A 57,671-nucleotide genomic window follows, 5' to 3' on the forward strand; every position below is an offset into this window, starting at 1 on the left:
TCTTTATGTTGTAAATAGCGACGTAACATATCAAACATAACGGTTGCAATAATCCAACGTCGATTATAATTATTATATTGACGCTTAAACATTAACTGCTGACACCAACTACCATCAGGTGTTGTCAGCCCTAACATAAACCCATCGCCAGTTAATGAAGGCCCTGTCGTTAGCGTATAAGTTGCGGGAGCATGTAGATGTAATCGCTGTGCACGTAATGCAATTAAAGTTGATAATTCATTAGCACAAGCATGCTCATCAATATCATCGGCCATCACTTCACTCACCGCTAATCGAGCACTCAATGAAGGTACATCTTGAAGCCAATTAATGGCAAAGCCACCAGAGCTTTGTTCTGACAATGCTAGCGTTGCATCATCCGTTAATAAGTCCGCAATGGCGTTCAGTAAACCCTCTCCCTCACCCACAATATTATCACCAAGTAGCTCCGTCATTTGCGCCAATAAAGCAGGTACCTGATCCTCACTTTGGGGTGCAAATAACTTTATTTCGATAAAGGGTAACGATGAGCGATATCCCAAACTACATGTTTCAGGCACAATTAATGGTTGAAAAAGATCACTAATAGCCGATTCAGATAAGCCATAAGTATAAAGACGATGACAAACTTTATTATCCGTGACATTAAACATGGTCTTCAAGCGTGGCAAAATTTGATCATTCACCATGACTTTAAATTCACTGGGTACTCCTGGAGTGAAAAATAACCACGCACGATTTAATTGCATCATAAACCCACAAGCAGTACCAACAGGGTTATCAATTAACTCAGCGCCTTCGGGTAACATCGCTTGTTTAAGATTAGCCGCAGGCATCTCTCGTCCCACTTGCTTATATTTAGCTGTCATTTCATCGACCCAAGCATCTGATTGCTCAAGCCCAACATTAGCCGCCATTGCAGCAGACGCTGCGGTAAGATCATCAGATGTTGGTCCTAAGCCACCATTCACAATCACAATATCAGCACTTAAACTGCACATTTCTATTTCTTTTGCGAGTGCTTCATAATTATCACCAACAGTGACTCGACGCGTCATTGCAAAGCCTTGTTCAAAAAACTGCGCCGATAACCATGCTGCATTAGTATCGGTAATATCGCCATACAGCACTTCTTCGCCCGTACTGATCATCACTACATTGAGCATGGTTGTATTTCCTATAATAATTATAAATTTAAGACAGTTTATGCCGAACCTTGCATCATGGATAGAATATTATGCATCATCATTATTATTGATTTATTTTTTATTACCCACTTATGACTGTAAAGATTAATTTACACAATAAAGATAAGTTGACAGCTACAACCTCTATCGATAATGTAGCCGTTAACAACTAATTACCGTTAATTAGTGATTATTTCTAGCTTAGAGAGAATGAACGTGCCAATTATTTATCCTAATACTGCCTATCGATAGCCACAGTGGCTAAATCTAGGTGTAAACATTTTAAAACACTTCATCTCGATTATGCCATTGTGGCCTGCTTTATATATAGGGAGCGACCACAGGTATATGCATACCCCTCCCCTAGTTAAGTTTTTATCCTTCAGGGAGCGACATAATCATGTCTTTAAATAAAACATTCGGCAGTATGCTGATCATTGCGGGCACAACTATAGGTGCTGGAATGCTAGCCCTTCCTCTCGCATCAGCAGGGTTAGGATTTACAACCGCAACAACTATCATGATCGGTATTTGGGCATTAATGACTTACACTGCATTATTAATGCTAGAAGTTCACCAACATGCAGATCCTTCTGCGACATTAAATACGTTAGCGCACCAATTATTAGGCCGTAAGGGTCAAACCATCGCAACATTGGCTATGTTCTTTTTATTCTACGCATTATGCGCGGCCTACATTGCAGGTGGTGGTAGCCAGTTAAGTGAAAAATTATCAAGCTGGACAGGTACATCAATTGCCCCTCAGATTGGCGCCATCATTTTCACGGTCGCGATTGCAAGTGTCGTATCTATTGGCACACACAGTGTCGATATGGTTAACCGTATCCTTTTCACTGCAAAAGTCATCGCACTGGCGATAATGCTCGGATTATTACTGCCACATGTTCAAGGACAGCATCTGGTTGAAATGCCAATAGAAAAAGGCTTAATTTTATCCGCCTTACCCGTTGTTTTTACATCTTTTGGCTTTCATGGCAGCATTCCTTCAATTGTCCGTTACATTGGCATTGATATCAAAGCGCTGAAAAAAATCATGATTTTTGGCTCGGCATTGCCATTAATGGTGTACATTTTATGGCAATTGGCTAGCCAAGGCATTATGGGTCAACCTCAATTAATGGCTAACAGTACGCTTGGGGCATTCATTGGTAGTTTAAGCCAATTACTCCATAATCCGATGGTAGGCCAATCAGTCTCTATCTTTGCCGATCTTGCATTAGCAACATCATTCCTTGGCGTGAGCTTAGGGCTATTTGATTTTCTGGCTGATACCCTTAATCGTGGTAATCACTTTGCGGGTCGCGGACAAACGGCGCTAATTACATTTTTGCCACCACTTGCATTTGCTGTGTTCTACCCACAAGGGTTTATCATGGCATTAGGTTACGCTGCCATTTCATTGGTTATTTTGGCCATATTCTTACCCGTTGCGATGGTTAGCGCACAACGTAAAGCACAACAAGCTAAAAATCACCCATCAGGCTATGTTGTAAAAGGTGGCTCACTCTCTTTAGCTATTGTAACGATCATCGGTATTATTATTATTACCGCTCAGTTATTACAAATGATTGGAATAATACCTGCGGTAGGTTAATTATATTGTTTGATTACCACTATTTAACAGTAATCATTAAATAGTCTCCTATACTTTAATATATTGAAGTATAGGAGCAACATCATATTTAATAATATAATCTAATTTCAAGAATGCCTCTCTACACGCGAATTTATACTGGGCAAAAAAACGATATAAAGAACGTTTATTTAATCTACGTTAAAAAAGGATAAAACGCGCTATCAATATGATAGCTACATTTCATGGGTAGATACAATGACTGTTAAAAACTCGATTAAAGAGCAACATATTCAATTCGCTGATTAAATGCGGTGCACAATTACCATCGATACCAAAGAAGTTATTAACATTGACTGAGTCACAATGATAATCAAGTAAAACTAAACATTATTTATATTTAACAACGCGACCATTATCAGTGAGTCCATTCGTTATAAATACTTTACCTTGATTTGAGATCAATACAGCTTCAATATCAACCTGATGATTAAGGTAAAAGAGAGCATCATCTATAGAGGGTAAAAAGCCTGCGGTACTCCATATTTCACCATCAACAGACAGCTTTGAAATAATCGTCACGCTCGCGATATTGCTTGAGATAGGCCTCCCTTTTTGCCCATCAAGAAGGTGATGGTATCGCTGACCATTGTATTCAAAATATCGTTCATTAATGCCAGACGTTACCATTGAATAATCTCGTAAAGGTACAACTCGACAGATATCGCCACACGAAGTAGCCAGCGGGTTTTGAATACCAACATTCCATGTTTGAGAGATATTCTCAGGCGAATAACCAATAGTCAGTACATTACCACCAAGATTAATAAAGCCGTGCTCGACCCCGTTAGCAGTAAGAAAATCTTTTATCCGATCAGCAAAATACCCCTTGGCGATAGCACCTAAATCTATCTGCATGCCAACTTGAGAAAGGTATACCGACTGATAGTCATCATCTAGGATAATTTTTGACGGATCAACAAGTTGTAATTTTTCCGCAAGCTCCGCATCAGTGGGAAACTTGGCATCTTTAAAACCGATATGCCATGCTTTTACCAGTGGCCCAATCGCCACATTAAACGGATTTAGAGGATCGACACTGATCGATTTTGATTTCTTAATCAGCGCATAAAGATCCGGCTTTACACGGACAGGTCGAATGCCTGCGTGGTTGTTGACACGCATAAGTTCAGATTGCGCCTGATTAACCGTAAAACGTTGAGTAAACTCTTGAAGTTGCAGATAACATTCTTTGATCAAATCTTCACCACGGTCATGATAAACCACAAGATCAATAAAAGTTCCCATCATAGGAAAACGCGTTTTAAAACAGTGCATTAAATCTATACTCATCGAACAGTAAAAAGGGAAGCACATGCTTCCCTTTTGTCTCATTAAACGCGGTTAGATACGCTATCACCGGCTATACGGCCATACGTGAAGATATCTATCAACGCATTACCACCTAAACGGTTACCAGCATGAATACCACCTGTTACTTCACCCGCGGCATATAGCCCAGAAATTGGTGCCCCAGTTTTATCCAATACACACGCTTTAGTATTGATCTTCAAGCCACCCATCGTGTGGTGAACCGATGGCTTACGTGGTGTTGCATAGAACGGTGCTTTTTCCACTTTTAAGCCAAGTGCGCCTTTGTGGAATTCAGGATCACGCCCTTCATCAACGTAGCTGTTATAACGGCGAATCGTTTCTGTTAACGCTTCTGTTGGTACATTAATTTTCTGAGCTAATTCTTCAATTGAATCCGCTTTAATAATAATACCTTCTTCGATCTCACGCTCAATAGTTTCATCTGTGGTGTTAGCCGCCGTTTTACGGATAGCTTCATCAGCAATCATGTAAACCACACCACCATTGTCAAAGAATGAGCGAGAAAGCACATCTCGACTTTCACATTCATCGACAAAACGCTTGCCTTGATTGTTAACAAAGACAAAGTTTTCAGGTGGAACAATAAGACCCGTTAATAACGCACCAGATTTAGGATCACCAATCGGCATTAACTGAACATATTCCATGCCCACTAAATCGGCACCTACTTTTTCACCGATTTCAATACCATCACCAATAAGTGCAGGTGAGTTGGTTGTTTTAATATCATCGGCAATCTCGTTCCAGTAGTTGTTGTATTTTTGCAGCATTTTCGTGTTTGCACCAAAACCACCAGAAGCCAGTACAACACCACAATTAGTGGTCAAAATATATTTTGTACCGTTTGCATGAGTTGCTTTAATACCAACAACTTTTCCATCATCAACAATCAATTCTTCAGCTCGCACATCCGTAATGATATGTCCACCTTGGGCAATCACTTGCTTTTGCAGTTTTTCGACAAACTCAACACCTTTAGGACGATTCGGTTTGTGCGCACGGCGCCATAAAGCACCAACAGCGATATCCACCATGCCACGGTTAAAGTCGATGCCTTTTTCAGTTAACCAATCAATCGATTCCATCGCACGACTTGTTAACGTCTGTACCAAATCGTATTGACCGTGAATTAGCTCACCATTAAGGTTAGTGCGTTTACCACCTAGGTATGTCTGAATTAGGTGCAGTTCAACTGAATCAAACAGGTAATTTTTCCCACTTTCAGTATCAAGGAAATAGTTTGCCAATTGATCTTTCAGTGTACGGAAATCGGCAAGATATTCTTCTGCAATGTCTGACTCAGGTGTAGCGGCAATCGCTTTAAGGTAATCCACTTCACCAGCAATCGCAGGGAAATCTTTTACCCACTTAGGCTCTGCTGCATTCACCCAACCGCCTGTACGTACAGTGTTACCACCAACAGCAGGGTATTTTTCAAGCAAAATAACAGATTTGCCATTATCCAAAGCGGTAAGCGCTGCACTTAAACCTGCGCCACCGCCACCAACAACAACAACATCGACAGTTTTTTCGATAACTTCTGTTGACCATTCAACCGCTTCACGTGCTTTACAACGAAGCGCTTCAGAGTTACCACCCGCTAAATCAACAGCCTCTGATACACCATCAATCACAGCTTGGCTACTGACTGTCGCCCCAGAAATCACATCAATATTTAGAGTTTGACCATCCATAATTTGTTGAGGAATACGCTCAAACGCAGGATTTGCAATTCCGTCTGACTCTTTTGAAGAATCAACGATAATATCGAGGATCTTGTCGTCTGAGAACGTCACTGTTACCGGTAGTTTGCCATTGTGCCCGTAGCCATAAGCGATGTACTCACCAGGCTCAAAGCTGATCTCAACATTTTGTAATTCTTTAATACGCTGGTGCTTTAATGCCTCAGCCTTACTATCAACAATCATGTAATCCATGATCTCCCAAAGCGGTGTTGGGATCTTTAGTTGATGTTGTTGCTCGATATCAGCGAATTCGGCACATTCTTCACCATTAATTGCTTTTGTCGCCCATGTTGGCTCAACAAGGAAACCTTTACCCACACTCACCATGTCGTAGCCTTGCGCTAACGCTTGATTAGCATCAGAACGCTGAGCGATACCACCAACACCTATTACAGGTATTTTGGCAACATTTTCAGACTCAAGCGCATGGTATTTACGAATAAGTAGTTCTTTATCTTCAGGGGTTACAATCGAATTGCGAGCATAATTCCCCATAGAAAAATGAAAATAATCAAGACCACTCATCGCCAACTTATCAAGCAAGTACATGGTATCTTCGAAACGAATACCAGGCTCTTCGATTTCTTCAGGAGAAAAACGGTAACCAATAATAAAGTCGGTTAACTGATGTTGTGCCACGGCTTTCTTCGCTTCATTTAATACAGCAAGAGGAAATGCAGTCCGCTTTTCAATATCACCGCCCCATTTATCATTTCGACGGTTTGAGTGCGGAGAGAAGAACTGTTGAATAATGTATGTATTAGCGCCATGGATCTCAACCCCATCAAAACCCGCAACGATTGCACGATTAACAGCATTACCAAAAGCATCAATCATGAAACCAATTTGTTCTTTTGTCATCTCAAGAGGTGTTTCTGCATTGTCACGAAGTGCAGCAACAGGGCTAGCTGAAATAGGCTGATGGCCGCCATTGTATTCACCATTTGCCATGCGTCCTGCATGGTATATTTGAAGAATAGCCTTTGAACCTTTCTCTTTAATTGCCGACGCTAACTTCTTAAGCCCTGAAATCTTACTATCGGTATTAATGCCCAATGCACCGGGGAAAGCCCTTCCATAATTTTCAACAAACGCACTTTCAACAATGACTGCGCCAGCATCACCTGAACGAGCAGCATAATAGTTGATCATTTCTTGCGTAACACCACCATCAAAAAAAGCAGATTGAATAGTCATGGGTGCCATTACAATGCGATTTTTAAGTTTAGCTTGTGATAAGCCTAATTGAATTTCATCTGTTAAATTATTCACTGATTCATATTCCAATATAAATTAATACTTATATAAAAAATCACTAAATATACAAATGGCTTTAAGTGATTTTTGAAATAAGAATTGAAGCAATTAAGTAACAATGAATAAAATTACTACAAGGGCGGCTTATAGTAAAATGATACATCTGCATTTAATTTATGCACAATACTCATAAACCCATTAATATTTATTATTTTAATTCAACATTAACAATTAAATAAAAACAAGGCAACACAAGCCCGCTTATTGGCATTATTTAACAACCATATTTAAATAATCTCTTATACGTTAATATATTAAAGTGTATGAGTAACATAATACCTAAAACGTCATTTAATCCGCATTGAAATAATAGTAAAATGCGCTATTAATATGAAGCCGCTTTTCATGGATATATACCATGATTGGTAATGTTAAAAATTCGATAAAAGGGACATATTACGCAATTAAAGAAAAATATATTCCTCGTTATCTTGATGAATTCTGTTTTAGGTTTAATTATCAGTACCTAGTTGAAGACACATTCACACACTGATTAAATATCGGCCATATTAACAAATACAGTATCTATATATAAAAATATGGACCAATATCACGTAGTTATCATAATGTCATGTTTAACTTTTTCCATTTCAGCTACTATTTTAAAACTAACACCTTAATAAAAAGAAAGAAGTTGGAGATGGATTCATTCTCACCTCTTTATTATCTCCAAAATCCAATCTGGGTATTTGATGCTGATAATAAAAAAATCCTATGGGCAAATGATAAATCATTAGATTTATGGGAAATGACATCTATTGAAGAATTATTAGATCGTGATTTTAGTCAAGAGATATCAGCCGCCGCAGTGGCAACATTATTAGAATATCAACAAACATTTAAATCACACCAACCAATTAAAACTTGGTGGCGTTTTACCCCAAAACAAATAACTAAAAATATGCTGTGCTTATTTTCAGGTATTCCATTAACAGATGGGCGTACGGCGATGCTAATTGAAGTGATTGCTGATGAATCATCTCTACGTCGAGATCTCACCTTTTCTGATTGTTCAAATTTAGCACTGCTTTTTTCTGGCGATGGCCTTTTTATTAGTGCTAATGATGCCTTTTCAAGTAATTATGGTAATCATTTAATAGATCTTTCTGAGTTCATTGGTGATATAACACTTTCGCAGCAATGGTTAGAGGATGCAAAAAAAAACAATCACTTCAAATGCAACCGTCTATGTTGGACTGGTCAACGCCATCATTGGTTTGATATTGAAGCTAAATGGCTCAGTGATCATTCACAATTATTATTACAACTAGTCAATATCACTAAAGATAAAGAAAAATTGAATAAAGAAAAATATAATGCCGAGCATGATTTTCTGACTGGATTAATGAACCGCCGTGGTATTTCTACTGCGTTAAAAGCCAGCCATCATCATCTATCCCATTATAGTTTACTGTTTCTTAATCTTGATGGTTTTAAACTTATTAATGATTCTTATGGCCATGCTGCGGGAGATAAATTATTACGTGCCGTAGCTATTCGCTTATTAAACCTTGTTAAAGATAAAGGCCTAGTTGCTCGTTTTCGAGGGGATGAATTTATTATTCAAATCGAAAAACGTAATTACATCACTATTACTCACTTCACTGACCAAATAATAAAAACCTTAAGCCGTCCTTTTCATATTAAAGATATTGGTGAGCTTTCTATTAGTTGTAGTATTGGTACAGCAAATTACCCTGAAGATGCTAATAACGTTGATACCCTCGTAACCCAAGCCGATATAGCAATGCATCGCGCTAAACAGCGTGGAAGAAATTGTTACTATCCTTTTTTACAAGAAATGGCCGACGATCTGTACCGTAAAGTGACGTTACGTCATCATTTATCTCAAGCACTCGAAAATCACGATTTTGAACTCTATTATCAACCGATTATTGATTTAACTAATCAACAATTAAAAGGTTTTGAAGCATTGATCCGTTGGAATGATGAATCATTGGGACAAGTTTCTCCCGCTGAATTTATTCCTCTAGCAGAAGAAACTGGCCAAATTGTACCATTAGGGTTATGGGTTTTACACAAAGCCTGTCATCAACTTGCCATTTGGACTCAACGTTATTCGCAACCGTTTATTATCAGTATTAATGTATCACGAGCACAATTACAGCCAAATCTTGCACACACGATTAAACAAATAATTCGTCAATATAATGTTAATCCATCTCAACTTGCATTAGAGATCACTGAATCAACAATGTTACAAGATTATTGTGAAACCAAACCTTGTTTAGATGCATTAGCCGCAATGGGAATCGAACTCTATTTAGATGATTTTGGTACAGGATATTCTTCATTATCACAGCTACATGAGCTACCAATTAGCACGGTTAAGCTTAATCAAAGTTTTGTTCAGGGCGAACACACAAGTAGCAAAGTCATTATTGAAGCCACAAAAGCCATTTGTGACAAACTCAATCTAAAAATAGTCGCAGAAGGTGTAGAAACGCAGACACAGCTTGATTATATTAACCAATGTGGTTTTGATTATTGTCAGGGATATTTCTTTAGTCGACCAATGCCCGTTAATGAACTTGAAAAGAAATATTTCCAAGCTCCTGTAATGCGTAAACTTGTCCAATTATTATAATGGTATCCCTATCATTCATTATGATAGGGATTATTTGATTTTTAATCCGTAATATTAAGACGTTGTGCGTGAATTAATAAATTACGTGGCGTTATTGGTTTATCACAAAAAGTACCAAGCACAACCTCATAACCTTGCTCTTCAAGAAAACAAACGCGATCAAGTGCTAGCCAAATTTCAAGCGGACGTCGAAATAATTGTCGCACTAATTCCATACGTTCAATAATGGCAAATCGCTTTTCGCCTTGACGCTGCCACTCATCAAAATCAATGTTCTCAGGTAACTGCACACCTCTTCTTGCGGCAGCCCACACACAAAACGCTTCAAACCCCTGATTAAGCAATGCTTTTTGTACATTTGGCACAGAAAGATATGCCTCAGTTTGGCTTAACTCACGTTGTAATAAATCAAACCCTAATCGAAAACTGACTTCCACAAAACGTAGCTGTTTTACTCGATTACCCGCAGTAACGGTTTCTTGCAGAGGGAGGCGTAAATCGTGCTTAGATAGCATTAATGTACTGGTTTTCGTTGCCATAGACATTGGCTGATAGTGTGATTGACGAATAAGGTGATAACAACACGGTGAAATACTGACTGCGGCCCCTTTTTTAGCAACCACCCGTTCTAACAATGACACGTGTAAATCACCACAAGCATGTAACGCAACCGCATGTTGATTGGTGGTAATAGCCTCATCACTATCTGCGCTAAATGCATCGGCATGAACAAAATTAATATTCAATTGTAATTGCTTAGCTGCTTGCTCACCATCAATACATAATTGCTGTTGCCACTCAAGGCTCGTAACAGGCTGTTGATGTGATATCGCCAATACACGCCCAAGATACCCTTTACCGGCACACCACTCTAACCATGGCAAACCTAACGGTGGTAGTACTTCATTAAAAGCAATAATTTGTTGCCACTTTCGCCCTGGAATACCACTATCAAAACCTTGAGGTATGGATGTTTTAGTACGCGCTAATGGTTGTATTTCAGTTACAAGTTGCGTTAGCGCCTCAGCGTCTTCAATCCATGGCGTCAATGCTGCCGTTAATGCATGAATATCATCACCGAACAACTGTAACTGATTGTCATCTAACGCCATTAACCATTGACAAAATGGCAAATTTTGATGCCAAACAAACCCACGTTCAGCAAATGGCATAAACTGCCAAAAGTGACGATTCTTTACCAATAATGCATCAAGACGATGAAAAAGCTCAACGTAGTTAGACATAAACAACCATTAACCCACCAAAATTGGAGGCTAGTGTATACCAAGCTAACAACTTACACATTAATCAAATAAAAAAACCGCCATCACTAGCGGTTATGAATCAAGCCAATAACAGATGATATTATCTAATCGGTAAGTCCATTGAGGAAAACATCTCATTTATTTCTGCTGCATTTTTTAATGCTATAGCTTGATCAACAATATTACGCGTAAGATGAGGCGCAAAACGCTCTATAAAATCATACATATAAGTACGTAAAAAAGTGCCTTTCTTAAAGCCTATCATGGTCGTACTTGACTCAAAAATATGGCTTGCATCTAGAGCGACTAAATCATCATCAGCATCAGGATCCATCGCCATACTAGCAATAACACCCACCCCAAGCCCTAAACGTACATAGGTCTTAATAACATCGGCATCCGTTGCAGTAAATACAATTCTTGGTGTCAATCCTGAACGATTAAAAGCACTATCAAGTTCAGATCGCCCAGTAAAGCCAAACACATAAGTCACTAATGAATAAGCAGCTAAATCGTGAATAGTAATAGTAGGTTTAGTCGCAAGAGGATGATCTTTACGTACCACAATTGAGCGATTCCAGTAATAACAAGGCAGCATAATCATATCTTGATATAAATGTAGTGCTTCCGTTGCTATGGCAAAATCAGAATTACCTTTACCGACCGCATCTGCAATTTGACTTGGTGTGCCTTGGTGCATATGTAACGAAACTTTAGGAAATCTCGTTGTAAATCCTTGAATCACCTGCGGCAGTGCATAACGAGCTTGTGTATGCGTTGTTGCAATATTCAACGTACCCATCTCAGGATGAGTATGCTCGCCGGCAACCGCTTTAATGCTTTCAACGCGAGATAAAATATCACGTGAAATACGTACGATTTCTTCACCAGCAGACGTAACTTTAGTTAAATGCTTACCGCTACGTTCAAAAATTTGAATACCTAATTCATCTTCTAATAAACGTACTTGCTTACTAATACCCGGTTGAGACGTATATAAACTCTCAGCGGTTGATGAAACATTGAGGTTATGATTTACGACCTCAACGATATAACGCAATTGTTGTAATTTCATGGTCTCGCCCAATCAATAATCCGTTACCTTTCACACTTAGTCCTAAAATCTTTAACTGATTTTTATCTCAAAGTATGATCGTGCAACCATGTAATAAATATTTTATATATTGAATTAACCTTGTTTCATAGTATTTATTTAGTTTTAATCATAAAAATACTATTCCATCATCCAATAAGCATGAAGCAATGCTAAGACATTACATTACAAATCTTTTTATTACGGAAAAATAGCACTCTTTGTTACGTTGTAATGCTGCATGTTGAAGTAATTTCAGCATAAAAACAAAGCATTTAATTTAAAAAACCATTTATTTCTCTATCACGTTATTTAGTTAGCATTTTTTACTAACAAACTACCACCAAACAAAGAGATAGTGTATCTTTCTTAGTAATACATCAACCATGGATGATAGACACACTTTATGAGTATCCCTCTCGTTATTGGCTTAATCAGTCTTCTGCTCGTTTTAATTATTGGCTATAGCATTATCATTCAATACCGCCAACGGTTAGAAAGTGCCAAACAACAAGAATTAGCGAAGCAAGTCGCAATCATTGACGCCACAGAAGAGCTCATTAGTAATGCTAGTCACTTACCTTATAGTAAAGAACTCTTAGTTTGTCTTAATAAACGTATTCTTTATGCACTTGAAACTATTGCTGAAGTTGACACTAAAGATCGCTCTTTGAAACAACGTATACATCATGTAAATGAGCAGATATCACACTTAGAAACACACTTTGATCAAACCAATGTTGTCCCTTTCCAAGTGCCTAATTCTGATCGTCAAGCTATTGGTATGTTACAGCTAGTAAAACGTTTAAAAAGTGTGATAAAGGGAGAACATGGCAAAGGCCGTATTGCAACTCAAGCCTACGTACTTGAAAATACACGCTTAGATAATATGCAATTAAGAATTAATATTGAAAACGTCGTTAAACGTGCTAATGATGCTCGCTTAAAACGTCAATTTGGCACAGCCAAACAATTGCTTAAAAAAGGGATTGATGTTCTATCATCTCGTAATGATGATTATGCAACTAAAGCCAAGCAGAAACTTCAGTACATGCTAGGTGAAATTGATAATAATATGAGTGTCAGTAGCGAGCAAGAACGCCAACAATTACTCGAAAAAGATAATGATGAATTAGATGTCTTATTTCAACCAAAGCGAAAATGGTGATTTAATTCTCTTTGTCTTACACTAGCTCAACGATAAAGGTCGCCATCGCGGCCTTTTTTACGCCTTCGATAACAATAAATAAAGACATGCCTTATGGATAACGATAACACTCAACACATGGTTAATGAATTACTCAAGCCTATCAATCAATTTCTTCAATGTGAAACCCCTGATGGCTGGATCCAGGAAGCCAGAAAACCAGAAAACCTGATCCCATTACTGGTTGATCATTGTAATTGTGAGCTTAAAGCAAGTCAGACAGCCATGTTTATGGTCCGTAAATATGCCGTCGATAAGCAGAGTGGTGAGGCACTAATGGCATGGGCGAAACCTTATGAAGATTTCGTTTATGGTGGAAATAACCGCTCAACAGCCCATTTTCACAGTAAGAAAAATGGCCTACTCGCCCCACTAACGCCTCGCAGTGATTTTTCTCATGGCCAAGAATTGATCGATAAAATGGTGCGGCTAATAAAAGAAGAATTTCATCACTTTGAACAAGTGTTAGAAATTATGGATAAGCGTAGTATCCCTTATAGCAACCTTCATGCAGGACGTTATGCCAAAGGGTTAATGAAAGCCGTACGTACGCATGAACCTGCGACGTTAATCGATAAGCTTATTGTCGGTGCATACATAGAAGCACGATCTTGTGAACGATTCGCTAAACTTGCGCCTTATTTAGATCCAGAACTTAAAAAGTTCTATATTTCATTATTACGTTCAGAAGCGCGTCATTATCAAGATTACCTGACTCTGGCTGAAAAAATCGCTGGAACAAACATTGCCGATCGTATTCGAGCAATTGGTAGCAAAGAAGCTGAATTAATTATAACGCCTGATGATACATTCCGATTTCACAGTGGTCTTCCTGTCACCACCATCGCTTGTGTTTAAAATCATAAGATCACGTGTAGCACCTACAAAAAAACCGCCAAATTTGGCGGTTTTTTTTAATCACAGAATAATGAATTACTCTTCTTCTGCTGATTTTTCTTTTTTAGGCTTTTTACGCTTATCGGTAATTTCCCATTTACCATCCACAAATAGACCCGTCCAGCCACTTGGCTTACCGTCTATTTCTGAGCGCACATAGTTTTCTTTCGTTTTACGAGAGAAACGAATCACTGTTGGTAAACCATCAGGATCAGCCACAGGCGCATCAGTTAAGTATAAGAACTTAGGTGATAAACGTTCTTTAAAGCGTACAAGCTCTTCCACTAAAGGTGCACGGGTTTCACGTGATTTAGGGAAGGTACTCGCTGCCATGAACAAACCAGACGCACCATCACGTAAAACAAAGTACGCATTAGTGTCTTGTGTACATGGAATTTCAGGTAAATGTACAGGATCTTCTTTTGGTGGCGCAACTTCGCCATTCTTTAGAATCTTACGGGTGTTCTTACACTCTTCGTTAGTACACCCCATGTACTTACCAAAACGACCGTTCTTCAGTTCCATATCAGAACCACACTTGTCGCATTCAATCAGCGGACCTTCATAGCCTTTAAGCTTGAACTCACCTTTTTCAACAATGTAACCATCACAGCTTGGGTTATTACCACAAACGTGAAGTTTACGATCTTGATCAATCAGGTAAGCATCCATTGCTGTGCTACAAATAGGACAACGTTTCTTGGCACGTAATGCTGCCGTTTCAACATCTTCCTCTAGAACATTAACAATGCCTTCTTCGCTGCCTAAATTGATCGTTGTTTTACAACGCTCTTTAGGTGGCAATGCGTAGCCAGAACAACCAAGGAATACCCCAGTTGATGCAGTACGAATACCCATTGGACGCGAACATGTTGGACATTGAATATCAGTTAGCACGATATTGTTAGGCTGCATACCGCCTTCTGATTCATCTAACTCCGCTTTTTGAAGCTCAGTTGTAAAATCAGAGAAGAACTCATCGAGTACTTTCTTCCAGTTTTTCTCACCTTCAGCGATTTTATCAAGATTACCTTCCATACGGGCAGTAAAATCAAAATCCATCAAATCAGGAAAACTGTTATCAAGGCGGTTAGAAACAATCTCACCCATCTTTTCTGCATAGAATCGACGTTGATCAACACGTACATAGCCACGATCTTGAATGGTTGAAATAATCGACGCATACGTTGATGGACGACCAATACCACGCTTTTCAAGTTCTTTAACCAATGCTGCTTCTGTAAAGCGAGCTGGTGGCTTAGTAAAATGCTGCTTAGGCTCAACATGTTCTAACTTCAATACATCGCCAACGTTTACTTCTGGCAATGTTGTGTCTTCATTTTTACCAGATGGACGCTGTACTAATGTCCAACCTGCAAAACGCAATGTACGGCCTTTCGCTTTTAGCAAGAAATTACCTGCTTTAACGTTGATCGTACTTGAATCGTATTTTGCTGGCATCATCTGACAAGACACAAATTGACGCCAAATTAAGTCATACAACTTAACTGCGTCTTGATCCATGCCTTCTAAATGTTCGGCTTTTACTTCAACGCTTGAAGGACGAATGGCTTCGTGCGCTTCTTGAGCATTTTTCTTACTACCATAAATATTGGCATTTTCAGGTAAATACTCATTACCGTACTCACTACCAATAAACTCACGCGCAGCTTCAACCGCCTCTTTTGAAAGGTTGGTTGAGTCAGTACGCATGTAAGTAATATAACCCGCTTCATACAGACGCTGTGCAAGGCCCATGGTGCGCTTAACACCATAACCTAGACGTGTACTTGCCGCTTGTTGAAGTGTCGAGGTGATATAAGGCGCAGATGGCTTACTGCTGGTTGGGCGATCTTCACGCTCAATCACTTCATACGCTGCTTTTTCAAGTAGCGCATGGGCAGCCATCGTATCGACTTTATTTTCAGGACGGAATGCTTTACCCGCCTGTTGCGCGACCATTAATCGTAATGCATCTTTGCCTACGGTTAAGGTATCAGCATGAATATCCCAAAACTCTTCAGGATCAAATGCGTTAATTTCATGCTCACGTTCCACAATCAGCTTTACCGCCACTGATTGTACACGACCAGCAGAAAGGCCACGTGCAACCTTTTTCCACAATAGTGGTGATACCATGAAGCCAACAACACGGTCGAGGAATCGACGGGCTTGTTGCGCATTCACGCCATCAATATTCAATTCACCAGGTTGTTCAAATGCTTGTTGAATCGCATTTTTAGTGATTTCGTTAAATACAACTCGTTTATAGCGTGATTCATCGCCACCGATGATCTCACGAAGGTGCCACGCAATGGCTTCTCCTTCGCGGTCTAAATCCGTTGCGAGATAGATACAGTCAGCATCTTCTGCTAATTTTTGAAGTTCACTAACGACTTTTTCTTTACCAGGAAGTATTTCATAATGCGCATTCCAATCATCATAGGGATCAACACCCATCTTGCTGATTAACGCTTTACGATCTTTCTTGTGTTTAATCGCCGCTTTTTCTTCAACACTCAACCCTTTAGTCGATGTTGCCACAGCTTTTTTACCGCCACTGCGGGCGCCCGTTGGTAAATCACGTACGTGACCAACGCTTGATTTTACAATGAAATCCTTACCCAAGTACTTATTGATTGTTTTCGCCTTGGCAGGGGACTCCACGATAACGAGAGATTTACCCATAATGACCCTATTACGTCCTCGTGCTCGCTAATTCTAAAAATATAAATAACTGCTTAGCTAATCATTAGCGCCACAACATTCGACCAATCTCATTAAGTCACTAATCGAAGAATCTAACCAGAGTAGTGAATTAATATGATGAGTTACAATTTGAGAATGATACATATTTGCAATTAATTATTGCACTTCATTTTCGTAAAATACTCTTTACATATTGGGCTAGAAAATAAGAAGGTCAACTGCTTTTTAATTAATTTCGTCTATTTGGTTGTACCTTCCGCACTTGTTGTTAATTTGTAAATATTTTTCACAGTACGTTTTAGCCCCTTACAACGTACTGATAATCAAGGCGATAAAATTCAAATTTACCTTATAGGACAATCACTTTGATAGTTTCTAGCCTCTGTAATAACATAAAACCGCATCATCATTATCATCTATATAGAATTATTTGATCAGCTTTACTAATTTTTTTTGCATTTAATCACAGTATTTGTTCTTTTTAATATAATTTGCACTCTTATTTGAATAAATATTAACCAATTGACAATCTTGTTATTTGTTTTCTAGGTGCAACTTACTTAAACTGTATTTATTTCACTATCAATGAGTATTAATCATGGCTAATAAAGCTGAAATTTCGATCAATGAGTTATTAATGATCGCAAATCAAATCATTCAAGATAACAAAGATTATGCCGAAGGCATGCGCGCAACATCGGTTACAGAGAAAGATGGCGTGTTGATATTCAAAGGTGAATACTTCCTTGATGATGATGGTCTGCCAACAGCTAAAACGACTGCTGTATTTAATATGTTTAAATTCCTAGCTCATAAATTATCGCCAGAATTCACGCTAAATACGCTACTTGTTTAAACAAAAAAAACCCGCAATCACTGCGGGGTTTTTTTATACGACAACGTAAATTGTATTACATAAATGGACGCTGACCACGCGCTACCCACTTCATTAATAATGTATCCGCAGCTTCACTTGACGCGCCAGATAACTTCTCAATTAACTTCTTACGACGTACATATTTCACTTGTAATACTTCACGCGCTTTACACGCTTCAGTGATCAAATCATCACTGGTGCTAATCTGATCAACTAAGCCTAATTCAAGTGCTTGTTGACCAAACCAATGCTCACCTGTTGCCACTTTATTAAGATCAAGTTCAGGGCGATGAACAGCAATAAATTGTTTAAATAAACCGTGTGTTTCTTCAATTTCTTCTTTGAATTTCTCACGCGCTTTATCTGAGTTTTCACCAAACATAGTTAAAGTACGTTTAAACTCACCTGCGGTAATTTGTTCAAACTCAATATCGTTTTTCTTCAATACCTTACTAAAGTTTGGTAGCTGTGCAATAACGCCAATAGAGCCCACAATAGCAAACGGTGCTGATACAATTTTATCCGCAACACATGCCATCATATAACCACCACTTGCGGCTACTTTATCAACAGCAATCGTTAGTGTAATACCCGCCGCTTTTAAACGATCAAGTTGTGATGATGCTAAACCATACGCATGTACCATACCGCCACCCGTTTCTAAACGTAGCAATACTTCATCACCTTCAATTGCAATCGCTAAAATAGCACTGATTTCTTGGCGTAATGACGACACTTCACGTGCATCAATACTGCCATGAAAATCAATCACAAATAAACGCGGATCACGGGTCGTGGTTAAATTACCATTTTTCACCGCTTGTTTTATTTCATTTTGGCGCGCTTTATCTTGTTCTTTATCTGATTTTTTATCCGCTTTATCACGTGCTTTTAATAACGCTTTATCAAATAAATGTAATTCTAGCTGCTCAACAGTCTCTTTATACTGTTCGGTTAAATCGATAACTTCTAGCTCACCTTTTTGCGAACCATGACGACCATTTAACGCTTTTGCTAACACCAATATACCAACAATCGCAATAACAACTGTCGCTATTTTGGCGAAAAACAAACCATATTCAAACAAAAATTCCAAGATTAAATCCTCTATTTGGCAAGAAAAAGCGCCATAATTTATTGTAAAAGAGTAATAACTATCGCCACTATTACGTCGATTTATCCCTATAATAAACCAATATCATCGACACGATATTCACATAAAACCACATTCTCTCAGAATGTAAATTCTGATATGTTTTAGTAGTAATCGATATTACAGTCAAGCTCAAGACTTGATACGTTCTTAGATGAAAAAACACTCAAATAACGACAAAAAGACACTATTTAAAAGGAAGCTACGGTGGATTATCAAATTGCTGCGAATAATTTAAAAGATCGCGTGATATTAGTAACAGGCGCTGGTGATGGTATCGGCCGTGAAGCGGCAATCCAATATGCAGCTCATGGTGCGACCGTGCTGCTACTAGGAAGAACCGTTGCCAAACTTGAAGCGGTTTACGATCAAATAGAAAAAAATGGCAATAAACAAGCTGTGATTATTCCTTTAGATTTAATGGGTGCAACCAAACAACACTACCTTGAGATGGCAAGCACCATTCAGCAGCAATTTGGACGCTTAGATGGCGTACTACACAATGCGGGATTATTAGGTCAACTAAGTCCACTTGAGCATATTGAAGAAGCAACGTTTGATGATGTTATGCAAGTTAACGTAAAAGCACAGCTCTTACTTACCCAAGCAATTTTACCATTAATCAAACAATCACCAGATGGGCGAATTATCTTTACCTCATCAACCGTTGGTCACAACGGACGCGCATTTTGGGGAACTTATGCTATTTCTAAATTTGCCACAGAAGGCATGATGCAAGTATTAGCCGATGAACTTAGTGATACATCAGTTAATGTTAATGCCATTAATCCAGGTGGCACTCGCACAGGGATGCGAGCACAAGCCTTTCCGGCGGAAGATGCCCGTTTATTGAAAACACCACAAGATATTATGCCGCTTTACTTATACCTCATGGGACCTGAAAGCCGTCATGTTTCAGGGCAATGTATTGACGCTCAACCTAAGCGTAAACCAAGTGTCAGTGGCGAAGAATAATAATGATTCAATGCTGTAATCAGTAAATTATAGCGATAAAAAAAGCCGACATCGCTGTCGGCTTTTTTACATCAATAGCGTACTTTACGCGTTAGTAGTATGTAGACACTTACTTACGAGTACGAGGTTTAGCTGGCTTATTTGCTAATGGGTTACGACGATTTGCCGCATTACCAGAAGGCTTACGCTTACCAGAACCATTTTGTGGCTTATCTGATGCGTTATAAGGCTTCTTCTCATCATCTCGAGGCTTACCCGCAATGTGCACAGGTTTGCTTTGAGCGCGATCTGAACGTGGTTTAGGTTTAGTGTTATCACGAACAGGTGCGGGTTTAGTACGACCACGGCCACCACGTTGCTCTTGTTGTTGTGAATCAACTTCAGCATTACGGCTTGCACTTGATGGTGCACGACGATCATTATTACGACCGCGACGACCACCAGTACCAGTTGTCTCTACACGCTCTTCATGACGACGAACAGCACGACGAATTTGACGAATACCTTTTTTGCGCTTCTGGCCTTCAACGGTTAATAACGTTTCAGTTTCAGGTGGCAATTCTACGGCAGTACGCAGTTCATTTACTTCTTTTAGTTCAAGCTCGCTCCAACCACCACGAGGCATATCTTTCGTTAAGTAAACATCACCATAACGAACACGTTTCAGACGACTAACCGTTACACCTTGTGAATCCCATAAACGACGAACTTCTCGGTTACGGCCTTCAGTGATCATAACGTAGAAAGTATGATTCATACCTTCACCGCCAGAATAAACAACATCTTCAAAACGTGCTACGCCGTCTTCTAGCTCAACGCCTTTAACGACATTTTTTATCATCTGTTCGTTTACTTCACCAAATACACGTACCATGTATTCACGTTCTACAGTACGGCTTGGGTGCATTAAACGGTTAGCCAATTCACCATCGGTGGTGAAAAGTAGCAGGCCTGATGTGTTCGCATCTAGACGACCAACAGAAACCCAACGGCCTGTTGTTAGACGTGGTAGACGATCGAAAACAGTACGACGACCTTCAGGATCATGACGAGTACATAGCTCACCTTCTGGCTTGTTATAAGCCAAAATGCGACAGATTTCTTCATCTGATGAAATTAATGTGATGTTATTACCATCAATACGAACATTAACACTAAGATCTTCAAGACGATCACCCAGTGTAGCAACAACACCATCAACACTAACACGGCCGTTTTGAATCATTAATTCGATTTCACGACGAGAACCTTGACCAGCACGTGCTAGTACTTTTTGTAATTTTTCGCTCATTGTAAATAAACCTTTGTCGCCTTCACAGGCGTCGAAATTCTCATCAAAAAACCACCGATTGATACGTTCTAGTAGCAAGCATTGCTTTAAAAAGAAAGTGACATGGGATGATTGATGCGAATAGCAATAATTTGGATTCTAACGCGATAATCTATCATGCTAGATATGTAGCCGATCATTATCGCAAATATAACGATTATTTACCATAAAAATAGCGATAAAAAAAACGTATCATAAACAACATGATACGTTTATAAAAATGCATATAACAACAATATAATTATGGCCGAAATTAAACGGTTTTATTCAAACGGCGTAATATCACCAGCGCCAATACGTACAATATCAATATTGCCGTCACTAAAATCGATAACGGTTGTTGGCTGCTCACTGAGATAACCACCGTGCATAATAAGATCGACAGCGTGCTCTAATTGGTCACGAATCTCATCAGGATCTGCTTCTGTGGTCTCTTTACCCGGAAGAATCAAACTGGTCGACATCATCGGTTCACCCAAGGCTTCAAGTAATGCTAAAGCAATATTGTTATCGGGAACACGAATACCAATCGTTTTACGCTTAGCGTTCATCAATCGACGTGGGACTTCTTTGGTACCTTTAAAAATAAAGGTATAAGCACCTGGGGTATTATTTCGTAATAAACGAAACGCAATATTATCAACCCGAGTATAAAGCGACAGCTCAGATAAATCACGGCATAACAAGGTAAAGTTATGCTTATCGTTTAAACGTCGTATTTGGCAAATACGCTCTAGCGCTTGTTTGTTTTCCATTTGACAACCCAAGGCATAACCTGAGTCGGTAGGATAAACAACAACACCACCATTTTTAATAATATCAACCGCTTGATTAATTAAACGCGTTTGAGGTGTTTCCGGATGCACATAAAAAAATTGACTCATTTATCCTCCTTTGAGGCAGATAACTCCGTGGTTATTTCTACCTCAACCCGCTTTTTCTCTACCGTCCAATCTTGCCATAACGGCACCACATCTTTCGGTAACCACAAATTACGGCCTAATTCGGTCCATGGGGATGGATAATGAAAATCAGACCCTTGTGAAGCGAGTAAATTATATTCAATGGCGTAATCCCCAAAAGTACGTCGTTCTTGCGGTGCTTGCTGAGGTTGAGCAACTTCAATGCCGTCGCCTTCTGCTTCAATAAAGTGCTGAATTAAGCGCTTTATCCATTTTGCCGTCATTTGGTAACGACCGGGATGAGCAATAACAGCTTGGCCACCAGCAGCATGGATCACCGTCACGGCATCAGCAATTGAGCACCAACTTGGTGGCACATAACCAGGATTGCCTCGGGTTAAGAATTTCTTAAACACCGCTTGCATAGTTTTGGCATAACCTTGTTCAACCAACCAACGAGCAAAATGCGCACGCGTAATCGACGCGTCGCCCGCTAATGCCATTGCACCGTCAAAAGCGCCTGGCATCTTATTTTTTTCTAACCGTGCGCCAATCTCTTTTGCACGTTCAAGTCGGTGTTCGGCTTGGGCGCTAATAAATGAAATTAACTCAGGATGATTGGGATCTATATTAAGCCCAACGATATGAATATCAAAGTTTTGCCACACCGTTGATATCTCAATACCATTAATTAACGTAATCGGTAATTGTTCTTGTTCAATAACGGCATGCGCTTGTGCAAGCCCATTAATCGTATCGTGATCGGTAATTGCCAACACATCAACCCGCATATCCACGGCACGTCGAACAAGATCTTGCGGCGATAAGCGGCCGTCTGACGCTGTAGTATGACAATGTAAATCAAACAACATAACTTTTACTTCTTGACTTTGTTTTTATGAACTAGTTTACTAGTACGCAATTACTAGGAATGATATTTGCTTTTATCATCATCGCCTTTAGCTAGTTTAAACCAATTCACTGCTATATACCTGATACCTTGGTAAGCCTTGGATATAGCAGCAGACAAATAGGATAACGTCATGTTACAGCAAATTAGTATCCAACGACCGCCTTTCTTGATTATTTACGAATGGCAAGCCATGTTATAGAAACAGTAAAAGACAGTAACATTTGGTACTTTTACTCAAGCCCATCATTATATAATGATTTTTTTTAGTCATAACAACATGAATGATAACCACCCAATACATTGATTATTATCAACTTGACTAAAATAAAACATCACAAGGCATTTTGTTAAAAATTATCGGTAAAAGTAAAAAACTAATCTTGCTCAAATGATCAGTTTACGCCACTATCGAATAATAAAAGCAGGATCGCATTAGTACAAACGGCAGGGAGAACGCTGTGACAACTCACTCTATTGGATCGCATATCGATAACACAACACCAGAAAATCAACATCAAATTAAGGTACTTAACCTCGATGTACCTTATATGGCTGACCCTACTGATGCTTATTTTACACTGTGTGGTGATAGCCCTTGCCATCTATTATTAGAATCAGCCGAAGTCGATTCGAAACAAGATCTTAAAAGCTTATTATTGATTGATGCCGCCGTGCGGATAGTTTGTCGTGGCAAAGAGGTTATATTAGAAGCTCTGTCTGACAATGGTCAACGCATCCTGCATGTTCTCAACAGCCATCTCAAGTCTGATATTAAAGCGATCTATAATGCTGATACGCTGCGCTTACATTTTCCAACCCATGTTCAGACGTTAGATGAAGACTCTCGCCTACGCCAAACCTCATCTTTTGATGCGTTACGGCTAATTCAACATGCCTTTGATACCGAAAACCATCCTCGCGATGCATTATTCATTGGTGGCTTATTTGCTTATGATTTAGTGGCTGACTTTGAACCACTTATCGCCGTTGATGCGGATAATAGCTGTCCTGATTATATTTTCTATATCGCTGAAACATTGTTGATTATTGATCATCAACACCAACAAGCACACTTACAAGCAACCTTGTTTGAGCATAATACCCCGTCAATTGCGGATGATATTCAACACCGTTTAGACACACTTAAAACCCGTTGTCTTAATCCTCAGTCATTGCCCGTTGCACCCGCTATCACCGCTTGTGTCCCCGTTCCAACGATAACGGATCATGACTTCAGCCAAACCGTTGCCGCCCTAAAACAATTTGTTATTCGAGGTGATGTGTTTCAAGTTGTGCCATCTCGACAATTTAAGCTGCCGTGTCCCTCGCCGCTTAACGCGTATAAAGCATTAAAAATTGGTAACCCAAGTCCGTATATGTTTTATCTGCATGATACTGACTTTACCTTATTTGGTGCCTCGCCAGAGAGTGCATTGAAATATTGTACCCAATCTAACCAAGTTGAAATCTACCCTATTGCAGGTACACGTCAGCGCGGCAAAAACAAAGATGGTTCAATTAATCTCGATCTCGATACGCGTATCGAACTAGAACTTCGTTGTGACACCAAAGAAAATGCTGAACATATGATGCTGGTTGATTTAGCCCGCAATGATGTCGCCCGTATTAGCCAAGCAGGAAGCCGCCACGTAGCTGATTTATTACATGTTGATCGTTATAGCCATGTGATGCATTTAGTGTCGCGAGTCGTGGGCCAATTGCGCCATGATCTTGATGCCCTGCACGCTTATCAAGCTTGTATGAACATGGGTACCTTAACGGGCGCACCTAAAATTAGAGCCATGCAACTTATCCGTGAAGTTGAACAACGTCGCCGTGGAAGCTATGGCGGTGCGGTTGGTTATATTACAGGACATGGGGATATGGATACCTGCATTGTGATCCGTTCTGCTTATGTCGAAAACGGTATCGCCAGTGTTCAAGCAGGTGCAGGGGTGGTTTATGACTCCATACCACAAGCCGAAACAGATGAAACCAAATCGAAAGCACAAGCGGTAATCAATGCCATTCGTCACGCCCATCAAGGTTAAGGAGCACAAGATGACCATCACGAAAAATCACCATAATGCCCATATTGTATTGTTAGATAACTTTGATTCCTTTACTTATAACCTTGTTGATCAATTTCGAAGTCTGGGTTTTCCCGTCACGATTTATCGTAATCATTTATCAGCGCAACAAATCGAACACGCATTACTTGAACATAAAAATCCGGTATTAGTGTTATCACCAGGCCCTGGCGCACCAGCTGATGCGGGATGCATGCCTGAACTTATTCAACGCGTCAAAGGCAAAATCCCAATGTTAGGTATTTGCCTCGGTCATCAAGCGATTATTGAAGCTTATGGTGGCACCGTCGCCGGCGCTGGCGATATCGTGCATGGTAAAGCCGCAATGATAACCCACAACCAGCACCCTGTTTTTGGTCAACTTGCCAGCCCACTCACCGTCGCCCGTTATCATTCTTTAGTCGCAACCCATGTTCCTGCTAGCCTTGAAACGATTGCTGATGTAAATGGATTAGTGATGGCGGTCGTTAATGAACACGACAAAGTCTGTGGCTTTCAATTTCACCCAGAATCTATCCTTACTACTCAAGGCGCAGAACTACTTACTCATACACTGGCTTGGGTTATCAAAGCACCCACCACATGCCTAAATACCCATTAAGGAAGATGATGAACGCTACTATTTCTAAACTCGCTGACAAACTCTACGCCCAACATCCCTTGAGCGAAGAAGAAAGCCATGTTCTCTTTGATGCGATCATCAATGGAGAAGTTGAGCCGATTGTATTATCAGCCGTATTAACAGCCTTAAAAATTAAAGGTGAAACCCCCGCAGAAATTGCAGGCGCAGCTAAAGCACTGGTTAAAAATGCCAGCCCTTTTCCCCGACCAGATTATGATTTCGCAGATATTGTTGGTACGGGTGGCGATGGCGCTAATACCATCAACATTTCTACTACCGCCGCCTTTGTCGCTGCTGCCTGTGGTGTAAAAGTGGCTAAACATGGCAACCGTGGCGTATCAAGCAAATCAGGATCATCCGATTTATTAGATAAATTTGGGATTAATTTAACCATGCCAGCCCAAACAGCACGCCAAGCATTAGATGAGCTTGGGATCTGTTTTCTATTTGCGCCTGAATATCACGGTGGCGTACGTCATGCGATGCCGGTACGACAAACATTACAAACGCGCACTATTTTTAATGTCTTAGGCCCATTAATTAACCCTGCCAAACCTAATATTCAATTAATGGGGGTTTATGATATCGCTTTGGTTCGCCCTATTGCTGAAACCTTAGCAACAATGGGATTAAAACGTGCTGCGGTGGTACATGGTAGCGGACTTGATGAAGTTGCCATTCATGGTGAAACCCATGTGGCTGAAATTATTGATGGGGTGATCACCGAATACACTCTTACTCCGGCTGACTTTGGGCTCAAAAGCTATCCTTTAGAAGCCATTCGTGGCGGTGAGCCGGATGAGAACCGTACCCTCATTGAACATATTCTAACGGGTAAAGGAACACCCGCGCAAGAAGGTGCCGTCGCTGTTAATGTTGCACTCTTATTGCGCCTTTTTGGCCATCAGGATCTTAAAGAAAATACTCAACTCGCAATCACCATCATGCGTTCAGGTAACGCGTATCAACTTGTAGAACAACTGGCAGCACGAGGTTAATCATGGAAACAGTCCTTGCTAAAATTATCGCGGATAAAAAAATCTGGGTCGATGCCCGCAAAGAAGCGCAACCACTCGCCAGTTTTCGCCACCAGCTTACGCCTAGCGATCGTGATTTCTACCACGCGCTTGCCAATACAGATCAACATGGGTGCCATCGCCCTGCTTTTATTCTTGAATGTAAAAAGGCATCACCGTCAAAAGGCTTAATTAGAGAAGATTTCAATTTAGATGATATTGCGATGGTTTATAACCAATACGCCAGTGCTATTTCAGTATTAACTGACGAGAAATATTTTCAAGGCAATGTTGAGTTTTTACCGAAGGTACGCAGTCAAGTTACCCAACCAGTATTATGTAAAGACTTTATGATTGATAGCTACCAAGTTTATTTGGCGCGTCATTATCAAGCAGATGCGATTTTATTGATGTTATCTGTACTGGATGATGAACAATACCAAACGCTTGCCGCTGTGGCTGAATCACTCCAACTCGGTATTTTAACCGAAGTAAGTAATGAAGCTGAACTCACGCGCGCCATCACACTCAAGGCAAAAGTCGTCGGTATTAACAACCGTAATTTACGCGATTTAAGTATTGATCTAAATCGAACTAAACAGCTCGCGCCCAATTTACCTAAAGGCACAATTGTTATTTCTGAGTCAGGGATTTATACCCACCAGCAAGTACGTGAACTCTCGCCTTATGCCAATGGTTTTTTAATTGGTAGTTCATTAATGGCAGCTGATAACCTTGATTTAGCGGTTCGAAAAGTCTTATTTGGTGAACATAAAGTTTGCGGGTTAACCTCAAATGAAGATGCTCATCAGGCTTATCAACAAGGGGCAACCTATGGGGGTTTGATTTTCGTACCATCATCACCACGAGCTATTGATCTCGACCACGCTTTAGCGGTTACCGCCTCCGTTCCACTTAATTTTGTCGGTGTATTTCAAAACAGCCCATTGACAGACATTGTGACTACCGCAACAACTTTAGCCTTGGCTGCGGTGCAATTACACGGCAATGAATCACCACAATATATTGCGCAATTACGTGAGCAATTACCGGCTAACTGCCAAATATGGAAAGCCCACGCCATCACTGATAGCGTACCAGATCTTACTCAATGGTCAGTCGACAAGCACCTGTTTGACAGTAAAGTCGAAGGCAAAAGTGGAGGCACAGGTATCACCTTTGATTGGTCTTTAATTACACCAGAAAACAGATCAAACAGCTTACTTGCTGGTGGGCTCAACCCAGATAATGTACACCATGCCGCCTCGCTTGGTTTTAGCGGCTTAGATTTAAATTCCGGTGTAGAAAGCGCACCGGGTAAAAAAGATCCCCATAAATTAGCGGCAGCCTTTACGGCAATCAAACATATTAAGGACAATAAATAATCATGAGTAAATTGAATGCCTACTTTGGTGAATTTGGTGGTCAATATGTCCCTCAAATTCTAGTACCAGCCTTAGACCAACTTGAAGATGCTTTTATTGAAGCTCAACAAGATCCCGACTTTCAGCTGCAATTTATAACGTTATTAAAAGACTATGCAGGACGACCAACAGCGTTAACCTTGTGCCAAAATTTAACCCAAGGCACAAAGACCAAGCTTTATTTAAAGCGTGAAGATCTTCTTCATGGTGGCGCGCATAAAACTAATCAAGTATTGGGCCAAGCATTACTGGCACAACGCATGGGTAAAACTGAAATCATCGCAGAAACAGGCGCGGGTCAACACGGGGTTGCAACAGCATTAGCGTGTGCTTTACTCGGGTTAAAGTGTCGCATTTATATGGGCGCGAAAGATATTGAACGTCAAAGTCCCAATGTATTTAGAATGAAATTAATGGGCGCGACGGTTATTCCTGTAACGTCAGGTTCAGCAACCTTAAAAGATGCGTGTAATGAAGCGATGCGCGATTGGTCTGCTAGCTATGACAAAGCCCATTATCTATTAGGAACCGCCGCCGGTCCTCACCCATTCCCAACCATCGTGCGTGAATTTCAAAAAATCATTGGTGAAGAAACAAAAACCCAAATTATTGCAAAAGAAGGCCGTTTGCCCGATGCGGTTATTGCTTGTGTCGGTGGCGGATCAAATGCAATTGGTATGTTCGCTGATTTTATCGAAGAAAGTAGTGTCCGTTTAATTGGCGTTGAGCCTGCTGGAAAAGGGTTAGATACCAACATGCATGGCGCGCCATTGAAACACGGAAAACTTGGTATTTTCTTTGGTATGAAAGCACCGCTAATGCAAGATGAACATGGTCAGGTTGAAGAGTCATATTCAATTTCAGCAGGGTTAGATTTCCCTTCTGTTGGCCCACAACACGCGCATCTTAATGCGATTGGTCGTGCAGAATACGGTGCTGTTACCGACGATGAAGCATTAGATGCATTTCAACTATTAGCCCGTAAAGAAGGCATTATTCCAGCACTTGAATCTGCACATGCATTGGCTTATGCACTAAAAATAATTGCAGATGAACCTGAAAAAGAACAATTACTGGTGGTTAACCTTTCAGGCCGAGGCGATAAAGACATTTTCACTGTGCACGATATTTTAACGGCAAAAGGAGTTTTATAATGGATCGCTACCACAATTTATTTACTCAATTGAATGCCCGTAATGAAGGTGCATTTGTCCCTTTTGTTACCCTTGGTGATCCAACGCCACAACGCTCAATGGATATTATTGATACTTTAGTTGCCGCAGGGGCTGATGCCTTAGAGTTGGGGATCCCTTTTTCAGATCCTTTAGCTGATGGCCCAACGATTCAAGGGGCCAATATTCGAGCTCTTACAGCCCAAACCACCCCCATTGTTTGTTTTGAAATGCTCACTCAGATTCGCGCTAAATATCCTCAATTACCGATTGGATTACTGATGTATGCCAATTTAGTATTCGCTACAGGTATTGATAATTTTTATCGTCGTTGTGCTGATGCTGGGGTTGACTCAGTATTAATTGCTGATGTACCTGTTAATGCGTCACTTGAATTTAGAGTTGCAGCAGAAGCTCACGGGATTCACCCTATCTTTATTGCGCCACCTAATGCTGATGCTACAACCTTAAAAACAGTCTCAGAGCTTAGCGGTGGTTATACTTACCTACTTTCACGCGCTGGCGTCACAGGTGCGGAAACGAAAGCAGAAATGCCGATTGAGCCATTATTAGCCGCATTAAAAGCTCATAATGCGCCACCAGCGTTACTCGGTTTTGGTATTTCAACCCCAGAACAAGTAAAGGAAGCCATTAAAGCAGGTGCTGCTGGGGCTATTTCAGGTTCAGCCATCGTTAAAATCATTGAAAACCATGTTGATGACCATCCAACATTACTCAGTACACTAAGTACATTTATAACCAATATGAAAGCAGCAACACATCATTAACCTACAATCCGCTATCAACCGCTGTCATTGAAGAAATATGGTGACAGCGGTATCACTCCCCCTTATATAAATCGATTTTTTCATTAATACCGTGGAACAGGTATACTCCTGCTAATTATCTTTAATGAGTTGGTATCAATGAAACAAATTATAGAATTTATTCCATTACTGATCTTTTTTGTATTATTTAAAACTAATGGTATTTTTGTCGCAACAGGCGCATTAATTATCACGACAGCAATCCAATTGATCGTGACATGGTTTATCTATAAAAAAATAGAAAAAATGCAGTTAATCACTTTTGCTATGGTGGCTATCTTTGGTGGTTTAACGCTGTTTTTACATGATGAAAACTTCATTAAATGGAAAGTAACCATCATTTATGGTTTATTTGCTCTCGCATTACTTGTAAGCCAATTGATGCATAAACCATTAATTAAATCGATGCTCGGCAAAGAGATGACGCTGCCAGAGAACGTTTGGTTACGTATCAATTTAGCATGGACAATATTTTTTGTTGTTTGTGCTATTGTAAACATCTATATTGCATTCAATTTTCCGCTTGATGTTTGGGTGGATTTCAAGGTATTTGGCTTGTTAGGACTAACATTACTCTTTACCTTCGCGACGGGTGGCTATATTTATCGCCACTTACCAAAAAGCCCTGATGATAAATAAAGTTGTATAACTGATGACTACTGAAAACAATATCCCTCGTGGACAGCTTCTACTACGCACATTAGCGATGCCTGCCGACACCAATGCAAATGGTGATATTTTTGGTGGTTGGATCATGTCGCAACTAGATTTAGCGGGTGCTATTTTAGCCAAAGAGATCTCTCGTGGCCGAGTCGTCACCGTTTCGGTTGATAAAATAGAATTTAAAGCCCCAGTTGGCGTTGGTGATGTTGTTTGCTGTTACGGTGAATGTAAACGTATAGGAAATACATCAATGAGTGTCGGCTTAGAGGTGTGGGTAAAACCTGTTGCTGTTGATGGCATCGGTGAACGTTACCGCGTCTGTGAAGCGACATTTAATTATGTCGCAATTAACAGCGAAGGTCGTCCACGTAAGATTGAAGTCACACAATAATCCCCTAAAATAAAAATGCACTTAATAAGCACTAACTAAGGTTGGTGCTTTTTATTATTTATTTAAATCTACTTGTCCATGTTCAATATTTAGTTAGTATGGTGACATACTAAAAACAACACGAATAATAATTCATTGTTTAAACCATAACTAAATAGGGAATGCCAACAATGTGGTATGTGATTTTTTCTCAAGATGTTGAAAACAGTTTAGAGCGCCGCATGAGCGTACGTGAACAACATCTAGCTCGCCTAAAAGAGCTCCAACAACAACAACGCTTATTAGTCGCAGGACCAATGCCTGCGATTGATAATGAAAACCCAGGCGAGGCAGGTTTTACTGGTTCAACGGTTATTGCTAAATTTGAGTCACTAGAACAAGCACAACAATGGGCAAATACTGACCCGTATATTGATGCTGGTGTCTACGCCAATGTTATTGTTAAACCCTTCAAAAAAGTTTTACCTTAAATTTATTCAGGATCAACCAGTGAATCAAACTACAACAAAAAAATGGCTTATCGCGACAATCGGTCTATTTGTCCTTGGTGGCTGTGCGTCACACGACCAACAAATGGCTGCTGAATCGTTAGCACAATCACGCGCAGCAGCGATTGATAGTAAAGCACCTTACCCAAAAATAGATGCTTACCAAATCACTCAAGCTTATGCGAGTAAAAACACGGTAAAACTCAACATCATTTATGGTGGTAATGGACGTGTAAAACCCACAACAGCGATAAAAACAGCCAGTGCCAATTACTGTAATAACGCTGAATTAATACCACTGTTTAAACATGGGGTGAATTATTTAATCACTATCCGTGATGTTAGTGGTCGACAATTAGTATCACAAACCATTTCAGAAGAATATTGCGACTCGTTAAAATAACCAATGTGCAATACCCAAGAAATCCCTAACCCGCAACCGACCATTTTATAATGTCAATATTGCTGGTTAGGGTTTTTTATTTCTTCATAATAAGCCATTATTCAACAGAAATAGTTTCAACATTAATTGCATCATTAATTTGCACTTCAAATGCACGTAGCCGTTTATAAATCGACATTAATTCAACAATCGTACTCCATGAGTGCACCAGAAATTGAAACGATTCTTCTACTTTCCCAAACGCTCTGAGTATCTGTTGTAATACACCCAATGTTAATGCGCCAGAAATAATAGCAGGACCCAGTGCGATATAAGGCACAATCACGGTATATTGAATATATGACCATTTTGCGATATCAAAATATAAATAATGGCGATAAAGATTAAAGTAATTTTTACGAACATTAAAAAAGAGGTCTTTCACTGTTTCTGGTTTTGCTCGCTGTGGATTATCTTCCCCAAACACTAACTCTTTACGATAAGCGGCTTCTACTTTTTGATTTTTAAATTCTAAGCCCGGTAAACGAATACCAACAATCGCCAATAATACCGTTCCAAATAATGCCGAAATAATGGCTAAATACACCAACGATCGATCGACACTGCCTATCCACGGTAACTCGGTAACATTTTCACTTAACGTCCAAAGAATAGGTAAAAACGCAACCAACGTCATTAAAGATCGCATAAAGCTCACACCAAGGCTTTCAACGATACGAGCAAAGCGCATTGTATCTTCTTGAACCCGTTGTGATGCCCCTTCAATATGGCTAATTTTATCCCAATGCTTCATATAATAATTATTCATTGCGGTACGCCAACGAAAAACATAATGGCGAACAAAGAAATCGAGAATAACCGCAATAATAATATACACAGACACAATATTGAAAAACTCAATACAACCTGCTAGAAATTCATCAAACGTTACGGCATTGGGTTTGGCTAATGCCTTTTGAATAAGATCATAAAAACTACCAAACCATTGATTCACTTCTACATCTATCTGAACTTTATACCAAGTGACATATAAAATAACGGCACTACCGACAATCGACCATAAAAACCATCGACGATCCAGAAAGAACGATTTAAACATAACTACACATCCTTAATGTATTTATATTGAGTGCACCCCTTGCACTGACAATTTAATCAATTCGCTTTATTGTTAACTACTTATTTTAGTATTTATCACCAGCCACAAAAACGCAACATAACCACTACAATAAAGGTCATGTAATTCATTATAATAAACAAATATCTATTAATTTTAGACAAAAAAATCCCTTACTTACTCTTAACTAAAAATAGTAGAGTCGATAAGGGATTCTTATTTTAGCGGTTTATATCATCGCTATAAACTTAGCTCTGACGCTCAAAAACTAAGGCTTTAAGCCCTGCTTCTAGTTCAATATCTTTAAATTCAGCGGGGTTTTCTAAGCGATGAGAGAACACCATATCTGGCGCTTCCGCAGCCATGCCATCAATCAAAAATTGACTGGTTAACGTTGGATCATTAACACAGGCTAAAACAACACCTTTCGCAGTTAATAATTCAGGCAAACGACGTAAAATCTTTTGATAATCTTTGGTCAGCGCAAAACTGCCTTTTTGAAATGATGGTGGATCAATAATGATTAAATCATAAGGACCCATCTTGCGTACTTTACCCCATGACTTAAATAACTCATGGCCTAAGAAACTTACTTTCTTTAAATCATGGTTATTGAGGTGGTGATTATCACGCCCGCGACTTAAAGCCGCTTTTGCCATATCAAGATTAACCACATAGTCTGCGCCACCCGCAATGGCTGCCACAGAAAAACCACAAGTGTAAGCAAATAAGTTCAACACTCGTTTACCTGCGGCATGCTCACGCACCCAATCACGACCATAACGCATATCAAGAAATAGACCGTTATTTTGATTGCGGCCTAAATCTAATTTGTAGGTTAATCCACTTTCAATGACATCTTGATAATCAGAGCTTTGTCCCCACAAAACATCCATTGGTGAACCTTGACGATCACGGTGTTGCAGTAATAAAGAACGCGCACCGCTTGCTTGCCAAGTCTCTGTTTGCGTTAATGCTGTCAACAAATCCGTCAATGCTTGCATAAAATCAGCATCAGGTTCTTTGAATAAGGAAACCAGTACTTGCCCTTGAAGCCAATCAACGGTGATTTGTTCAAGTCCTAGCCAACAGCGACCGCGGCCATGAAACAATCGGCGAACTTCTGACGGAGGCGTTGTTAAAGCCGTTAATAAATGGGCTTCTAAAGTAGGTAAAGCGCTAATTTCCATAACATCATTCAAAGTAGTCAATTAAGGCGGGCTATTCTATACGTTGCGCCCCAGAATACCAACCGCAGGATAAAATAGAATCATTTACTCAGGTTTAGCGCGTAAGACATATTCAGCTGAATAATCAAGTAAACTCGTGGAATGTAGTGTCAATGTTGCTGATGATGAAATGAAATGACGCGGGGTAGTTTCAGGTAATATTAAATATTGTTGAGCACGATTTCGACGATGATGTGATTGACGTTTTTGCTGAGAAACTCGCATTTTCAGCGTACGTGAATGAGCACTGCGCATTGTAAACCTCTAACTAATACATTCTTCAACATTGTATAATTTATCAATACCAAAAAGAAATGCGCATCCACGTTTTACCAATCAATTGCTGATAATATCATCAGTTACAAGCCAACGGTTACTATATTAACCCTCTCTGCTATTTTTTACAGGCTAACACTGGCCATGATAGCGTCCAAGGCTGCTGCCATTCAGTAAAAGCTTGCTGAGCCTCAGCTGTTGACCATAATTCTCCGATACTAGGCGGACATAAAAATTGTTGTAGCTCACCTTGGTAAGGAAAACGTAAACCATAAGCATGTAAATAACCGCGATCTGCCGCTTCATTACCATAAATATCATCACCTGTAATACCTGAACCAACGCTACGCAATGCCACGCGAATTTGATGGGTTTTACCTGTATGGGGTTTACATAAAAAGATACGGCGTCCTTCACCACCAGCAGTAGAAAAAAACTGCGTAATCGCAGGGTTAACTTTAGTGGTTTCTAATTTCCAACTACTTCGACGTGAACGGGTCATATCACCAATCACAACACCTTGTTTTTTCTTTGGCTTTTTCGTCGCAATCGCCACATAAAACTTTTCAACTCGACGCTCAGCAAAATTAGCACATAATGCAGCAGCTGCCGTTTTATTACGCCCAAGTAACAATAACCCTGAAGTCATTTTATCAAGTCGATGAATGAGATACAGTTTTTCATCACCTGTTTGCTCGGCAACAGCGGCCAGTAATGGCTGATCATTATCATCTTTATGAACACTGATCCCGGGGTGTTTATTAATAATTAAGAAATCAGTGTGCTGGTAAACAAGATCAAACATAATGCAAATAACGCCTTTACGGTACAAAGATGGCGCGAGTATAACCAGCCACTCAAAAAAGAAAAGTCTTGTCGTTAATAACCTACCTATCATGAGCATTTAATCAGATTCAAATACAATAACCTACAGTGATATTAGTCATTATTATTGGGTTGTTTTTTTATGTCAAAGTGATAACGCCTCCTCAAAAATAACCTTGATCATTCAACATAAGCATTAAAGAGCACTGAATATTAGGTTTTTTTTCCATTTCAATGCACTATACATACAAATTGTATTTATATATTGATGAAGTCATTCGATGGAACAGTTTTATCAAGTCTTAACGTGGATCGGCATTTTCGCCTATTGGCTGTTAATTGCCGCGGTCACTGTACGCGTCGTCTTCAAACGCCGAGCTGTTGGCGTGTCTCTCGCTTGGATGATGATCATTTATATCGTCCCTATTGGCGGTGTTATTGCTTATCTATTATTTGGCGAACTGAATCTCGGTAAAAAACGGGCTGAACGTGCTCGTGAAATGTTTTTTCCCTTTCAAAGCTGGTTTCAATGCCTAACTGATTGCCCCGATCACATGCCTCAAAAGATGAGTGATGTGGCAAAACCAATCAACGATCTGTGTGAGAACCGTTTTGGCTTACCCGGATTAATCGGTAATCACCTGTCATTAAAATCATCAACCGATGAGATTTTACGAGCACTTATTAATGATATTAATAATGCTCAACATTCGATTCATCTAGAATTCTATATTTGGTATCCGGGCGGTCTTGCTGATGAAGTCGGTGTTGCCCTGATTAAAGCCGCAAAACGCGGCATTAAAATTCGAGTATTGCTTGATTCAGCCGGTAGTATGCGATTCTTCCGCTCTCACTGGCCAAAATTAATTCGGGGGGCAGGTATTGATCTTGTCGAAGCTCTTGCCGTTTCACCGTTCCGTATGTTCTTACGCCGCTTAGATTTACGTCAACACCGTAAAATAGTCGTTATTGATGACAATATTGCCTATACCGGTTCAATGAACTTAGTTGATCCTGCCTTCTTTAAAGTCGATGCAGGTGTCGGTCAGTGGGTTGATGTCATGGTGAGAATCAGTGGTCCTACGGTTTCAGTACTTAATTGTATTCAAGCATGGGATTGGGAAGTGGAAACGGGACAGCGATTTTTACCCCCATTACCTACTTGCCAGATACCAACAGAAGATGAACCAGAGTATGACACTGTACAAGTGATCCCTTCAGGTCCGGGTATGCCTGATGACATTATTCATCAGGTGTTGCTATTAAGTATTTATCAAGCAAAGAAAAGTATTGTTATTACCACGCCTTACTTTGTGCCAAGTGAACACTTATTGCATGCAATGAAAGGTGCCGCTGAGCGTAATATTGATGTTCATATTGTACTACCCGATAAAAACGATTCGACCATGGTTGAATGGGCAAGTCGTTCTTTCTTTAGTGATTTATTAAAATCAGGCGTGCATATTCACCGTTTTCATGGCGGTTTATTACACACTAAATCAGTGGTGATTGATGATACTCACTGCTTAATCGGTACGGTTAACCTTGATATGCGCAGTTTATGGCTTAATTTTGAAGTCACAATGGCGGTGGATAATCTTGAGTTCACCCATAAACTGAGCCAATTGCAGCAAAGTTACATTGCCGATTCAGAGCCTGTAGATAAAGAACAATGGGAAAAACGTTCAGTACGTAATAAATTTGGTGAACGCTTCTTCTATATGTTTAGTCCATTATTATAATACGGCTAATATACTGATAATAAATCAATAATAGCTTAATCATAAAAACAAAAACGCCTCAACTAGTGAGGCGTTTTTTTATTCATTATATGTTGCTAATCTTGTTTCACTAACAATGAGCGATTACATTGCAGCCATAAAGATTTGTGAAATTTCTTCATGCGTTGCTTGCTTAGGATTAGTAAAACCACACGCATCTTTTAGTGCATTATCAGCTAACAATGAAACATCTTCAGCTTTCACATTAAGATCTTTTAAGCCAGCAGGAATACCTACATCTTGAGATAGTGCCATGATTGCATCAATGGCAGCATCTGCGCCTTGCTGTGGTGTCATTTCACTCACATTCACACCCATTGCAGCTGCAACATCACGTAAACGCTCAGGACAAACTTGTGCGTTATAACGTTGAACATGTGGCAACAATACAGCGTTACATACGCCGTGCGGAAGATTATAAAAACCGCCTAACTGGTGCGCCATTGCATGAACATAACCTAGCGATGCATTGTTAAATGCCATACCAGCCATAAATTGTGCATAAGCCATTTGCTCACGTGCATTTAAGTTTTGACCATCTTTAACAGCGGTACGTAAATTGGCTTCAATCAGTTCTATTGCTTTAATAGCAACGGCATCTGTGATTGGTGTAGCAGCAATAGAAACATAAGCTTCAATAGCGTGAGTTAATGCGTCCATACCCGTTGCAGCGGTTAATGATGCAGGTTTTGCTAGCATTAATTTCGGATCATTAACTGACATTAGCGGCGTCGTGTTCTTATCAACAATGGCCATTTTAATATGACGTGCTTCATCTGTAATAATACAGAAACGAGTCATTTCAGAAGCTGTACCCGCAGTGGTATTAATGGCTACAACAGGTAGTTGTGGTTTTGCAGAACGGTCAACACCTTCGTAATCACCAATCTGACCACCATTCGCGGCTAACAATGCAATACCTTTTGCACAATCGTGAGGAGAGCCACCACCTAATGAAATAACAAAGTCACAGCCGTTATCTTTTAACAGTGTTAAACCTTGATCAACATTAGTAATGGTTGGGTTTGGTTGAGTACCAGCGTAAACAACTGAATCAATTCCACGCTCAGTTAATAGCATGGCAACTTGGTTAACAACACCAATTTCGTTTAATACTTTATCAGTTACTATTAATGCTTTTTTAAAACCGTGCGCTTTAACTGCATCAGCGGCTTCTGTTAAACAACCTGCACCCATAAAATTAACACTTGGAATGTAAAATGCACTGCTCATAATAACTTACCTTATTTTTCAAATATTCATTATCAAATCGATCTTATTTGATAAAACAGATTTATTTAATGACACTTAACTCAAGATACGTCTTAGGTATTTTTACGCCTTTGATTTTAAAATCTATTTGATCTAAAACAAGTATTGAAAAAACATTGCAACTTATCTACAAGAATATGAAGCAGATCGCAAAACAATCATTCTATTGTTTACCCACAAGAACAATATAGTTCATCAAGGAAACATTATTTCACGAAAAAAGCCCATGAAGCAGTATCACGTTTCAATTTAATTGGTACAAAAGTCCAGTAAATGGTCGTTTTCTCATCTTACTGTAATAGCTCTTCCTCCTTACTATGCAATAAACGCAGCTTCTTATTACTCTTAGTGCTCCAGAATATTGCCTCTTGGTCGATGTGAATATTCCTGCGCTACATATTTGCTAGGTGGAACATTATGACGTTTAAATTGACTCCAATTGCTATCTCTTTGGTATTATCCTTCGGTTTATTTGGGTGTAACAACGACAACAATAATCAACCTACAATCCCCACGCCTGATACTAGCTTGCCAGCAACACCAATTATTAATATGGCAGTATTAAAATATATCGATCCAATGATTGGTACTGCTGCATCTGGACATACATTCCCAGGCGCTGTTGTGCCTCGTGGTATGGTCCAATTAAGCCCAGATACCTTTAAAGGGACGAATACAGATACTGAGTCAGGTCAAAACCCATGGCATTCAGCATCTGGTTATTGGGATGCGAGTGATTATGTTGCAGGGGATGTATTAGCAACCGACTTAAATATTTATGGTTTCTCCCATACCCACCTATCGGGTACTGGTGCGACGGATCTTGGTGACATTCTGGTATTACCATATTCAGATATCGCCAACAGTGAGAATAATGCCTTTAATAAAGCAACGGAAATCGCATCACCTGGTTATTACTCGGTGGTACTAAACAATGGCAACATTAAAGCAGAATTAACCACGACTACCCGCGTCGGTATCCATCGTTATACCTATAAACAAGGGGCTGATCGTAAAATCAAACTCGATCTTGCGCACACACTCGCAGCTAACAATGGAGAGTCATTACAAAACCGTGTCGAGTTAGTTGATGAATACACTATTCGTGGTCGTCGCGTTTCTACAGGGTGGTTCCAAGGCCAAGATATTTTCTTCTACGCCCAATTTAATCAGCCAATTGCTCATGCCATGATTGCCCGTGATGGTGGTGATGCAATGAACATGCAAATGGGCGCAGTATATGGCTCAATCAATAGTCCAAATAAACAACAAATCACCTATTTAGATTTTGGTAAAGGTGATCAACCGATTGAAATGCGAGTTGCACTCTCCCCTGTCGATTGGGACGGCGCACAAAAGAACTTAGAAGCAGAAACACCAACCTATAATTTTGCGAATGTTAAAGCTAACGCAGAGTTAGCATGGGCGAAAGAGCTTGCGACGGTTCAAGTAAAAGGCGGCTCTGAGGCTGAAAAAACCAACTTCTACACTGCGATGTATCACGCGATGATTGCCCCGGTTGAATACCAAGACGTTGATGGTCGTTACCGTGACCTACTAGGTGGAGTTCGCCAAGCAGACGGTTATAAAAACTATTCTGTTTATTCAACATGGGACACTTTCCGTGCTGTTCATCCACTGCTCACCATCACCAATCCACAACATGCAACTGACTTAGCCAATGACTTGATCCGCAAATCACAAGAAACAGGATTATTGCCAAAGTGGGAAGGTTATGGTGAAGAAACGGGTACCATGATTGGTTATCCGGCCACCGCTATTATTGGTGATGCAGTCGTCAAAGGGCTTGATGTTGATGCTAAAGATGCCTTAGAAGCAGCGAAGAAATCAGCGTATTACCGTCCGTATGACTTCCCTCAAATTCCAGACCATACTTTGCAAGCCGTAATGGCCGGTCAGTTAAGTTATTACGAACGCGATAAGTGCGTTGGTTTACCTAACTGGAACTCAGTCTCTTATGCATTAGAGTTTTCATATTATGACTGGACGATTGCTCAAATGGCAAAAGTAGCCGGTGATGACGCCGCTTATAAAGAGTTTAACGATCGCGCTTATTGGTCTTTAAATCATTGGGATAAAGAAGCAGGCTTCTTTGTACCTGTAAAACTAAACAGTTGTGAAAAAGAATTCGCTTCCGATACCTTTAATCCATATAGCTCTGATGCTTATTGGTATACCGAAGGTAATGCATGGCAATGGCAATGGACGTTCATGCAAGATATTGACAAATTAACCGAGGTTATGGGAGGCACAGAAGGGTTTAACACTAAGTTGAATGACTTATTCACAGCCGATACTGATGGCGGTGAGAACCACCAAGATATGACGGGTTTTATTGGTCAATATATTCATGGTAATGAGCCATCGCACCACGTGATTTACTTGTACAACCGTACCAATGAATCTTGGAAAACCCAAGAATACCTCGATAGAGTTTATAAGGAATTCTACAAGCCAACCCCAGACGGCATAATTGGTAATGAAGACGTAGGTCAAATGTCAGCATGGTACATTATGTCGGCAATGGGCTTCTATCAGGTCACACCAACGGATCCAACCTACACCATTGGTCGCCCTATTTTTGATGAAGTAACAATCAAACTACCAACGGGCGATTTCACTATCACAGCGGATAATAACAGCAGTGACAATAAGTATGTGAAATCAGTGCTGATTAACGGTAAGCCACTGGATGTCTTTAATAGCTTTGAGCACAGTGAAATCAAAGCAGGTGGAACACTACACTTTGTTATGACGGCTGATAAATCACAAGCAATGGCAGCTCGACTGAACTAAGCCATTCGTCTTTAAATCATTATTCACAATCATAAAAAATCCCTCGTTAGTGATAACGAGGGATTTTTATGTTTAGCTCAAGCCATTATGCCAGTCTGTTATCAATCTAATAATCAGTCTTATGACCAAAAATCATCAACGGGTGCAGCTTTATTTTTACGTTTCTTTTTACCTGTGCCTTCAGGTTTTGCCATTGGCTTTTCTGCCGCTAATAAGGCTTCTGACTCATCAACTTCAAAACCGGCAACTTGTTCACGCTCAAGTCGAATTTTATTTTTTTTCTCGATAACTTTAAAGTGATGGCTATCTTCATAATCAATCAGTGATAATGCTAAACCAACTTCACCCGCACGACCACTACGACCAATACGGTGCATGTAATCTGCTGGGCTACGCGGTAAATCAAAGTTAATCACAACAGGTAGCTTTTCAATATCAAGACCACGAGCGGCAATATCCGTTGCAATCAATACTTCAATATCACCTAATTTAAACGCTTCTAACACACGCGTACGTGCACCTTGACCTTTATCACCGTGGAATACTTCAGCACAAATACCACGTCGAGAAAGTTTATCCGCTAGGTGCTCACAACTGTTTTTAGCATTCACAAAAATCAGCACTTGGCGCCACTGGTTTTCTTTAATTAAATGCGCTAACACTGCGGTTTTTTCGCCTTTATTAACGGTAAAAACACGTTGTACGAGCGTACTTGCATCAACACTTTGTAATTGAAGCTCAACTGGATCATTAAGTAATTCTTGAGTTAATGTCTTTACTTGCTCAGGAAACGTTGCTGAGAATAATAGCGTTTGCTTCTTTTTAGGTAACAATGCTAATAATGATGATAATTCTTCAGTAAAACCAAGACTTAACATACGGTCAGCTTCATCAAGCACTAAGGTTTTAACCCGATCAAGCTTAATCGCGTTACTTGAAATCAAATCTAATAATCGACCCGGTGTCGCCACTAAAATATCCGTGCCACCACGTAAGGCTAGCATTTGAGTATTGGCTGATACACCACCAAATACAGCAACAGTTTTAATTGCGCCGTTAAAATGGGTCGCATAAGATTTAATGCTATCTGCAACTTGTTTTGCTAGCTCACGGGTTGGAACTAAAACAAGCCCTGAAACATAGTTACCCTTCGCATTCTTATTTTCAGTAGCTTTAGTTTGATGCAACTGTTGTAACAACGGCAAAGCAAATGTTGCCGTTTTACCTGAACCTGTATTTGCACCCGCAATTAAGTCACGTCCCGCTAATACACTCGGAATAGCTTGTGCTTGAATAGGCGTTGGCTGTTGATATTCCAGCTCCGTTAATCGTGCTAACAAAGGTGAAACAAGGCCAAGTTCTGCAAAGTTGGCTGGTGTTGTAATAGTGGTCATTAATATACAGGCTCAAAACTAAAATAATTGCTGTCATTTTAGCTTATTTAGCCTGTACTCAGTTAGTGATATTCTGTTATGAAGGTAACTGACGTATTTGCTGAGGGTTTATCGGGTTATTACTGATGGGTTATTTTCAGTGCCCGACTTCATTTGAGCTATCTGTGATCTATTCACCACGCCATTGAGCATTAAAGATGCCAGTGAAAATATGCCTAAACATCAACGCAAATAGTAACACTACGACATGCTAATAGTAGATTCCCTATCTCGTTCGTAACCTCACTGTAGGGAATGACGGGGTGAGTTTTGTCGTCACTGTAAAAAGTGGCTGAAATTAATTGCTATATTTCAGCAACAAATAACGCGGGTTATTCTTCGTCATCTCGAAAGCGAAGCATGAGCTATCCGTGATCTATTCACCACCTCATTGAGCATTAAAGATGCCTATGAAAATATGCTACAAAATCAACGAAAACAATAATGCTACAACGCGCTAATAGTAGATTCCCTATCTCGTTCGTAACCTCACTGTAGGGAATGACGGGGTGAGTTTTGTCGTCACTGTAAAAGGTGGCTGGAATTAATTGTTATATTTCAGCAGCAAATAACGCGGGTTATTCTTCGTCATCTCGGAAGCGAAGCATGAGCTATCCGTGATCTATTCACCACGTCATTGAGCATTAAAGATACCTATGAAAATATGCTACAAAATCAACGAAAACAATAATGCTACAACGCGCTAATAGTAGATTCCCTATCTCGTTCGTAACCTCACTGTAGGGAATGACGGGGTGAGTTTACCGTCACTGTTAGGATTGGTTTATTCCAGACGTAAAAAAGCCGCTGTAAAAACAGCGGCTTTCTTGAATGTGGCGGAGCTGCTTCGAGGATTAGCGGATTTGAACCCTGCTTTACTTACTCGGTCTAAACTCCCACTTTTATTTAGATGTAAAAAAGCCGCTGTAAAAACAGCGGCTTTCTTGAATGTGGCGGAGAGATAGGGATTTGAACCCTAGATACGCTATAAACGTATGCTGGTTTTCAAGACCAGTGCTTTCAACCGCTCAGCCATCTCTCCAATTTTTGTATCTCTTTAAAAGAGATATGGCGGTGAGGGAGGGATTCGAACCCTCGATACGTTGCCGTATACACACTTTCCAGGCGTGCTCCTTCAGCCACTCGGACACCTCACCACATTGTTGCCAACAACGCTTTGCTTGTCGACGGCGTGTAATATATTGATTTATGGGATCTGGGTCAAGGGTTTTTATTGAAGTTTTTTCTGTTTGCTGACTTATACTGCAATTTGCATTGTTCTTATACCAAAACCATGACTTACTCTCATTTGAAAACAATAAAAGCACCTCTGAGGGTGCTTTCGATTAATAGCAATAAAGTTAACACAGGTTAAATAAGAGGTTGAGCACTCGCTGTAACACGGAACATTTTACGACAAAACTCAAGAAATTGACCATAAACCACACCTAGTGCGCCTGACACTAAAATGTTACTCATTACCGCAGCAATGATTTGTTCTTTATTTGCACCAACAGCCAAAAGAATGCAGGCGTAAATAGGCGACTGAAAGACAACATAGGCCACCATATCTGATAACCCTTTCATCCATCGTGTTGGCGATAACTTACGACCCCAACCAATAACATAATCACGGAACATACCGTAGGGCCATGCAATCGCAATATTAATCGGAATGGATAACGTACGTGATGCTAATGACTGTTCAAAAGACATACCTGAAATAAAAACTTCAATCATCATTCCAGTAATAAAGCTAAACACCACCATTGCAAATATATCTGCGGCGGCATTTCTAACTCTAAATGGCACTTTAATCACAGACATCCACTTCCCTTACTCTAGCAAAATCAACCAGTATTGGTTCTACATACGTTACTTAAAACTGCCTAATTAACACCATGCAGTTCATGTGCGAATTAAAACAGCTTTTTTATAAAATAAGGTTCTGTATTTGATGTTGGTTTCGAGTTAATAACTACTATTTGAATTAAATGTAGGGTTTTTATCTAGTTTAGAAATAACCATTAGAGCATTTAATTGTCACTATTAGTTTCTTTAATACTGCAAATTAATAACAACGAAAAATCCGAATTTAAGTGTAAATTCGGATTAGTTATTTATATGTATTTATCAGGCTTATTACGCCAAAGATGGCTGTGGTAATTTAGGTAACTTAATCGTTAGCGCAATAATCAATGAAACAATTAACAACGCAAACATTAAGTAGAACGTTGCAATAAAACCGCCGAAGATAGAAGCGACAATTGAACCAATGAAACTACCGACACCAAACCCTAAATAAATGATACCGTAATTTTTAGTAAGGTTATTCAAACCAAAGAAATCACTGACTAATGAAGGGAATACAGTAATTGTGCCACCAAAACTAAAGGCAATACAAGCAACCGCAACATAGAAACTCATCTGACTTTGATGAGCAAATAATAAAGCACACACACCGATTAGACATACAGCTAATGATATTGCGACAACTTTAGTACGTGCCATTTTATCTGATAATACACCTAAGACTAACCGACCACCTAAGTTAGCAACAGCAATAATAGCCACACTAGATGCAGCAACATCTAATGATAAGTGTACGTAGCCCTGACCGATGTCTTTTGCAACACCAATAACGTACAAACCACTCATACAAACAGTTAAGAAAACTAAAGCTAACATCCAAAATTGAGGACATTTCATTGATTGTGAAAGACTAAAATCACGTACTTCTGTAGCAGATTCTGTGGCAGATACTTGTTGTTTAGGAGCATCTTTCATCATTAAGCCACCAATAATGACCATGACCATTGCAATAATACCCCAGTAATCAAATGTGCTTTCTAAACCATTGTGCTCAAGGAAATACATATTGATGAATTTAAAACCTAAACTTCCTAAACCATACGCACCAATCGCACAGGCAGAAATTAACCCTTTACGCTCAGGGAAAAATTTAACACAGTTAGATAAGGTCATTAAGTAACCCGTACCGTCAGCAAAGCCAATTAACAAGCCCGCAAAGATATATAACAACCAAATATTGGTGGCATGCGCTGTGAGTAATAAACTCGCACCCAATAGAATACCCGCCCCTAGAGTAACGTTACGCACCCCGAAACGCTCTTGCATTTTACCCGCCATTGATGATGCAACTGCTAATGCCAAGCTCATAATACCAAAAGAAAAAGCAACACGACTGACAGGCTCAGATAACTTACCTGCAAGTTGGGAATTAAATAAACTCCAAGTATAAACTGAACCTAAAGCAAACTGAGTAATAACAGTGCCAAGTAACGTGAAATAACGGCTACGACTGGTAATTTGAGTGGTCATGGTGACGTCCTTTTTTCGGTGAAATACTCAAGGCTATATTGCAGATTGCCTTGCTGCTGTTCACCAAAATACGACAATAACCATAGATAACAAGGGGGTAATAAAACAATAAAATCAATGGTAACGTATAAGGAATAAAATGCAGTATAGCGGCATGAAATGCATTTTGCCGCTAATCATATATTGGGATTTACAACTGCATTAGGCTACGAAAAGCTTTTAAATTACTACGACTCACAGGGATCTGTTGATCAACATGATCCATTTTTATCATATAAGTACTATTGACCCATGGAATAATTTCTTTAACGTTATTAATATTTATACAATAAGAACGATGACACCGGAAAAAATCACTAACGGGTAAACGCAACATTAATTCACTGATTGTCATCGGTGCCACAAAACACCCTTCCGTAGTATAAACGTGTGTTACTTTTTCATGGGCAATTGCACAACAAATATCGTGGATCGCAGTAACATGAATGTGATTATTGAGCATTAAATTAATACTCTGACTACGTGTGTTCGTTGCAATTTGTGGCGGTTTTTTCTCTTGAGCACGCACCTGTAACTTAGCTAATAACCCTATTATCCGTTGCTCATTAAGAGGCTTCAGTAAATAGTCAACCGCTTCTAATTCAAATGCGTCTACTGCATATTCTTTATACGCAGTAGTAAATACGATTTGAGGTTTATGGGAAAATTGAGCAATATTTCGAGCTAACAACATACCGTCAATTGACGGAACATTAATATCTAAAAAAACAATATCAACTTTATTAGACTGCAAAAATTTAAAAGCATCTAAACCATCATCAAATGCGGCTACAATATTAATGATGCTATGTTTTTCAACTAAATAAGTTAATTCTTCACGAGCTAGGTATTCATCTTCGACTATCAAGGCGTTTAATCGCATGATATTAATCCTGTTCTTTTATAAAAAATTGCATACTCGTTCCCTGCTCAAGACGACTAATATGCAATCCTTCGCTATATAATAATAATAACCGCTGATGGACATTATTAAGTCCAATATGGTGCGAATCTATTTTGCTTTGATACAACTTATCGATAATTTCCTGATCAATACCAACGCCAGTATCAGTGATAGTGATCACCACATCATCCTCACATTTCTTTACCGAAATAACGACTTTACCTGCCACACGAGAGGGTTGAATACCATGTAAAATAGCATTTTCAACGAGAGGCTGAATCAATAAGCATGGTATGCGAGGATGGACATCATCAATATCAAACACCGCCTCTAATTTTGAACCGAAACGTGCTTGTTCAATGGCAACATAATCACGTACCTGTTGAATTTCTTCTTGAATATCAATTAATTCAACATCTCGTTCTAAATTATATCGTAAAAAATCGGCTAAATTAGCAATAAGCTGTCGCGCTTCATCTGGACGAATACGGATTAAGGTCGAAATAGCGTTAAGTGCATTAAATAAAAAGTGTGGGTTTATTTTACTTTGTAGGGCTGAAAACTCCGCTTTTGCTGCCATTTGCTTTAATTGTTCAATCCGTGAAACTTCCATTTGAGTGGATATGATTTGAGATAAACCAATTGCCATTTCACGCAATGACATACGAATATGATCGGGCTGACAATAAAATATTTTAAGGGTGCCACTCACCTCACCGTTTTCCCAAAGTGGAATAATAAGTAATGAATGAAAATTATGAACATTGAGGTTGTTACTGATGATTTGCTCACCACTTTCTACTGCTTGACGTGTCATTTGGCTGATTTTATGGTGCGCATCTAAAAAATGTTCTTCACCACGGCCAACATAAGCACGCACATCTTGCGTATTAGTAATCGCTACAGCATCTGCTCCCGTATAAAAACGAATAATACTGCATACTTTTTGTAACGCATTACGGTTATTAATACGAAAGTAAGGTAAGGTTTTATTGGCAATTTCAAGGGCGAGCTTTGCTTGCTGAGCTGCAATAAGATCTTGTTCTTCATCAAGATCTTGTACTAACTTAATAATTAAACCAATCGATAATGTACCAAGAATCATTGGAAAACTAATATGCGTAACAATATTGTAAGCCAGTGCTTTATTGTGTGATAACGCCACAATCAATACCATCGTCAGTATTTCACAACACATTCCCGCTAAAATACCCAATTGAGCATAATTTTTTTTAGCACACTTACAATGGATCCAGGTTGCTAACAAGCCCGCAAAAATACTCGTTATTAAGCACGCTACCGATGTTGGGCCATCAACATCAATTAAATAACGATGAATACCCGCAATAATACCCGCGGGAATACCAATCCACGGTCCAAAAATAATGCCACCAGACAGCACTGCAATAATACGTACATTAACAAGAGAGCCATCAACATTTAAACCGGTATAAGTACTAAATACCGCAAATAAAATAAACAATGCTGAGATCATCGCGGTTTCAACAGGTCGTCGATGGGTTTTCTTTACTATTGATTGAAACAATTGAGTACGCGTTAATAAAAATAATGTCATCAACATCAATGCTGCACGTTCAAATACAGCCAATAACATCATAAATTGTTCGCTATACATTGCTTCACCTTAACCATAAGTAAAATTATGAGACGCTTAAACTTGTTTTAACAACGTAAATCCGCTATGTCCTTAATGATTATGTTATTAGTAAAGCCATCATGTTTTAATTAAAATCAAAAATAACCAATTTAATGTCAGTAACCGTAATTTGTGCCTCTTTTTTGATGCAATATGATAAATATTGTTGACCGTGACTAGGTTGTTATCAAGAGACTGTTACAATAGTGGTATAAAGTTCAGCGGTACATGTATAGTAAATGTACCCGAACACTTAATCATTATTAAGCTGAGATTGTTTTATGCCTTCACAACTAAGTACTATCCTAGAAAACTCTCAACTAGCAGATCAATTGCTACCTGAATCACAAACTCGCGGTTTTATTACGGCAATGGCAGCAGCCCCGCACCTGATTGATCCAACTGAATGGTTAGCATTTATGTGGGGCGGTGAAGAAACATCACCGTTCGATAGCCATGAAGACTTAGAAAATTACGCAAAAGCAATCATTGCAATCTGGAATGAAGCTCGTGCAGCATTATTTGAAAGTACTTGGCAGTGGCCTGAAGGCTGTGCATTAGACGATAGCCAAATTGTTACTGACGCTACCAGTAATTTCTGCGAAGGTATGTTGCAAGGTTGGCAATTAGCCCGTGATGACTGGGAAACAATTATGCCACCAGAAAGTGAAGATAATGCACTACTTGGTGGTGTGTTACTTTCTTTCAGCTTATTATTTGATCCTGAAACAGCATTAGAAGCGCTTAAAGAGCAAAACGCTGATGCACTGGCGCAGTTTGAAGAAATCTTCAACGCGATCCCTGTTATGCTATGTGGCCTAACACAACGTGGGGCACAATTAGTTGCCGCCCAGTAATAGTTGACTGAAATAGCAATAAAAAAGGCGAATCGATTCTGTTAACTCAAATAAGTATCAGAACGGGTCGCCTTTTCTTTTGTTACAGTAAGTAATTACTTACGCATTACCTTTCACTTGCAACTGTAACTCAGCTGCAAAATCTAACATTCTATTGAGTGGAATAAGCGACTTCACACGTACCGCTTCATCAACAAAAATCTCATGCTGTGAGCCACCTTCAGCCAAGGCTGTATAAATAGCTTTTAAGCCATTCATCGCCATCCACGGACAATGAGCACAACTGCGACACGTAGCACCAGCCCCTGCCGTCGGCGCTTCAATTAATTCTTTATTTGGCACCATTTGCTGCATCTTAAAGAAGATACCTTTATCGGTTGCCACAATTAATTTGGTCTGCGGTAATGTTGTCGCAGCTTTTATTAATTGACTGGTTGAACCGACAGCATCAGCGAGTGCAACCACACTGGCAGGTGACTCTGGATGCACCAAAATAGCTGCATCTGGGTGTAGGTGCTTCATCTGTTTTAGGGCTTGTGCTGAAAACTCATCATGCACAATACACTCCCCTTGCCACAATAACATTTCAGCGCCAGTTTGCTTTTGAATATAGCCACCTAAATGGCGATCTGGCCCCCAAATAATTTTATGCCCTTCACTGTCTAAATGATCAATGATTTCTAACGCGATACTCGATGTTACCACCCAATCAGCGCGGGCTTTTACTGCGGCAGAAGTATTTGCATAAACCACTACTGTATGATCAGGATGCTGATCACAAAACGCAGTAAAAGCATCAACAGGACAACCAAGATCGAGCGAACATTCAGCCTCTAAGGTTGGCATTAAGACCGTTTTTTCAGGCGTTAATATTTTTGCAGATTCACCCATAAATCGCACCCCGCAAACAATCAATGTTGTTGCTGAATGTTGATTACCAAAGCGCGCCATTTCAAGTGAATCACCAACGAAACCTCCCGTCGCTTCAGCGAGAGCCTGAATCTCGGGATCAGTATAATAGTGAGCTATTAGTACGGCATTATTGTTCTTTAGTCGTTGTTGGATTTCTTTAATGTAAACCTGCTTTTCATGCTCCGATAAAAGCGCAGGTTTGGCTGGAAATGGATAGATCATTTCCGATGGATCAAATGCAATATTCATTATTCATTTGCTCGTCAGCATTCCTTACATGTTTGATCATTATACGCATGATTTTGTAAATATCATCTTTAACCAATAAACATTTATATAACATTACAGACATGGAAAAACACCACCATAAAATAATTCATACCTATCATGAATACATAAAAGTGAAAAATTATTAATTTTATGTTGAGAATCCTCTGAGAACATCTCAGAAAAAATATTATTGACGTGCATCACAGTTTTGAAACTTACAATATTAAATAATATCTTATCGCTTTAAAAGCAATGATTTAACTACCTGTAGAAGAGGTGAGACATTGGTGAATGTCTATAACTATCATCAAGCTAGCCCTTACGGCATATAATTATAAATTAGGCCGAAAAGCCTTTCTCACTTGAGGAAGGCTTTATTTTTTAATGTTAGACTATTTTTTGAAACACAAAAAAAGGTGTTAATAATTTCTTTTGGCAAATGTGTATTACTCAACACTTTTACTATATTGATGTTTTGACCAAAAAAAACATATGTTTCAAGTTCTGTAACAGAAATAGGTCGATTAGAATGCTCAAAAATATACTTTATAAATCGATAATTACCACTGCCATCACGTACCGAAATTATTTTCTTGCCATCACACAAAACCGTTTTAGTCTTATCATCAAAATATAAATGTTTTTCTTTATTATCAAAAGACATTAATAAATAAATATAAGAAACAACCGTTACGATACAAAAAAAGATAAGCATCACAATAATAAAGAGATCCATCTATCTAACCTATTGAGCCTTTTCACATATTTTAGAAATATTCTTTACAGTTACCCAATGACGAAATTGCTGGCGATCACTTTGACATAACGTAGCAATTGAACCAGTTTGTGCCGTCCAACCATCTTGCTTCCATAATTTTATTTTAGCTAAAATCGCGGCTTCTGAATCCGTATTATGCAATGATTGCTCAATAATATTAAATGCATTCGCCCCAGCCATTTTAGTAGCATAATTATGATTCATTGTCGTGCCATACATAAATATGCCACCAGTAATCCAACCAGACAAAGCCAATAACACTAAGAATACCGACATTAATTTATTCATAAAAAATAACCTCAGTAGTTATATACGCAAACGACAGATTGTTACGATGGCGGAATCAGACAAAATTTGCTTCAATTTATCACGGTCATTATCACAAATAGTGGTTACTGATCCCGTTTGAGCTGTCCACCCTTTCGCAAACCAATCTTGTATTTGTGCAACAATCTCTGGATCTGTTTTTTTATCTTGTAATGATTGAGAAACAATGTTGTAGGCATTCTCGGTGATTTTATCATTGATAAAATCACGATCATTACTTAAGTGTGCAAACATTAAATAGGCGGCAAACAGCCATCCAGAAATAGAAATTAATGAGTAACATAATATTTTTTTTTGACTAAGCACAATAACTCCAACTATCCATAGTAATAACATTATATGAGTAACAACAGCTACTCATTTTATGAGGGCGAATAATACCAAAAAAAACAGTAATTTCCATGATAGTTTCTCTTATTTAAAGATCCTTTTTAACCAACTTCTTTTCGATAAAATTAACGAAAACAGACAACAATTAATCTCAAATAATGAACACAAAAAAACCCACATAAATGTGGGTTTTTAATATATAAATAATGAATCTAATGTTTTGATAAATTCACTAACGCAGACTGTGCGTGTTTAGCACTGGTTGAGTTAGGGTACTCTTTCTCAACTTCTGTATAGTAAGACATCGCTTTAACAGTATCATTGTTACGCTCAGCAATAACACCAAGCTTTAATAATGCGTCAGCACGCTTACTTGAGTCTTTAATGCTTACAACAACTTCAAAATTCTTTGCCGCTTTGACTAAATCATTTTGAGAAAAATGTAGTTGCCCTAACCAATAGCTCGCATTAGGTTTATAGACTGAATTAGGATAAGTGGTTAAGAAGGTTTCAAAAGCTTGAGTTGCGCCTTGATAATCTTTCTTTTTCAAAATCAAATTCACTGCATTTTGATAAGCATCGTTCTCACTCATATTTTTAGAATATGCTTCTACCGGTGCTTTAGTCGCTTCTTTAGCCGTAGGAACTGCTTTTACAGGCTGGCGACTTAACTTATCAACATCATTATACAGTTGTCGCTGACGTTCTTTCATTTGCTTAATATCGTAGCTATTACGTTCTACTTTGCCACGAATATTATCAATATCAGCCGACATTTGATCTAACTGACGTTGAACTTGCAATTGTGATTGCCCTTGTGCTTCAAGCATACGTTCTAATGTTTGTAAATTAGCGGCTGAAGCAGGCGCGGCGACCACTTGGGTCGCCGCACCAACCAGCAACACTAATGCAAATTGACGCATTATCTTGTTACTGTTCATAATTATTAACCTAAATCTTAATTAGTATACGATCACTGCACGACGATTTTTTGCATAATCAGCATCGGTGTGTCCAAACAATAGTGGTTTTTCTTCACCATAGCTGACAATCGACATTTGATTAGCTGATACGCCTAATGCTTGTAAATATTGAGAAACCGCAGTAGCTCGACGCTCACCTAACGCAATATTGTATTCAGGTGTGCCACGCTCATCTGCGTGTCCTTGTACAACAACTTTTGTATTAGGGTGATTACGTAAGTATTCAGCGTGTGCTTCTAGCATGTTTTGATATGCTGGTTGAATTTCAGCGTTATCAAATTTGAAGAATACTGTTTGCTCTTCTTGACGCAACTTTTGCATTTGTTGTTCATGCAACTGTTGTTCAGTCATCGCACCACTTTGAGAAAGCGATGTAGAAATAGAGGTTTGACCCGCACCATTAAGACCGCCAACACCACCACCGACCTCAACACTACCATTTTGGTTTTGAGAACCCGCGGATGTACCAGCGGTATCGGTTGAACTACATGCTGCCAATGTCATCATTGGTAACGCAATGGCTAAGCCTTTTAAGATTCTATTAAATTGCATCTATTTTAATCCTTCATCATTCAGTAATACCCATTATTTGGATATGCTATTGTTCTATAATCCTATTATAGGAATGGACCCCAAGCTGGTGCACGTACACGCTTACTTGTTGATGGTAAACGCGCCTGGAATCGACCGTCAATAGAGACTAAAGACAACTCATAACTATTATTTTGCGCTGAGCTATAAATAATCATACTGCCGTTGGGTGCAATACTTGGTGATTCGGCTAATCTTGCTTTTGTTAAAATCTGAACTGCACCACTTTTTAAATCTTGCTTAGCAATGTTATAACCGCTATCTGAACGATTCACCATCACTAAAAAACGACCATTAGGGGTAATTTGAGCACCCATATTTTGGCTGCCTTGCCATGTTACACGTTGAGCATTACCTGTCGCTAAATCAAGATGGTAAATTTGTGGACGACCGCCACGATCTGACGTGAAATACATTGATTTCCCATCTGGCGTCCAAACTTCTTCAGTATTATTAGATCGGCCATGGGTTATTTGACGTAATTGCTTTGTTTTAAGATCTTTAATATAAATCTGTAAACTACCCGTCTTTGATAACACCATCGCTAACTTTGTACCATCAGGCGAAAACTGAGGTGAACCATTATGGCGAGGGTAATTAGCAATTAATTCACGCGTACCTTTATAAATGTTCAGTATAAAAATTTCAGCTTTGCCATTTTCAAAGCTAACATAAGCTAACTTACTGCCATCAGGAGACCAAGCTGGCGACATCAATGGCTGCTTTGATTTTAAAACGACACGTTCGTTATAACCGTCATAATCGGCAACACGCAACTGGTACGGAAATTGTGTCCCTTGGTTATCATCGACATAAGCAATACGAGTTAAAAATGCACCACGTTCACCCGTCAGCTTTTGATAAACCATATCAGAAATTCGATGCGCATATTGACGCATACGATTAGGTTTTACAACGGCACGGTTATTTAACAGTAAATAATCACTCGCAGTACCTTGCGCATCACTATTTAGCTTGCCTTTAACAATATCAACCAGTTGATAATTAATAACATAATTACCTTCTGCGTTTTGAGTAATGCTCCCTGTTACAACAGCATCTACTCCTAATTTTGTCCATGCACCATAATTAATTTGGCTTTCATTATAAGGACGTTGCGGTAATTTGTTATTCGCTATTGGACTAAATTTACCACTACGTTGTAGATCAGAGGCAATAACAGCTGAAATATCAGTCGGTAATTTATTCTGACCTTGCCATTCAAAAGGGACAATCCCTATCGGACGGGCGGAATCAACACCATCTGTGATGACTAAATCAAGTGCAGCATGTGCAAATTGGCTAACGCTTAGTAAGGCAAAAAATACGCCTATCATCCAACGTTTCATCAATCGCTCCTTATAGTTACGAAAGCCGCAACAATCGTTGCGGCAAAAAATAAAGTAAGTATTCAACAAGTTCTATAGATAATCTACGGACTAACCGTTAAATTAATTTCCCGCAATTGTTTAACAACATCAGGATTATCTGGCATCGGGAATTCGCTCACCTGTAGTACTGCTGATTTAGCTGCACGACAAAGGGTATCATTACCGGCTAACTGTGAGACATTCAACACTAAGCCATTAGCTGATAAGCGTAGTGTTAACTTACATTCTTGACCTTTAAAGCTTTGATCAACTAATAAATGTTGCTGGATCATTTGCTTATAAATAGTGCCATAACGAGCAACTTCATCAGCAATATGCTGACCTTTCGCACCACTACGTTGTTCATTCTCAGCTTCTAATCCTGAAAACATATTATTGAGTGCTTCATCTTGCTTAGCTTGGGCGGCTTTAGCATCTGCCTTCGCTTTAGCGTCTGCCTTCGCTTTAGCGTCTGCCTTCACTTTAGCGTCTGCCTTCGCTTTAGCGTCTGCCTTCGCTTTAGCGTCAGCCTTCGCTTTAGCCTCTGCCTTCGCTTTAGCCTCTGCCTTCACTTTAGCGTCTGCTTTCGCTTTAGCGTCTGCCTTCACTTTAGCGTCTGCCTTCGCTTTAGCGCCTGCCTTCACTTTAGCCTCTGCTTTCGCTTTAGCCTCTGCCTTCACTTTAGCGTCTGCCTTCGCTTTAGCCTCTGCCTTCGCTTTAGCCTCTGCCTTCGCTTTAGCCTCTGCCTTCACTTTAGCCTCTGCCTTCACTTTAGCGTCTGCCTTCGCTTTAGCCTCTACTTTTGCTTCAGCCTCTGCCTTCACTTTAGCGTCTACCTTTGCTTGTGCATCTGCTTTGGCCTTAGCTTCTTCAGCTTGTTGCTGTTGCAATTGACGTTGTTTTTCTGCTTTTCGCGTTTCTTTTTCTGCCGTCAACTTATCTTCTTTTAACTGACGGATCCGCTCAGCATCAGCTTTACGTTGTGCTTCAAGCGCTGCTGTTTGTTGCTCTAAACGATCTTGACGTGCTTGTTCCGCAGCTTTTGCCGCTTGACGTTGTTGACGAATTTGTTGAGCTTGTTGATTCAACATTGCAGGATCAATCATTGTCGCTTGAATGGTATTTCCTACCGATTGTTTTTTATCGAAAGTAAAATCAGCGCCCCATAATAACAGCACAATAAATAACATATGTACGAATACAGAGATAATGACCGATGTTGAATAATTACTTTTTTTCATGCCTTATTTTCCAGGCTTATCGAGAGGATCAGTCATTAAACCTACAGACCCAACTCCAGCATGACTTAATGCATCTAAGGTTTCGACAATATTGGCATAAGGTGTACGTCCATCACCACCGACCATAACTAATGTTTTAGGATCACGCGCAAGTTCTGCTTTTACACGGGCAATCAATTCATCAAGGCTAAGGCCATGCGTCATATCATCATTATTAATACTAACCCCTAAATTGCCATCTTTATCAACTTCGACAATGATTGGAGGCGTATCGTTATCTTTATTTAGCTGCGCAATTGTTTCAGCTGTCTGTGTTTTAGGTAAATCAACATCAACCCCTTGGCTTACAAACGGTGCTGTAACCATGAAGATAATTAATAAAACCAACATTACATCAATATAAGGGACGACATTAATTTCTGCCGTCATTTTGCGTTTCTTCGGTTGATAAGCCATTGCTTATTACTCCTGATTCGCTGCAAATGCCTGACGGTGTAAAATACTTGAAAACTCTTCCATAAAAGTGGCGTAAGTATGTTCAAGTTTAGTCACTTTATTAGTAAGGCTATTGTAAAACATCACCGCAGGAATCGCAGCGAAAAGACCCATCGCGGTCGCAACCAATGCTTCAGCAATACCCGGTGCAACCATCGCTAATGTTGCTTGCTTTACAGCACCAAGTGCAATAAATGCCGTCATAATGCCCCATACGGTACCAAAAAGACCGATGTAAGGACTGATAGAACCAACAGTCGCAAGAAACGGTAAGTTAGTTTCTAGCTCATCAACTTCTTTTGATAATGAAACCCGCATAGCACGTCCAGTACCTTCCATTACCGCTTCAGGTACACTGCCATTACTACGATGTAAGCGTGCAAATTCTTTAAAACCTGAATAAAAGATGCGTTCAGATCCTGAAAGATCATCTTTACGTTGTTGAACTTCTTGATAAAGCTGTGAAAGATCAATGCCTGACCAGAATCTGTCTTCAAATTGAGTTGCGTTACGTTCAGCACTCTTTAAAACTTGTGAGCGTTTAATGATCATTGCCCAAGAC

The 57,671-nt window shown here is 39.5% G+C and carries 49 protein-coding genes, 2 tRNA genes and 1 pseudogene (2 of these 52 only partly in view); 20 read left to right on the plus strand and 32 right to left on the minus strand.

Going from position 1 to position 57,671, the window contains the following annotated elements; genetic code table 11:
• On the minus strand, positions 1 to 1,166 hold the 5' portion of the coding sequence (locus C9J51_RS04115) for a CinA family nicotinamide mononucleotide deamidase-related protein (RefSeq protein ID WP_052667770.1). 52 nt of this gene lie to the left of the window's left edge; 1,166 of the gene's 1,218 nt are visible here — the first part of the coding sequence; its start codon is at positions 1,164 to 1,166; its stop codon lies beyond the left edge, outside the window.
• Between the two features lie 421 nt (positions 1,167 to 1,587).
• Between C9J51_RS04115 and C9J51_RS04120 the strand changes: the two genes are divergently transcribed.
• Positions 1,588 to 2,802, plus strand: a complete 1,215-nt coding sequence (locus C9J51_RS04120; protein WP_045035645.1) for an aromatic amino acid transport family protein — start codon at positions 1,588 to 1,590, stop codon at positions 2,800 to 2,802.
• Between the two features lie 369 nt (positions 2,803 to 3,171).
• Here the strand turns inward: C9J51_RS04120 and C9J51_RS04125 are convergent, their stop codons facing one another.
• Positions 3,172 to 4,119: an FAD:protein FMN transferase gene (locus C9J51_RS04125; RefSeq protein ID WP_082301438.1), complete on the minus strand. Its 948-nt coding sequence runs from the start codon at positions 4,117 to 4,119 to the stop codon at positions 3,172 to 3,174.
• A gap of 56 nt (positions 4,120 to 4,175) precedes the next feature.
• On the minus strand, positions 4,176 to 7,193 hold the full coding sequence (locus C9J51_RS04130; RefSeq protein ID WP_045039342.1) for a flavocytochrome c: 3,018 nt from the start codon (positions 7,191 to 7,193) through the stop codon (positions 4,176 to 4,178).
• A gap of 385 nt (positions 7,194 to 7,578) precedes the next feature.
• On the opposite strand from C9J51_RS04130, the pseudogene C9J51_RS04135 reads away from it, so the two are divergent.
• Positions 7,579 to 7,716: pseudogene (locus C9J51_RS04135) on the plus strand (transposase); the annotation flags it as partial.
• Positions 7,717 to 7,878: 162 nt separating this feature from the next.
• Positions 7,879 to 9,846 carry a putative bifunctional diguanylate cyclase/phosphodiesterase gene (locus C9J51_RS04140; RefSeq protein WP_107274877.1) on the plus strand — a complete coding sequence of 656 codons (1,968 nt, stop codon included), beginning with the start codon at positions 7,879 to 7,881 and terminating at the stop codon, positions 9,844 to 9,846.
• Positions 9,847 to 9,887: 41 nt separating this feature from the next.
• Here C9J51_RS04140 and C9J51_RS04145 read toward each other — a convergent pair whose 3' ends face one another.
• Positions 9,888 to 11,090 carry a methyltransferase gene (locus C9J51_RS04145; RefSeq protein ID WP_045039340.1) on the minus strand — a complete coding sequence of 401 codons (1,203 nt, stop codon included), beginning with the start codon at positions 11,088 to 11,090 and terminating at the stop codon, positions 9,888 to 9,890.
• Between the two features lie 121 nt (positions 11,091 to 11,211).
• Positions 11,212 to 12,186, minus strand: a complete 975-nt coding sequence (gene cysB, locus C9J51_RS04150) for an HTH-type transcriptional regulator CysB (RefSeq protein ID WP_107274878.1) — start codon at positions 12,184 to 12,186, stop codon at positions 11,212 to 11,214.
• A 424-nt stretch (positions 12,187 to 12,610) separates the two neighbouring features.
• On the opposite strand from cysB, the gene C9J51_RS04155 reads away from it, so the two are divergent.
• Both C9J51_RS04155 and miaE read left to right on the plus strand, forming a co-directional pair.
• Positions 12,611 to 13,372: a hypothetical protein gene (locus tag C9J51_RS04155; protein ID WP_045035651.1), complete on the plus strand. Its 762-nt coding sequence runs from the start codon at positions 12,611 to 12,613 to the stop codon at positions 13,370 to 13,372.
• A 93-nt stretch (positions 13,373 to 13,465) separates the two neighbouring features.
• Positions 13,466 to 14,269, plus strand: coding sequence for a tRNA isopentenyl-2-thiomethyl-A-37 hydroxylase MiaE (gene miaE / locus C9J51_RS04160; RefSeq protein ID WP_045035652.1), 804 nt, complete (start codon positions 13,466 to 13,468; stop codon positions 14,267 to 14,269).
• A gap of 75 nt (positions 14,270 to 14,344) precedes the next feature.
• Here the strand turns inward: miaE and topA are convergent, their stop codons facing one another.
• A complete protein-coding gene (topA, locus tag C9J51_RS04165) occupies positions 14,345 to 16,996 on the minus strand; it encodes a type I DNA topoisomerase (RefSeq protein ID WP_045035653.1) in 2,652 nt (883 codons plus the stop codon).
• A 619-nt stretch (positions 16,997 to 17,615) separates the two neighbouring features.
• Between topA and C9J51_RS04170 the strand changes: the two genes are divergently transcribed.
• Positions 17,616 to 17,873 carry a DUF2498 family protein gene (locus tag C9J51_RS04170; RefSeq protein ID WP_045035654.1) on the plus strand — a complete coding sequence of 86 codons (258 nt, stop codon included), beginning with the start codon at positions 17,616 to 17,618 and terminating at the stop codon, positions 17,871 to 17,873.
• A 55-nt stretch (positions 17,874 to 17,928) separates the two neighbouring features.
• Here the strand turns inward: C9J51_RS04170 and sohB are convergent, their stop codons facing one another.
• Positions 17,929 to 18,990: a protease SohB gene (gene sohB, locus C9J51_RS04175; protein WP_045035655.1), complete on the minus strand. Its 1,062-nt coding sequence runs from the start codon at positions 18,988 to 18,990 to the stop codon at positions 17,929 to 17,931.
• 264 nt (positions 18,991 to 19,254) lie between these two features.
• Between sohB and C9J51_RS04180 the strand changes: the two genes are divergently transcribed.
• Positions 19,255 to 20,022 carry a YciK family oxidoreductase gene (locus C9J51_RS04180; protein ID WP_045039339.1) on the plus strand — a complete coding sequence of 256 codons (768 nt, stop codon included), beginning with the start codon at positions 19,255 to 19,257 and terminating at the stop codon, positions 20,020 to 20,022.
• A 109-nt stretch (positions 20,023 to 20,131) separates the two neighbouring features.
• Here the strand turns inward: C9J51_RS04180 and rluB are convergent, their stop codons facing one another.
• The 3 genes from rluB to rnm form a co-directional block, all read right to left on the minus strand.
• On the minus strand, positions 20,132 to 21,313 hold the full coding sequence (gene rluB / locus C9J51_RS04185; RefSeq protein ID WP_045039338.1) for a 23S rRNA pseudouridine(2605) synthase RluB: 1,182 nt from the start codon (positions 21,311 to 21,313) through the stop codon (positions 20,132 to 20,134).
• Between the two features lie 302 nt (positions 21,314 to 21,615).
• Positions 21,616 to 22,236, minus strand: a complete 621-nt coding sequence (locus C9J51_RS04190) for an L-threonylcarbamoyladenylate synthase (RefSeq protein WP_045035658.1) — start codon at positions 22,234 to 22,236, stop codon at positions 21,616 to 21,618.
• Entirely contained in the window at positions 22,233 to 23,126 is an 894-nt protein-coding gene (gene rnm / locus C9J51_RS04195) for an RNase RNM (RefSeq protein ID WP_045035659.1), read from the minus strand. Before rnm ends, C9J51_RS04190 begins: the two co-directional genes overlap by 4 nt.
• A 589-nt stretch (positions 23,127 to 23,715) precedes the next feature.
• Here rnm and C9J51_RS04200 point away from each other — a divergent pair.
• The 10 genes from C9J51_RS04200 to gspS2 all read left to right on the plus strand — a co-directional run bounded on the left by C9J51_RS04200 (position 23,716) and on the right by gspS2 (position 32,263).
• Positions 23,716 to 25,218 carry an anthranilate synthase component 1 gene (locus C9J51_RS04200; protein ID WP_244907435.1) on the plus strand — a complete coding sequence of 501 codons (1,503 nt, stop codon included), beginning with the start codon at positions 23,716 to 23,718 and terminating at the stop codon, positions 25,216 to 25,218.
• A 10-nt stretch (positions 25,219 to 25,228) separates the two neighbouring features.
• Positions 25,229 to 25,858 carry an aminodeoxychorismate/anthranilate synthase component II gene (locus C9J51_RS04205; protein ID WP_045039336.1) on the plus strand — a complete coding sequence of 210 codons (630 nt, stop codon included), beginning with the start codon at positions 25,229 to 25,231 and terminating at the stop codon, positions 25,856 to 25,858.
• Between the two features lie 8 nt (positions 25,859 to 25,866).
• The gene (gene trpD, locus C9J51_RS04210; protein WP_045039335.1) at positions 25,867 to 26,877 is read left to right on the plus strand and encodes an anthranilate phosphoribosyltransferase; all 1,011 of its coding nucleotides are present in this window, start codon (positions 25,867 to 25,869) and stop codon (positions 26,875 to 26,877) included.
• A gap of 2 nt (positions 26,878 to 26,879) precedes the next feature.
• Positions 26,880 to 28,280 carry a bifunctional indole-3-glycerol-phosphate synthase TrpC/phosphoribosylanthranilate isomerase TrpF gene (gene trpCF / locus C9J51_RS04215; protein WP_045035663.1) on the plus strand — a complete coding sequence of 467 codons (1,401 nt, stop codon included), beginning with the start codon at positions 26,880 to 26,882 and terminating at the stop codon, positions 28,278 to 28,280.
• Between the two features lie 2 nt (positions 28,281 to 28,282).
• Positions 28,283 to 29,473, plus strand: a complete 1,191-nt coding sequence (gene trpB, locus C9J51_RS04220) for a tryptophan synthase subunit beta (RefSeq protein ID WP_045039334.1) — start codon at positions 28,283 to 28,285, stop codon at positions 29,471 to 29,473.
• Positions 29,473 to 30,279 (plus strand): tryptophan synthase subunit alpha, encoded by an 807-nt coding sequence (trpA, locus tag C9J51_RS04225; RefSeq protein WP_045039333.1) that lies wholly within the window; start codon positions 29,473 to 29,475, stop codon positions 30,277 to 30,279. Before trpB ends, trpA begins: the two co-directional genes overlap by 1 nt.
• A gap of 138 nt (positions 30,280 to 30,417) precedes the next feature.
• The gene (locus C9J51_RS04230; RefSeq protein WP_045035666.1) at positions 30,418 to 30,957 is read left to right on the plus strand and encodes a septation protein A; all 540 of its coding nucleotides are present in this window, start codon (positions 30,418 to 30,420) and stop codon (positions 30,955 to 30,957) included.
• Between the two features lie 13 nt (positions 30,958 to 30,970).
• On the plus strand, positions 30,971 to 31,372 hold the full coding sequence (yciA, locus tag C9J51_RS04235) for an acyl-CoA thioester hydrolase YciA (protein ID WP_045035667.1): 402 nt from the start codon (positions 30,971 to 30,973) through the stop codon (positions 31,370 to 31,372).
• Between the two features lie 170 nt (positions 31,373 to 31,542).
• A complete protein-coding gene (locus tag C9J51_RS04240; RefSeq protein WP_045039332.1) occupies positions 31,543 to 31,842 on the plus strand; it encodes a YciI family protein in 300 nt (99 codons plus the stop codon).
• 19 nt (positions 31,843 to 31,861) lie between these two features.
• The gene (gene gspS2, locus C9J51_RS04245; RefSeq protein WP_045039397.1) at positions 31,862 to 32,263 is read left to right on the plus strand and encodes a type II secretion system pilot lipoprotein GspS-beta; all 402 of its coding nucleotides are present in this window, start codon (positions 31,862 to 31,864) and stop codon (positions 32,261 to 32,263) included.
• Between the two features lie 97 nt (positions 32,264 to 32,360).
• Here gspS2 and sbmA read toward each other — a convergent pair whose 3' ends face one another.
• From sbmA to C9J51_RS04265, 4 genes are all read right to left on the minus strand, one after another.
• Positions 32,361 to 33,362 carry a peptide antibiotic transporter SbmA gene (gene sbmA / locus C9J51_RS04250; protein ID WP_052667768.1) on the minus strand — a complete coding sequence of 334 codons (1,002 nt, stop codon included), beginning with the start codon at positions 33,360 to 33,362 and terminating at the stop codon, positions 32,361 to 32,363.
• Positions 33,363 to 33,628: 266 nt separating this feature from the next.
• Positions 33,629 to 34,570, minus strand: coding sequence for a class I SAM-dependent methyltransferase (locus C9J51_RS04255; RefSeq protein WP_045035669.1), 942 nt, complete (start codon positions 34,568 to 34,570; stop codon positions 33,629 to 33,631).
• A gap of 84 nt (positions 34,571 to 34,654) precedes the next feature.
• Positions 34,655 to 34,864 carry a hypothetical protein gene (locus C9J51_RS04260; protein WP_045035670.1) on the minus strand — a complete coding sequence of 70 codons (210 nt, stop codon included), beginning with the start codon at positions 34,862 to 34,864 and terminating at the stop codon, positions 34,655 to 34,657.
• A gap of 139 nt (positions 34,865 to 35,003) precedes the next feature.
• The gene (locus C9J51_RS04265) at positions 35,004 to 35,690 is read right to left on the minus strand and encodes a TIGR01621 family pseudouridine synthase (RefSeq protein ID WP_045035671.1); all 687 of its coding nucleotides are present in this window, start codon (positions 35,688 to 35,690) and stop codon (positions 35,004 to 35,006) included.
• 301 nt (positions 35,691 to 35,991) lie between these two features.
• Here C9J51_RS04265 and cls point away from each other — a divergent pair, with 301 nt between their 5' ends.
• Positions 35,992 to 37,452, plus strand: coding sequence for a cardiolipin synthase (cls, locus tag C9J51_RS04270; RefSeq protein ID WP_045039331.1), 1,461 nt, complete (start codon positions 35,992 to 35,994; stop codon positions 37,450 to 37,452).
• Between the two features lie 123 nt (positions 37,453 to 37,575).
• Here cls and yiaY read toward each other — a convergent pair whose 3' ends face one another.
• A complete protein-coding gene (gene yiaY / locus C9J51_RS04275) occupies positions 37,576 to 38,724 on the minus strand; it encodes an L-threonine dehydrogenase (protein WP_045035673.1) in 1,149 nt (382 codons plus the stop codon).
• A gap of 456 nt (positions 38,725 to 39,180) precedes the next feature.
• Here yiaY and C9J51_RS04280 point away from each other — a divergent pair, with 456 nt between their 5' ends.
• The gene (locus C9J51_RS04280) at positions 39,181 to 41,580 is read left to right on the plus strand and encodes a GH92 family glycosyl hydrolase (protein ID WP_045039330.1); all 2,400 of its coding nucleotides are present in this window, start codon (positions 39,181 to 39,183) and stop codon (positions 41,578 to 41,580) included.
• Between the two features lie 119 nt (positions 41,581 to 41,699).
• Here the strand turns inward: C9J51_RS04280 and C9J51_RS04285 are convergent, their stop codons facing one another.
• The 7 genes from C9J51_RS04285 to C9J51_RS04320 form a co-directional block, all read right to left on the minus strand.
• Positions 41,700 to 42,974, minus strand: coding sequence for a DEAD/DEAH box helicase (locus C9J51_RS04285; protein ID WP_045039329.1), 1,275 nt, complete (start codon positions 42,972 to 42,974; stop codon positions 41,700 to 41,702).
• A 990-nt stretch (positions 42,975 to 43,964) separates the two neighbouring features.
• Positions 43,965 to 44,055, minus strand: a tRNA-Ser gene (locus tag C9J51_RS04295).
• 27 nt (positions 44,056 to 44,082) lie between these two features.
• Positions 44,083 to 44,170 (minus strand) — tRNA-Ser (locus C9J51_RS04300).
• Positions 44,171 to 44,384: 214 nt separating this feature from the next.
• On the minus strand, positions 44,385 to 44,840 hold the full coding sequence (locus C9J51_RS04305) for an L-alanine exporter AlaE (RefSeq protein ID WP_045038865.1): 456 nt from the start codon (positions 44,838 to 44,840) through the stop codon (positions 44,385 to 44,387).
• 315 nt (positions 44,841 to 45,155) lie between these two features.
• On the minus strand, positions 45,156 to 46,355 hold the full coding sequence (locus tag C9J51_RS04310; protein WP_045038866.1) for an L-lactate MFS transporter: 1,200 nt from the start codon (positions 46,353 to 46,355) through the stop codon (positions 45,156 to 45,158).
• 190 nt (positions 46,356 to 46,545) lie between these two features.
• The gene (locus tag C9J51_RS04315; RefSeq protein WP_045040932.1) at positions 46,546 to 47,277 is read right to left on the minus strand and encodes a LytR/AlgR family response regulator transcription factor; all 732 of its coding nucleotides are present in this window, start codon (positions 47,275 to 47,277) and stop codon (positions 46,546 to 46,548) included.
• Between the two features lie 4 nt (positions 47,278 to 47,281).
• A complete protein-coding gene (locus C9J51_RS04320; protein WP_181314800.1) occupies positions 47,282 to 48,934 on the minus strand; it encodes a sensor histidine kinase in 1,653 nt (550 codons plus the stop codon).
• Between the two features lie 302 nt (positions 48,935 to 49,236).
• Here C9J51_RS04320 and C9J51_RS04325 point away from each other — a divergent pair, with 302 nt between their 5' ends.
• Complete coding sequence (locus C9J51_RS04325) at positions 49,237 to 49,812, plus strand: UPF0149 family protein (protein WP_045038869.1); 576 nt, start codon at positions 49,237 to 49,239, stop codon at positions 49,810 to 49,812.
• 99 nt (positions 49,813 to 49,911) lie between these two features.
• On the opposite strand, the gene nadA is transcribed toward C9J51_RS04325, so the two are convergent.
• From nadA to tolQ, 10 genes are all read right to left on the minus strand, one after another.
• Positions 49,912 to 50,973, minus strand: a complete 1,062-nt coding sequence (nadA, locus tag C9J51_RS04330; protein ID WP_045038870.1) for a quinolinate synthase NadA — start codon at positions 50,971 to 50,973, stop codon at positions 49,912 to 49,914.
• Positions 50,974 to 51,352: 379 nt separating this feature from the next.
• On the minus strand, positions 51,353 to 51,730 hold the full coding sequence (locus tag C9J51_RS04335; protein WP_045038871.1) for a hypothetical protein: 378 nt from the start codon (positions 51,728 to 51,730) through the stop codon (positions 51,353 to 51,355).
• 9 nt (positions 51,731 to 51,739) lie between these two features.
• Entirely contained in the window at positions 51,740 to 52,060 is a 321-nt protein-coding gene (locus C9J51_RS04340) for a hypothetical protein (RefSeq protein ID WP_045038872.1), read from the minus strand.
• Positions 52,061 to 52,078: 18 nt separating this feature from the next.
• A complete protein-coding gene (locus C9J51_RS04345; protein ID WP_146144493.1) occupies positions 52,079 to 52,405 on the minus strand; it encodes a hypothetical protein in 327 nt (108 codons plus the stop codon).
• Positions 52,406 to 52,641: 236 nt separating this feature from the next.
• Positions 52,642 to 53,370, minus strand: coding sequence for a tol-pal system protein YbgF (gene ybgF, locus C9J51_RS04350; RefSeq protein WP_045040935.1), 729 nt, complete (start codon positions 53,368 to 53,370; stop codon positions 52,642 to 52,644).
• A gap of 21 nt (positions 53,371 to 53,391) precedes the next feature.
• A complete protein-coding gene (pal, locus tag C9J51_RS04355) occupies positions 53,392 to 53,964 on the minus strand; it encodes a peptidoglycan-associated lipoprotein Pal (RefSeq protein ID WP_045038875.1) in 573 nt (190 codons plus the stop codon).
• 65 nt (positions 53,965 to 54,029) lie between these two features.
• On the minus strand, positions 54,030 to 55,352 hold the full coding sequence (gene tolB, locus C9J51_RS04360) for a Tol-Pal system beta propeller repeat protein TolB (RefSeq protein WP_045038876.1): 1,323 nt from the start codon (positions 55,350 to 55,352) through the stop codon (positions 54,030 to 54,032).
• Positions 55,353 to 55,435: 83 nt separating this feature from the next.
• Positions 55,436 to 56,614: a cell envelope integrity protein TolA gene (tolA, locus tag C9J51_RS04365; protein ID WP_107274879.1), complete on the minus strand. Its 1,179-nt coding sequence runs from the start codon at positions 56,612 to 56,614 to the stop codon at positions 55,436 to 55,438.
• A 3-nt stretch (positions 56,615 to 56,617) separates the two neighbouring features.
• Positions 56,618 to 57,070, minus strand: coding sequence for a protein TolR (gene tolR, locus C9J51_RS04370; RefSeq protein ID WP_045039309.1), 453 nt, complete (start codon positions 57,068 to 57,070; stop codon positions 56,618 to 56,620).
• A gap of 6 nt (positions 57,071 to 57,076) precedes the next feature.
• Positions 57,077 to 57,671 carry the 3' portion of a protein TolQ gene (gene tolQ, locus C9J51_RS04375; RefSeq protein WP_045037311.1) on the minus strand. 92 nt of this gene lie beyond the right edge of the window, so the window shows 595 of its 687 coding nt (coding positions 93–687); its start codon lies beyond the right edge, outside the window; the stop codon is at positions 57,077 to 57,079.

It is taken from the genome of Photobacterium iliopiscarium (assembly GCF_003026395.1).
Classification (GTDB): domain Bacteria; phylum Pseudomonadota; class Gammaproteobacteria; order Enterobacterales; family Vibrionaceae; genus Photobacterium; species Photobacterium iliopiscarium.

Excerpts from the sequence above, each read along its gene's own strand:
- C9J51_RS04120 (WP_045035645.1), top strand. The coding sequence starts at position 1,588 with ATGTCTTTAAATAAAACATTCGGCAGTATGCTGATCATTGCGGGCACA.
- C9J51_RS04125 (WP_082301438.1), bottom strand. The coding sequence starts at position 4,119 with ATGCACTGTTTTAAAACGCGTTTTCCTATGATGGGAACTTTTATTGAT.
- C9J51_RS04140 (WP_107274877.1), top strand. The coding sequence starts at position 7,879 with ATGGATTCATTCTCACCTCTTTATTATCTCCAAAATCCAATCTGGGTA.
- C9J51_RS04145 (WP_045039340.1), bottom strand. The coding sequence starts at position 11,090 with ATGTCTAACTACGTTGAGCTTTTTCATCGTCTTGATGCATTATTGGTA.
- cysB (WP_107274878.1), bottom strand. The coding sequence starts at position 12,186 with ATGAAATTACAACAATTGCGTTATATCGTTGAGGTCGTAAATCATAAC.
- C9J51_RS04155 (WP_045035651.1), top strand. The coding sequence starts at position 12,611 with ATGAGTATCCCTCTCGTTATTGGCTTAATCAGTCTTCTGCTCGTTTTA.
- miaE (WP_045035652.1), top strand. The coding sequence starts at position 13,466 with ATGGATAACGATAACACTCAACACATGGTTAATGAATTACTCAAGCCT.
- topA (WP_045035653.1), bottom strand. The coding sequence starts at position 16,996 with ATGGGTAAATCTCTCGTTATCGTGGAGTCCCCTGCCAAGGCGAAAACA.
- C9J51_RS04170 (WP_045035654.1), top strand. The coding sequence starts at position 17,616 with ATGGCTAATAAAGCTGAAATTTCGATCAATGAGTTATTAATGATCGCA.
- rluB (WP_045039338.1), bottom strand. The coding sequence starts at position 21,313 with ATGAGCGAAAAATTACAAAAAGTACTAGCACGTGCTGGTCAAGGTTCT.
- C9J51_RS04190 (WP_045035658.1), bottom strand. The coding sequence starts at position 22,236 with ATGAGTCAATTTTTTTATGTGCATCCGGAAACACCTCAAACGCGTTTA.
- rnm (WP_045035659.1), bottom strand. The coding sequence starts at position 23,126 with ATGTTGTTTGATTTACATTGTCATACTACAGCGTCAGACGGCCGCTTA.
- C9J51_RS04200 (WP_244907435.1), top strand. The coding sequence starts at position 23,716 with ATGGCTGACCCTACTGATGCTTATTTTACACTGTGTGGTGATAGCCCT.
- C9J51_RS04205 (WP_045039336.1), top strand. The coding sequence starts at position 25,229 with ATGACCATCACGAAAAATCACCATAATGCCCATATTGTATTGTTAGAT.
- trpD (WP_045039335.1), top strand. The coding sequence starts at position 25,867 with ATGAACGCTACTATTTCTAAACTCGCTGACAAACTCTACGCCCAACAT.
- trpCF (WP_045035663.1), top strand. The coding sequence starts at position 26,880 with ATGGAAACAGTCCTTGCTAAAATTATCGCGGATAAAAAAATCTGGGTC.
- trpB (WP_045039334.1), top strand. The coding sequence starts at position 28,283 with ATGAGTAAATTGAATGCCTACTTTGGTGAATTTGGTGGTCAATATGTC.
- trpA (WP_045039333.1), top strand. The coding sequence starts at position 29,473 with ATGGATCGCTACCACAATTTATTTACTCAATTGAATGCCCGTAATGAA.
- C9J51_RS04230 (WP_045035666.1), top strand. The coding sequence starts at position 30,418 with ATGAAACAAATTATAGAATTTATTCCATTACTGATCTTTTTTGTATTA.
- yciA (WP_045035667.1), top strand. The coding sequence starts at position 30,971 with ATGACTACTGAAAACAATATCCCTCGTGGACAGCTTCTACTACGCACA.
- C9J51_RS04240 (WP_045039332.1), top strand. The coding sequence starts at position 31,543 with ATGTGGTATGTGATTTTTTCTCAAGATGTTGAAAACAGTTTAGAGCGC.
- sbmA (WP_052667768.1), bottom strand. The coding sequence starts at position 33,362 with ATGTTTAAATCGTTCTTTCTGGATCGTCGATGGTTTTTATGGTCGATT.
- C9J51_RS04255 (WP_045035669.1), bottom strand. The coding sequence starts at position 34,570 with ATGGAAATTAGCGCTTTACCTACTTTAGAAGCCCATTTATTAACGGCT.
- C9J51_RS04260 (WP_045035670.1), bottom strand. The coding sequence starts at position 34,864 with ATGCGCAGTGCTCATTCACGTACGCTGAAAATGCGAGTTTCTCAGCAA.
- C9J51_RS04265 (WP_045035671.1), bottom strand. The coding sequence starts at position 35,690 with ATGTTTGATCTTGTTTACCAGCACACTGATTTCTTAATTATTAATAAA.
- cls (WP_045039331.1), top strand. The coding sequence starts at position 35,992 with ATGGAACAGTTTTATCAAGTCTTAACGTGGATCGGCATTTTCGCCTAT.
- yiaY (WP_045035673.1), bottom strand. The coding sequence starts at position 38,724 with ATGAGCAGTGCATTTTACATTCCAAGTGTTAATTTTATGGGTGCAGGT.
- C9J51_RS04280 (WP_045039330.1), top strand. The coding sequence starts at position 39,181 with ATGACGTTTAAATTGACTCCAATTGCTATCTCTTTGGTATTATCCTTC.
- C9J51_RS04285 (WP_045039329.1), bottom strand. The coding sequence starts at position 42,974 with ATGACCACTATTACAACACCAGCCAACTTTGCAGAACTTGGCCTTGTT.
- C9J51_RS04305 (WP_045038865.1), bottom strand. The coding sequence starts at position 44,840 with ATGTCTGTGATTAAAGTGCCATTTAGAGTTAGAAATGCCGCCGCAGAT.
- C9J51_RS04310 (WP_045038866.1), bottom strand. The coding sequence starts at position 46,355 with ATGACCACTCAAATTACCAGTCGTAGCCGTTATTTCACGTTACTTGGC.
- C9J51_RS04315 (WP_045040932.1), bottom strand. The coding sequence starts at position 47,277 with ATGCGATTAAACGCCTTGATAGTCGAAGATGAATACCTAGCTCGTGAA.
- C9J51_RS04320 (WP_181314800.1), bottom strand. The coding sequence starts at position 48,934 with ATGTATAGCGAACAATTTATGATGTTATTGGCTGTATTTGAACGTGCA.
- C9J51_RS04325 (WP_045038869.1), top strand. The coding sequence starts at position 49,237 with ATGCCTTCACAACTAAGTACTATCCTAGAAAACTCTCAACTAGCAGAT.
- nadA (WP_045038870.1), bottom strand. The coding sequence starts at position 50,973 with ATGAATATTGCATTTGATCCATCGGAAATGATCTATCCATTTCCAGCC.
- C9J51_RS04335 (WP_045038871.1), bottom strand. The coding sequence starts at position 51,730 with ATGGATCTCTTTATTATTGTGATGCTTATCTTTTTTTGTATCGTAACG.
- C9J51_RS04340 (WP_045038872.1), bottom strand. The coding sequence starts at position 52,060 with ATGAATAAATTAATGTCGGTATTCTTAGTGTTATTGGCTTTGTCTGGT.
- ybgF (WP_045040935.1), bottom strand. The coding sequence starts at position 53,370 with ATGAACAGTAACAAGATAATGCGTCAATTTGCATTAGTGTTGCTGGTT.
- pal (WP_045038875.1), bottom strand. The coding sequence starts at position 53,964 with ATGCAATTTAATAGAATCTTAAAAGGCTTAGCCATTGCGTTACCAATG.
- tolB (WP_045038876.1), bottom strand. The coding sequence starts at position 55,352 with ATGAAACGTTGGATGATAGGCGTATTTTTTGCCTTACTAAGCGTTAGC.
- tolA (WP_107274879.1), bottom strand. The coding sequence starts at position 56,614 with ATGAAAAAAAGTAATTATTCAACATCGGTCATTATCTCTGTATTCGTA.
- tolR (WP_045039309.1), bottom strand. The coding sequence starts at position 57,070 with ATGGCTTATCAACCGAAGAAACGCAAAATGACGGCAGAAATTAATGTC.